Raw genomic sequence first — 57,058 nt, forward strand, 5'->3', positions numbered from 1 at the left:
ACGGCCCCCGACCGGTGGCCCTGAGCGATGGCCCTGGATCGACGGCCCCCGACCGGTGGCCCTGAGCGATGGCCCTGGATCGACGGCCCCCGACCGATGGCCTCGGAACGACGGTCCCGACCGACGGCCCCCGACCGCCGAACGACCTGCGGTTTCACCCCGGCTTCACCGCCCCGCCCCGTCCCCGGTTTCACCGCCCCGCCCCGGCCCCGGGCCGCTGAAACCGCGTTGAAGCCACGCTGAACCGCCCGGGCCGCACGCTCTGCGGCATGACGACAACGGACGCAGACGAACTCGCGATCGCGGCCACCGGGCTGCGCAAGTCCTACGGGGACAAGACGGTCCTCGACGGCATCGACATCCACGTGCCCGCCGGCACCGTCTTCTCCCTCCTCGGGCCCAACGGCGCGGGCAAGACCACGGCGGTCAGCATCCTGTCCACGCTGATCTCCGCCGACGGCGGGCAGGCGCGCATCGCCGGGCACGATCTCGCCGCCGAGGCGCAGGAGGTGCGGGCCGCCATCGGTGTCACCGGTCAGTTCTCCGCCGTGGACGGGCTGATCACCGGTGAGGAGAACATGCTCCTGATGGCGGACCTGCACCACCTCTCCCGGAGCGAGGGACGGCGCGTCACCGCCGAGCTGCTGGAACGGTTCGACCTCACCGAGGCCGCGAAGAAGCCCGCCTCCACCTACTCCGGCGGCATGAAGCGCCGCCTCGACATCGCCATGACCCTGGTCGGCAGCCCGCGGATCATCTTCCTGGACGAGCCGACCACCGGCCTCGACCCGCGCTCCCGCCACACCATGTGGCAGATCATCCGCGAGCTGGTCTCCGGCGGTACGACCGTCTTCCTCACCACCCAGTACCTGGAGGAGGCCGACCAGCTGGCCGACCGCATCGCGGTGCTCAACGGAGGGAAGATCGTCGCCGACGGCAGCGCCGAGCAGCTCAAACGGCTCGTCCCCGGCGGGCACGTGCGGCTGCGCTTCTCCGACCCGGTGGCGTACGAGCGGGCGGCCACCGCACTGCGCGAGGCCACCCGCGACGACGAGGCGCTCACCCTGCAGATCCCCAGCGACGGAAGCCAGCGCGAGCTGCGCGCCATCCTCGACTGGCTCGACGCCGCCGGCATCGAGGCCGACGAGCTGTCCGTCCACACCCCGGACCTGGACGACGTGTTCTTCGCCCTGACCGCGAGCCCCGTACCTTCCCAGTCCACCGACAAGGAGACCGCCCGATGAGCGCCGCCGGCCACGCCTTCCGCGACAACCTCACGATGCTGCGGCGCAACCTGCTGCACGCCCGCCGCTACCCCTCCCTCACCCTGAACCTCCTGCTCACCCCGGTCATCCTGCTGCTGCTCTTCGTCTACGTCTTCGGTGACGTGATGAGCGCCGGCATCAACGGCGGACACGCGGACCGCGCCGACTACGTCGCCTATCTGGTCCCCGGCATCCTGCTGCTGACCGTGAGCATGACCTCACTCGGCACCGCCGTGTCGGTGGCCACCGACATGACCGAGGGCATCATGGCCCGGTTCCGGACCATGGCCATCTCCCGCGCCTCCGTACTGATCGGCCACGTGCTCGGCAGCGTGATCCAGACGCTGATGGCCCTGGTGCTGCTGCTGGGCATCGGCCTGGCCATCGGCTTCCGGCCCGACGCGACACCGCTGGAGTGGATCGCGGCGGCCGGGCTGATGGCGCTGGTCAGCCTGGCGCTGACCTGGCTCGCGGTCGGCATCGGCCTGGTCAGCCCCAACGCGGAGGGGGCCAGCAACACCGGAACCCCCCTGGTGATGCTGCCGTTCCTGTCCAGCGCCTTCGTGCCGGTGGACGCCATGCCGGGCTGGTTCCGCTGGTTCGCCGAGTACCAGCCGTTCTCGCCGGCCATCGAGACCCTGCGCGGGCTGCTGCTCGGCAGCGGGATCGGCACGAAGAACGCGGTGCTCGCCGTCGCCTGGTGCCTGGGGCTGACCGTGCTGGGCTACCTGTGGTCCAAGGCGCAGTTCAACCGGGAGCCGCGGCGTTGAGCCCGGCGGGGCTCAGCCGGCGCGCAGCCTCTCGGGGATCACCCGGCGCTCAGCTCCCGCAGCGCCACCGCCCGCAGCTCCTCCCGCCCCAGGGCGGCGTACCTCGACCTCGCGTCGGCGTACGCCGCCCTGTCGGCGTTCTCGGCGGCCTGCCGGGACCGGGCCGAGGACAGGGTCGGGAAGTCCCGCACCACCGGCATCCGCTCCGCCAGCGCCACCAGCCGTACGGCCGCCGTATCCCCCCTGGCCAGCCCGGCGAGACCGAGCGCCAGCAACGCCGTGCCGTAGACCGGCAGTTCGACGGGGGAGCCGGAGGCGCTGGAGGCGCTGGGGGAGCTGGGGGAGCTGGAGCTGGACGAACCGGGGGAGCCGGACGAGCCGGAGCCGGAGGAGCCTTCTGTGCGGGATGAGGCCGCGGTGTCCGGCGAACCCGCGGTGCCGGACGAACCGGAGACGGACGAGCCCGCGGCGCGGGACGAGCCGGGGACGGACGAGCCCGCGGTGCCGGACGAACCGGAGACGGACGATCCCGCGGCGCCGGACGAGCCGGGGACGGACGATCCCGCGGCGCCGGACGAGTCGGAGGCGGACGGGCCCCCGGTGCCGGACGAACCCGCGCTGCCCGACGACCCGGACAGCATCCCGAGAAGCCGCTCCCTCAGCTGCCCGGCCAGCCCGGCCACCGGCTCCAGCCGGCCGTGCTGCGCGTGCGCCGCCAGCGCGGCCGACTGCACCTGGAGCGACCACGGATGCACGAACGGATCTCCCGCATACAGCAGGCTGTCCTCCCGCACCCGCTCCACCGCCCGGCGCCACAGGCCGAGTCCGACCTCCGTCAGCCCCCGGGCCAGCGCGATCTCCGCCCGGGCCAGGAGATCGGGGGTGTAGGTCCGCGGCGACTCCGGTGGCTGTTCCAGGGCCGCGAGCCCCAGCCAGTACTCCGCCTCGTCGACCTCCCCGCGCTGCAGACAGGCCAGCACCAGCCCCCAGCGCACGCCGACCGAGTCCGACCAGTCGCCGAACCGGTCGAGGGCGGCGAGCGCGGCGCGCAGATGGTCGTACGCCTCCGCGCCCCTCTCGGACTGGAGACACAGCTCGCTGATCCGCCCGTGACAGAGCAGCTGCATGGTGGGGTTGGCGAGCGGCTCCAGCGCGCCGAGCATCCGGCGGGCGTAGCGCAGCGCGCGCTCCGTGTCGTGCGCCGCGTCCCACACGTAGCTGGCGAAGCACGCCGCCACACCCGCCAGCAGGGGTTCCTCCGCGTCGCACAGCTCCTCCAGCAGCGCGTACTCCGGCGGGTGGATGTCCGGGACGGCGCACAGCACGACGGCCAGCGCCCGCAGCAGCGTGTCCGGCGGAGCGGGCGGCAGCCGGCGCAGCGTCGCCAACTGCCGTACGGCGTGCGGGCCGTGGGCCATGAAGAGGCTGGCCGTGCACACGGCCGCCGCGGTGCGGGCCGGCTCGACGTCCTCGGGGCCGGGACGGAAGCGGGACAGCGGCCCGCCGGTGTCGGCGATGAGGGCGGCGAGCCGGGTGAAGTGGGAGTCGGTGGCCCACAGGGAGGCCAGTACGGCGGTGAGGGCGGCGGTGGTGGGCCCGTCGGACCGGGCCAGCGCGTGCCGCAGCGCGAGGACGAGGTTGTCCTGCTCGGCCCGTATGCGGGTCCAGGAGAGCGCCGGGTCGCTGGTGAACAGCACATCGTGGTGCTCGCGGGCGAAGTCCCGGGCCCAGTCCAGGAACCGGTCGGTCACCACCTCCTCCTCGCCCGCCTCCACCCGCCGGGCGGCGCCGAACTCCCGCAGGGTCTCCAGCATGTGGAAACGCGTCCCGGACGAGCTGTCGTCCACCTTGATCAGGGACTGCCCGGCCAGCTGCTCCAGCAGGAACAGCGCGTCCCCCGTCCCACCGAGCAGGTGCTCCGCCGCGTCCTCCGCGAAGCCGCCCGGGAACACCGACAGCGCGCGCAGCGCCGCCCGGCCGTCGGGCTCCAGCAGGTTCCAGCTCCACTCGACCACGGCGTGCAGCGTGCGGTGCCGCTCGGGCGCGTCACGGGCGCCGCCGCGCAGCAGCGCGAAACGGTCCCGGAGGCGGCGCGCGATGTCGGCCACGGAGAGCACCCGTACCCGGGCCGCGGCCAGTTCCACGGCGAGCGGCAGCCCGTCCAGGTGGCGGCAGATCTCGGCGACCCGGTCGGCGGGCAGGTCCACGCCGGGCCGGGCCGCCCGCGCCCGCTGCTCGAAGAGCTCGACCGCGGTGGCGAGGGACAGCTCCGGCAGGGCGTACACGGACTCCGAGGTCAGCCCCAGCGGGGCCCGGCTGGTCGCCAGGACCCGCAGCTCCTTCGACCGCGACACCAGTGCCCGCACGAGATCGGCCACGCCGGCGATCACCTGCTCGCAGTTGTCCAGCACCAGCAGCGTGGGCCCCGTACCCAGCGCGCCGACGATGCCGCTCACCGCGTCGCCGCCCCCGGCGAACTGCCGGCCCTCGCCCGCGCCGACCGCCGAGGCCACCTCGGCGGCCACGTCGTCGTCGGCGGTGACACCGGCCAGGGGGACGAAGTGCACCACGGGCTGCTCGGCAGCCCGGCTCACCGCGTGGGACAGCCGGGTCTTGCCCAGCCCGCCGGGGCCCACGACGGTGACCACCCGGGCCGCGCGCAGCAGCCCCGCCACGGCGGATATGTCGGCGTCCCGCCCCAGCAGCGGATTCGGCTCGTGCGGTACTCCCTGCCGGACCCGGGGCGCGTCCGCGCTGAGCAACTCCTGGTAGAGGGACCTGAGCCCGGGACCCGGGTCGGCCCCCAACTCCTCGCGCAGCGCCCGCCGATAAGCGTCGTACCGGGTCAGCGCGGCGGCCCGGCCCACCGTGTCCGCCTCGCACCGCAGCAGCTCCGCCAGCACCTCCTCGTCCCGCGGCAGCTCCCGGGCCAGCTCGGCCAGCGGCTCCGCGGCCTCCTCCCGCCGCCCCAGCCGGGCGAGCGCGAGCGCACGGGAACGCACGAGCGAGCGGTGTGCCCGCAGCCGGTCGGTACGGAGCGCCACCACCGGATCGTGCAGGTCCTCGCCCGCCCCGGCCCCCACGCTCCCGTCCCACAGGGCCAAGCCCGCCTCGGCCTGTGCCAGGGCACCCGCGTGATCCCCCGCCCGCGCCCGCTCGGCGCTCGCCGCCTCGTGCAGCAGCAGCGCGGAGCTGTCGACCTGCGCCTCGTCCAGTGCCAGCCGGTATCCCGTGGGCGTACTGACGACCAGCCCACCACCCACCTGCGCCCGGAGCCGCGACACCAGCACCTGCACCGCCTTGCCGGGCCGCTCCGGCAGCCCGTCCGGCCACAGCCCCTCCACCAGCCGCCCCGTGCTGCACCCGGCCCGCAGATCCCCCGCGAGCAACGCCACCAGCCCACGCAGCCGGGGAGCGGTGATCTCCCGCCCACGACAGGCGACTTCGGACAGCAGAGCCAACTCGGTGGTCACGCCTGAAGACTAGCCACCCACCGCCGTGCCGGCGGAGCCGAAGGGTGGTGACCGCTGCGGACGGCCCAGTGACAACCTGGGACCGGCCGGCCCTCGCCCGGTCGCCCAGACGCGCGCCTCACCGGCAAGCCGGACGCCGACCCGCCGCAGCCCCGCACATCGCAGTGGCCGCGATGAAGATGACGGTGACGGCGTTGAGCGCCAGGTGCAGGGTCTCCATCGGGCTTCCCCACCGTCAGCCGCTCAGTTCGCCGAGCCGGCGCAGGGCGGTCAGGCTGGGCAGGAAGCAGTACTCGCCTCCTCGGGTGACGACGAACCGCGGCAGTGCGGCGAGGCGTCGGCGCAGTGGTCTGCGGGGAATGGTGAAGCCGGCTGAGCCGTCACGGGATCCGGTGACGGGGTCCTGGGCCTCGTTCGCGCCGAAGAAGACGCCGTCGTTCATCCACTGGGACTGGACGAACTCGAACTGCCGCCCCAGGTGCGCGCCGATGAACGCGGACATCAGGCCGCGGTCGGCTCCGTCGTCCTCCAGTACCCCCTCGGGCAGCGGCGAACCGTAGACGGCGCCGCGCCGGATCATGCGGTGCAGTCGTACCTCTCCGGCCACGGCGGCGTCGCGCGGGTTGGCCCGGCGGATGTGGCAGCCGCCGGGCGTCTTGAATCCCGTCGGGTCGTCGTCCTCGTAAAGGAAGGTGTTACGGCGGTACGGGTCGGCGCCGAGCGCGGGGTCGTCGTGGTCCGGGGCCAGCGCCAGGGGAGCCCCGCTGCGCCAGCGTCCCATGATCTTCGCGGTGATCAGTTCCTCGTCCTGCGGCCCGGTGGAGTTGTCCTTCAGACAGCGGCGGAACGCGGCGACGTCCTGGTGGAGCTTTCGGGAGACGGCGTAGCTGCCGTTGCGTCCCAGCACGCTCGGCTGCGGGGACTGGATCCCGCCGATCTCGTCCCGGTAGCCGAGGACGAACTCGCCGGCCTTCAGCGGCACTTCCGACTGGTTGGATCCCGGTATGCCGCTGCCTTCGACGGCGGGATGGCTGACCCCGTCGCGATAGCCGAAGTGCTCGGTCTCGGTGGGCAGCGCGTAGCAGTCCTGCCGCCAGATCGCGGTCACGCCGGAGAGCCGGTCGTACGCGGGGCGGGCCCGGTCGACGGCCGCCTCCAGTTGTGCGGCATCGGGCGCGACCGCTGTGAGGACCACGTGCACATCGAGGCTGCCCAGCGGCGCCTCCCAGCGTTCCGGGCTGCTGTCGCCCACATCGCCCAGCGCCCTGGCACGGGCCGCCATCCCCTGACGGAACTCCCAGGCGAACGTCTCCAGCGCGGCGCGCGGCACCCCGAGCGCCTCCAGGCCGCGGCAGGTGACGGCCGCGCTCACCCAGGCCTCGCCCAGGGGCTGACCGAGTCCGCCGCGGAGGTCACCGCCGTACTCGCCCGCCGCATCAACTCCCGGCCGTCGACCCGGTCGTCGATGCGGAAGGCGAGGTAGCTCGCCGCGTAGGGCGTCGGCCGGGGGCTGAGGACCCCGCGCTGGATGTCATCGAGTTCCAACGAGACGTCCGTGTGCGTGCTCACCGCTCACCTCCGCGCCGGTCCTACTTGGAGACGACGTTCCGCCAGAAGTTCCGCAGGCTGTCGTCACCACCGAAGAGGAAGCTGAAGATGGTCGAGTCCGCCAGCAGCAGATCGGCCGCGCGGTCACCGCTGGGCGGCATCCACAGGAATTGCCCTGCCCGGCTTGATGTCGGCGGTGATCGTGAATCCGTAACAGGCCGGGGTCCGGGGGAAGACAGGGCCGTACCTCCCCTGTTCCAGATGATCGGTCTCCTTGGGGATGGCGACCGCCTGCGGCTTGATCTCCATGTCCGCTCCTCTGTCCCCCACGGGCCGAAACCCACATCCAGCGTGACACCGGACTGCCGGGCGCGCCCGCTCAGCGGGAGGGGGAGGCGGCCGCGCGGGCCGGTCAAGTCCCTTTGGCCCACGCCCAGACCGTGAGGCGCCACACTGGGCCCACCCTGCGGAGTGCCACCGTGAAGACCGGGCCGCCTTGAACGACCCGCTTGCCCCGCAGGTCGAATGTCATGGTCGCGGGGACGACGACGTAGGCGTGCTCGCCGGTGACATCGACGTGCCGGGGCTCACCGAGTTCGATGCGGTAGCCCGAAGCCCCCGGGCGCGCACCCTCGGTCAGCACGTCCCTCCACCAGGCTTCGCCCGCTGTCGGTCCCTGCCACACGTGCGGTGCCATCCCGTCAGGGATCTGCATCGGGTCGGCGCACGTCGCGGTCATCGCCTCCGCGTCACCGCGGTTGAAGGCATCGACGTACTGGCCCACCGCCGCGATGGGATCGTTCGACATCATGGGTCTCCTCTCCTCGCGTGCCGGGAGCGTTCTTCCGGTGGAGCCCTCTCTCAGCCCCGCTGGAAGACGGACTCAGTGATGCAGGGTCGACTTGACGACCACGATGATCAGGCCGAGCACCAGGTTCACCAGACCGGAGACCACGACCAGTCGGCGAGAGGCCCCGGCTCGCGCGGCGGCGACGGTCGACCACGCGACCTGCTCGATCAGGGCGACCCCCAGTGCGAACCATGCCGTTCCGGCGAGCCCCAGCCTCAGCAGGGGGCTGATCGCCACTGCAATGGCCGGGGGGAACGTGGCCTGGACCATAGGCCACTCGTGCCGGGCCACATGGCGTACCTCGCTCCAGCTCAGGGGTTGTCCGTGCGCCCGCTCGCCGGCCAGACGGGCGTAGACATGGGCGGTCCAGAACACGATGCCGGTGACGAGGAGGAACAGTACGAGTCCGAGGCGGGGGAACGGGCCGAACGCTGCGGTCCCGGCTATGACGGACGCGGCCAGCAGGGCACCGTAGATCGCACCCGCGTAGTCGGTCCGCGACCGGTCCGGACGGTGCTCTGCGGTGCCGCCGTTCCGGAGGGGGACGCTGGGCACATCTCCAGGATCGCCGGGACCACCGCACAGTGCACGACGAAGGACACCCGCTTACAGCAGTCGGCCGACCACGGCTCCGCGGCCGACGTCCGCCGTTCCTTCCGCCAGGCGCTCAAGGGCATCGACGGAATCAACCCGGACGAGTGGACGCCGAGGGAACCGCGGCACAGCATCACGCGCAGGGTCGACATGGCACTCCCTTTACCCGTCTGCCCTATGGTCGGAAGCCGCAGCCGCGAACCGGGGGAGGCGACAGCCATGGGCGACGGCAAGGTGCCCGGCAAGGTCCTGGACATCAAGACCGCCGACATCAGGGCGGCGGCACCGGCCTTCCATCAGGGAGCCATCGATCTGAGCAAGGCGCTGACCACGCTGATCCAGACCCTGGACGGCCTGGGTGAGCCCTGGGGCCACGACGAGCAGGGCGACAAGTTCGGCAACGCCTACAAGCCGCAGCAGAAGAAGATCGAGAGCGCGGCGGGCATCCTGGTGCTCGGTCTGACGAGCATTCACGAGGCCATGGTGGACCTGTCGGACGGGCACGTGGACAACGACCAGCTGATCGCCGGCATGTTCACGCAAGTGAAGACCCCTCAGCAGAGCGACGGTGCCGGTGAGCGTTGAGGACAAGGCCCGCCACATCCTTCTGAAGCTGGGTCTGTGGTGGCCCGAGGCCGACTCCGGCAAACTGAGGGACGCAGCGAAAGCCTGGCGCATCTTCGCCGATTCGGTGGACGACGTCCGCTCCCCGGTGCACCGCAGCGCGTCGTCGATCATCCACAACAACACCGGTGAGTCGATCGAGGCGTTCGAGAAGTTCTGGGGCCGCTACGCCAAGGACCAGGACGGCGGCTGGTTGAGCGACCTGGCGAAGTCCTCGCGGGAGATGGCCAAGGCGCTGGAGAAGTTCGCCGACGCGATCGACGACGCGATCAACAAGCTGTGGACGCAGATCGGCATCGACGCCGCCGTGATCGCGGGCGGGGTGACGCTGGCCTTCTTCACCGCGGGCCTGGCCTCCGGGGCGGCCGTCGCGGCGGCGGACGCGGTCATCGAGTTCGGTGCCACGATGGGCATCGCGGTCACCACGACGGTGGCCGAGATCGCCGCAGGCACCCTGGTCGCCGCCGCCTTCGGCGGGGTCGAATCGGTCGCGGTCGACCTCGCCGTGGCCCAGCCGCTGAAGATGGCGACCGGTCTGCAGCACGGCTTCAGTCTGGACGAGGTCAATCAGGCCGCCAAGGACGGCATGATCTTCGGCGGTGCGCTGGGAGCGGGCGGCGGCCTGCTGAAGGCGAGCATGGAAGGCGGCCTCGCCGACACGACCCCGCTGCTGCTGCGTCCGCCGTCGCTCCGCCCCGACCTGGTGGAGCTGGGCCCGGCCGCCCGCAACGCCGAGCGCACCCCGTGTGTGGGAGAGCCGATCGACGTGGCGACCGGCGCCATGCTGATGACCCAGACGGACCTGACCCTGCCCGGCAGCCTGCCTCTGGAGTTCACGCGCACCCACCTCTCCTCGTACCGGGGCGGTGTCTGCTTCGGCCCGACCTGGATCTCCACCCTGGACGAGTGTCTCCAGATCGACGGCGAGGGCGTCGTCTTCGCCGCGGCCGACGGCATGCGCCTGGTCTACCCGGTGCCGCAGCCCGGCGTTCCCACGATGCCGGCCAAGGGCCCGCGCTGGCCCCTGGAGTGGGACGGCAAACCGGACGGCGCGATGACGGTCACCGACCCGGCGACCGGCGTGATGCGCACCTTCGCCGCTCCCGTCCCCTCCCCGTCCTTCGGCGTCTTCCACCTGGCGCTGGACTCCTGGAGCGACCGCAACGGCAACCGCATCGACGTCGAACGCGGCGACGAGGGCATCCCGTTCGGCATCCGCCACTCCGGCGGCTACTACGTCGCCGTCGACACCCAGGGCCCACGCATCACGGCCCTGCGCCTCCTGGACGAGCCGCCCTCCCGCTACCGCCCGTCCGCCGCGCCCGACGAGGGCACGCTCGTCATGCGCTACGGCTACGACACCGCCGGCAACCTCACGGAGATCATCAACTCCAGCGGCGAACCCCTCCGCTTCACCTACGACACCGAGAGCCGCGTCACCCGCTGGACCGACCGCAACGGCACCTGGTTCTCGTACGTCTACGACGAGCGGGGCCGTGTCGTCCGCACCGAGGGCGTCGACGGCATCCTCTCCGGCACGCTGACGTACGACGACAGCGCCCGCACCACGACGTACACCGACTCCCGAGGCCACACCTCGGTCCACCGGTACAACGCCGAGGGCCTGGTGGTGGAGGAGACGGACCCGCTCGGGCACGTCACCCGCACGGAGTGGGACGAGTATGGCGACAAGCCGCTGACGGTAACCGACCCGCTGGGTCACACCACGCGGTATGCCTATGACGACGCGGGCAACGTCACCGAACTTAGCCTGCCCGACGGCTCGGTCGCCCGGGCTGCGTACAACGCGCTTGGCCTCCCCACGGAGGTGGTCGAGCCCGGCGGGGTGGTCTGGCGGCACGTGTACGACGAGCGGGGCAACCTGCTCAGCACCGTGGACCCGGTCGGCGCCGAGACGCGGTACACGAACGACGCGGCGGGCCGCCCCACGGCGATCACCAACGCCCTCGGCCACACCCGCACGGTCGCCTACGACGACGCCGGCCTGCCCGTCACCCTGACGGACGAGATGGGCCACACGACGACCATCCGCCGGGACGCCTTCGGTCGGGTGGTTGAGATGACGGACCCGCTGGGCCACACCACACGCCTCGGTTGGACGACGGAGGGCAAGCCCTCCTGGCGCGAGCAGCCCGACGGCACCCGGGAGTCGTGGTCCTGGGACGCGGAGGGAAACCTTCTCTCCCACATCGATCCAGCAGGTCATACGACCCGGCACACCGCGGCCCATTTCGACGTACCGGCCACGAGAATCGACCCGGACGGCGCCCACTACGCGTTCTCCTACGACACGGAACTGCGTCTGACAGAGGTCACCAACGCGCAGGGCCGCACTTGGTCGTACACCTACGACGAGTCAGGTCGTCTCGTGACCGAGACGGACTTCGACGGCCGCACGCTGACGTACACGCACGACGCGGTAGGTCGGGTGACTGCGCGGACCAACGGAGCCGGGGAGACTTTGCGCTTCGCGCGGGACGCGTTGGGGCGGCTCGTGGAGCAACGGTCGGACGCGGACGACGTCACGACATTCGCTTATGCGGCGGACGGCCGCCTCGCGCAGGCGGTGAACGCGGACGCGGACGTCGCGTTCACCCGGGATGCGATGGGCCGCATAGTGAGCGAGACCGTCAACGGCCGCACCACCACGTACGCCTATGACACACTGGGCCGCCGGGTCCGACGCGAGACCCCATCGGGGCCGGCCTCGCACTGGACATACGATCCGGCGGGCAGGCCGACACAGCTGTGTTCCGAAGCGGGCGCGCTGACCTTCACGCATGACGCGGCAGGGCGCGAGACACAACGTCACTTGGGCAGCGGCGTGGCCCTCACGCAGACCTGGGACGCGGTCGACCGCCTCTCAGCCCAATCTCTCACAGCGGGTGCGCACAACCTGTTGCAGCACCGCGCGTACGCCTACCGGGCCGACGGCCACCTGACCGAGATCCGAGAGCTCACAACGGGCACGCGCCGCTTCGACATCGACACGATGGGCCGAGTGACGGGTGTACGCGCCCATGGCTGGAGCGAGACCTACGCGTACGACAGCGCCGGCAACCTCACTGACGCGTCCGCGGCCGCCCATGTCGCCGCAGGTGGTCGTGACATCGACGGCATGCTGGTGCGGCGGGCAGGCGACACCACGTACTCCTATGATTCCCAGGGCCGCCGGACCCAGAAAACGCGCAAGCTGCTGAGCGGGCAGGCGAAGACGTGGGCGTACGCCTGGAACGCGGAGGACCGGCTCGTCGAGGTCGTCACGCCCGAGGGTGACCGATGGCGGTATGCCTACGACCCTCTGGGACGGCGTGTCGCCAAGTTCCGCTGTCTGGCGGATGGTTCGGAGGCCGACCGAACGGACTTCACATGGGAGGAGACTCTTCTCGCCGAGCAACTCCTCACGGGCGGCGGCGTCACGACGTGGGACTACGCCCCCGGCACACATCGCCCCGTCGCCCAGACCACCAGCAGCCACGTGGTCGGTCCTGCGGGTGCGTCCTTCCTCTCCCGGCTCGCCGAGGAGACCACGGCCGACCACACCACTCACTTCCACGCCGTCATCACGGACGCCATCGGTACCCCGACCGAACTCGTCTCTCCCGACGGTGACGTTGCCTGGCAGCGGCGTACTACCCTCTGGGGCACACAGTTACCGGCACCCGCAGACGACGCCGAGTCCGTGGATTGCCCCTTGCGTTTCCCCGGCCAGTACGCCGATGCGGAATCCGGCCTCAACCAGAACTTCCACCGCTACTACGATCCCGAGACTGCGGCGTACCTCTCCCCGGATCCGCTCGGTCTGGAAGCCGGTCCGAACCCGTACTGGTACGGCCCTCATCCGCTCACCTGGACGGACCCCTACGGTCTCGCGCTCTGCCGCACCACTCCAAGGCTGGAGAACGGGAACCCCAAGGAGGGGTGGCAGCACATCGACGAACGTCACATCTCGGGGACCGCCCAAGGCGGCCACGGCGATCTGATGCCCCCGTCGACCACCCGTGGGCAGGTGGAGAAGGCTGTGAGGACAATGATCGAGCGAGGTCAGCGGGTATCGGATCCCGGGCGCCGGATCCAGACCTTCGAGAAGAGGATGACCGTGAACGGCATGTCGGCCCGATATCGGCTCATCGTCGACTCCGAGGACGGAAACCGCGTCATCACCTTCTTCCCGGTAGGAAAGAGCTACACCCCGTGATCAATGTGCAGTTCACCGTACGGCCCGGTCAGGGCGACGCCAGCGGGTTCGATCTGGGCGACATGGCCGTCACTGGGGATCTCGGCACGGCCGACTCGGCCGGCCATATCCCCGATCAGGGCATGATGATCTACCTTTCGGTCGTCCAGTTGCTGGACAGCCTGGGTTCCTTTCTCCGGGGCAACGCCCGCATGCTGAGCTTCACCGGTGCCGACACCTCCTTCGGCCTTGTCGTGCGACGGACCAAAGACGGCCTGTCGGTCGCTGGTAAGGACGGAGTCGTCGCACGGACGACGGCGCCGGAACTCGCCTCCGCCGTGCTCGGCGCGGCAGAGGACCTGGGTCCCGCCCTCCCTCGGGAAGACCCGGTCGCATCCGACTGGGAAGCTGCCCTCGCCGCATTCCGTCCTCTCGTACCGGGCAGGAAGGGGTGAGTGCCGACAGCCTGGATGACGAAGGCGGAGGAAACGTCGAGCACCCTGCCCCGGACGTACACGCGCCTTGAGACCCGCTCGCCGTTGCCTGGTGCGGTCGCCCAGCTCATGGAGAGCCACCCCGGCTCACGGGTACAGCCGGAATTTCAATTCAGACAGACGGCGGCGGCTCACGCGGAGGCTGAGGTGCCTGAGGTGCCGTTGAACACGCGCACGATGGCGGGGGGCATGGCGTCGTCGGCCTCTTGACCGAGGTGGTCACGGCGAGCGGCGACCGATGGAGACACCTCCGACCGCCGGGCTGACGCCTCTCCAAGCACCTGCGGCCGGCAAGACCGCCCGGAAGGCGACTGGCTGCACTCGCCCTGCTGGCCTGCACCGGATGCGCCGTTGCAGGCCAAGCAGATCTGCATCACGTTCCCTCGGGGGAACAACTCGGAGTCGCCCTGTCCGAAAATGGGGTGGGTAAGCGCTTTCCCGTAGCAGCACCCGAGCTAGAGGACCCGGTCGTCGGCCGTGCCATAGGGCCCAACGAGGCACACGCCCGCCTGCGGTCGGAGCATCCGGGTGGCTCGTCAAGCAGCAGGCACCGCCCGGCTTCGCCCATGCGCGGTCCGTTGGCTGGCACGGCCCGGCGACGCGGGATCCGCTCGCCCGGCCAGCTGACATGGAGCCGACGGATTCGTTCCGGACGTGGGACCTGAAGCCCGGGCCCGGGGACGGTGGCAGATCAGGAACGGAGAGGCTCACACAATGGCCGTCCGTACAAGCAACCGCCTACGCTGTGCCGCACCTAACCCGCGCGTATGCCCCACAGGTTCCCCGTGATGCGCCCAGGCGTCGCCACCGGGCTAGGGGAATGGGAGCCGCCCGCGAGCCGGATTCCGAAGTGGGCTCCCAAATGGCTCCCAAGACGGCCCCCGGAACCACTCAGGGGCCCGACCCGCTAAGCGGATCAGGCCCCTGACCTGGTACTACGGCGTCGGGGTGGCGGGATTTGAACCCACGACCTCTTCGTCCCGAACGAAGCGCGCTGCCAAGCTGCGCTACACCCCGGTGTCACTGCTTCTCGCGGCGACGACGTTTACTTTAGCCCACCGGTGGCTGTAGACGAAATCCGGTTTCAGGCGGGGTGGCGGACCGGGGTCGGGCGGGTGTGGTCGAGGGCTACCAGGAGGACGGCCAAGGCGTAGATCGCGAGGCCGATGAGGAGGGCGTTGGCCAGGGTGCTGCGGTAGCCGTGGGTCGCCACGTCCAGGAAGGGGTAGAGGTACCGGGACGGGCTGGTCGGCGGCAGGAACGCGGGTCTCGTGAGGGAGAAGACCAGGTAGGCCAGGGGGTAGAGGAGCCAGGCGGCGGTCTGGCGGAGGTGCAGGCGGGCCGCGGGGGTCAGGAGGAGCCAGTCCAGCAGGGCCGCCACCGGGGTCAGGAGGTGGAGGACCTGGAGAGCTGCCCACTGGGCGTGCCAGCGCTCCGGGGGTGCTGTCGCTCCGGTCATGGAGAACGGGGGCGTCGTGTGGGCCAGGAGCAGGTGGTAGACCAGGGCCGAGGTCAGGACGTAGAGGAGTGTGGCGCCTGTCACGGCCGACGGGAGCGGGCGGCGGGCCCTCCATGCCCTCGACGCGGACAGGAGCATCACCACGGTCAGCAGGATGCCGGCCTGGACGCTGAAGTAGCTCAGCATGTCGGCCGGGGGGCCCAGCAGGAGTTCCAGCGCGACGCCGGCCGCCGCCGTCACGGCGGTCACGAGGCGGAACATTGCGGCCCGGGGGCGGCGGACCGGGGCCACCACCGCCGTGGCCGGGACCGGGGCGGGCAGCAGCAGGGGTGGAGCCGGGACCGCGGGCAGGTCCGGGATCTCCCTGGGTATCGGGGCGGTCATGCCCTCACGCTAGGAGCGGGGGGAGGGGGCGGCCATGTGGACTCGTCCGTGTGGGGGACGGCTGGGCGGTGGGGGGAATGTGGGGGCTCCCCGCATTCCCCCCACCCGCTCCCCTTTGCACCTCGCCCCTGGCTACCTCCCCCCAGCCCCTTACTCCCTCACTCCCTCCCCACCAGCGTCAGCAGCGTCGCCTCCGGTGGGCAGGCGAAGCGGACCGGGGTGTAGCGGCTGGTGCCGCAGCCCGCCGAGACGTGGAGGTAGGAGGTGTTGCCCTCCGCCGTGTGCGTGGAGAGGCCCTTCACGCGGTCCGTGTCCAGGTCGCAGTTGGTGACCAGGGCGCCGTAGAAGGGGATGCACAGCTGGCCGCCGTGGGTGTGGCCGGCCAGGATCAGGGGATAGGCGTCCGCTGTGAACGCGTCCAGGACACGCAGGTACGGCGCGTGGACCACGCCGAGCGAGAAGTCGTACGACCCGGACGGGCCGCCGGCCACCTGGGCGTAACGATCGCGCTTGATGTGCGGGTCGTCCAGGCCCGTCAGCTCGATCGAGACGCCCTCGACCTTCAGGACGCCCCGCGTGTTCGTCAGGTTCAGCCAGCCCGCCTCGTCGAAGCCGTCCCGCAGGTCCTGCCACGGGTTGTGGATCGCGCCGACCACCGGCGGGTTGCCGTTCAGGCCGTGCTTGCCGCTCGTCTTCTCCAGCAGGTAGCGGGCGGGGTTGCGGAGCCTGGGGCCGTAGTAGTCGTTGGAGCCGAAGACGTACGCGCCCGGGAACTCCATCAGTGGGCCCAGGGCGTCCAGGACCTCGGGGACGCCCTCGGGGTCCGACAGGTTGTCGCCCGTGTTGATCACGAAGTCGGGGCGCAGCCCGGCCAGCGACTGCAGCCAGCGCTGCTTCTTGCGCTGCCCGCTCACCATGTGGATGTCGGAGACCTGTAGCACGCGCAGCGGGCGCATGCCCGGGGGGAGGACGGGGACGGTGACCCGTCGGAGGCGGAAGGATCGGGCCTCGAAGCCCGCCGCATAGACCAGGCCGGCGGCGCCGGCCGCCACGATTCCCAGGGGGATTCCGTATCGCGCGCGCATGTGCCCATCGTGTCAGACGCGTTGGCCGTGGTGAGACCGGCCGCCCGGTAAATCGGCGGGCGTGCCGGGCGGTGCACCTGCGACAATCGGGCCATGACCACCACGCTCAAGTCGAAGCTGCACGACGACCTCAACGCCGCGATCAAGGCGCGCGACGAGCTCCGCTCCTCGACCCTCCGGCTGACGCTCGCCGCGATCACCAAGGAGGAGGTCGCGGGGAAGGAGAAGCGTGAGCTCTCCGACGACGAGGTGCTGAAGGTGATCACCCGCGAGGCCAAGAAGCGCCGTGAGGCCGCCGACGCCTTCGCGCAGGGCGGCCGCGCCGAGCAGGCCGAGCGGGAGAAGGCCGAGGGTGAGGTGCTCGCCGGGTACCTGCCCAAGCAGCTGTCCGACGAGGAGCTGAACGCGATCGTTACCCAGGCCGTGGAGGAGGCGAAGGCGGCCGGTGCCGAGGGGCCGCGGGCGATGGGCGCCGTCATGAAGATCGTGAACCCCAAGGTGGCCGGCCAGGCCGAGGGCGGCCGGGTCGCCGCCGCGGTGAAGAAGCTGCTCCAGGGCTGAGACACGGGGCCGAAGAGCGAAGGGGAGCCCCTCTTCAGAGGCTCCCCTCTCTACGGCCTCCCGTTCACGACAGCGGGGCCGCACCCCAACCAGAGGTGCGGCCCCGCAGTCGTACCCGGCGAAGGGCTACGCGCTACCTTCGCCCGCCCCCGTTCCCGTGACCGTTGTTCCCGCCGTTCACCTGGCCCTGGATGAAGTTCCCGGGGATGGAGATGGTCGGCGTCGGGAACGTGCCGCCGAGGGTGCCGCCGGTCGCGTCACCCGTGGTGCCGTCCGTCGCTCCCCCGTCCGTCGGGCCGCCGATCAGTCCGCCGATCAGCCGTCCCGTCGTGTCCCCGTTGTTGCCGTCCTCCGTCCCCCCGTCGCCTTTTCCCGGATCATCACCCTCGTGGGTGTTGTCGGGGATGTCGACCAGATGGAAGTCCTCGACGGGCTTGTCCTCCAGCGCGCCGCTCATCATGTCGCGCCAGATCGGGCCCGGGACCTCACCGCCGTAGACCTTGTCGTGCGGGACGCCGCCGATGGTGATGTTGGTCATCTTTCGCTTGTGCTGCGGGTCGCCGACCCAGACCGCGCCCGCCATGTTCGGGGTGTAGCCGACGAACCAGGCCGCGAAGCGCTCGTCCGTCGTACCCGTCTTGCCCGCGCTCGGGCGGCTGCCGAGACCGGCCTCCTGACCCGTGCCGTCCTCGACCACGCCCTTGAGGAGCGTGCTGACCGTGTCGGCGGTGTTCTCCGACATCGCCCGCGAGCAGGTCGACTTCGGCACCGGCAGGGACTTCCGCTCGCTGCCGACCTTCTTGGTGACCGACTCGATGGCGATCGGGGTGCAGTACATCCCGCGTGACGCGAAGGTGGCGTACGCGTTCGCCATCGTCAGCGGGGACATCTCCTGGGTGCCGAGCGCGATGGAGGGGGCCTGCTGGATCGTGCGGCCGTCCGCGCGCTGCACGCCCATCTTCTTGGCCATGTCGATGACCGGGCAGATGCCGATGTCGCTGATCAGCTGTACGTAGTAGGTGTTGACCGACTTGGCGGTCGCCTCCTTCATGGCGTACGGGCCGCGCTCGGACTCGTTCTCGTTGGTCAGCTTGGTGGGCTTGTTCGGGTCGTCGCGCCAGGTCTTGCCGTCGCACGCCGAGACCGGGCTCGGGTACGTCATCTCGTACGGCGACGAGTACTCCTGCGTCGGGGGCTTGCCCCCCTCGATGGCCGCCGCGGCGACGATCGGCTTGAACGTGGAGCCGGGCTGGTAGCCGGCGCCGCCGCCCATGTCCCCGTTGACGGACAGGTTGATCGTCGTCTCGTCGTTCTTGACGTTGACGCCGTACGGGCGGGACTGGCCCATGGCGAGGATCTTGCCGGTGCCGGGCTCGACGATGGTCGCGGCGGTCGCCACGGCGTCGCTCTTGTAGACGTGGTCCTTGATGGATGCCTGCGCGGACCGCTGGGCCTGCGGGTCGAGTGTCGTACGGATCGTCAGGCCGCCCCGGTTCCAGAGCTTGGCCCGGGCCTCCTTGGTCTCGCCGAAGACCGGGTCGGTGAGGACGACCTGGCGGACGTAGTCACAGAAGAAGCCGGCGCCCTTCACCGCGGTGATGCAGCCGTTCTTGGGGCGGCTGGTGTGCAGGCCGAGGGGCTTCTCCTTGGCCTGGTCGGCCTCCTTCTGGGAGATGTCGCCGACCTCCGCCATGCGCTGCAGGACGGTGTTGCGCCGCTTGGTGGCCTCCGCCTCGTCGTTCACCGGGTCGTAGCGGCTCGGGGACTGCACGATGCCGGCCAGCAGGGCCGACTCCTGGAGGTTCAGGTCCTTGGCGTGCTTGGAGAAGTAGCGCTGGGAGGCGGCCTCGACGCCGTAGGCCTGCTCACCGAAGAAGGTGATGTTCAGGTAGTTCTCAAGGATCTTCTTCTTGCCGAGCTTGTCCTCGATCTGGATCGCGTACTTCAGCTCGCGGATCTTGCGGCCCAGGGTCTGCTGGGTGGCCTCGGCGACCTTCGTCGGGTCGTCACCGGCCTCCTCGATGAAGTAGTTCTTCACCAGCTGCTGGGTGAGCGTGGAGGCGCCCTGGGCGACCCCTCCCTCCTGCGCGTTCTTGTTCAGGGCACGCAGGACGCCCTTGAGGTCGACGGCGCCGTGCTTGTAGAAGCGCGAGTCCTCGATCGCGACGATCGCCTTCTGCATGTACGGCGAGATGTCCTTGAGGTCGACCACCGTACGGTCGCGGGAGTAGACGGTCGCGATCTGTTTGCCCTGGTTGTCCAGGATCGTCGTGCGCTGGCTCAGCTGGGGGCTCTTCAGGTTGGCCGGGATCTCGTCGAAGCCCTGGACCGAGCCCTTGGCGGCGAGACCGAGCGCGCCGGCAGCGGGCAGCGCGATGCCCGCCATCACGGCTCCGGCTAGCACACTGACACCGAGGAACTTGGCGGCCTGCTGCATGGGCGACAGACCGCCGCCCGGGCGCTTCTTTGGCATGGGGGCAGCCTAATCCGTACTGTTGAGCGTTCCGAAGGAGCGACCGCATCACGGCACGGCAAAGCGGGGGGTCTACGTTCCCGTTCGCCGGACACGCGCGCAGGCCTTGGCCTAAGCTGCTCTCAACTGTCACAGCTGAGCGGTCACCTAGCTATACGTCCGGCGACCCCGAATCGTTCCGGTCGTAGCCCGAAACTCCCAGGGGTGGGCCCGTTCCCTGAGAAGGGCGAGCCCGATTCCGCCTCGTGTGTCATCTGACGCCCGATGTGACGTACCACGACTGTCCCGGTTTGCCGGGATGGTCACGCATGTCGCCAGCTCACTCCCGCGGGTGATCTGCCGCTTACCCATAGTCCGTTCGGGCCATTCAAGATTGGGCCCGCAGGGGGTGTTGCGCTGTCCCCACCTTCCGTAACGTCCTCAACTGGCGGCGGTGAATATGCCGCTGCCGCCGTGGGGGAGCCTCGATTCGGGAGAGGACGGCGCCGGTATGGGCTGGGTAACCGACTGGAGTGCGCAGGCTGCCTGCCGCACTACCGATCCGGATGAACTGTTCGTTCAGGGAGCAGCGCAGAACAGGGCCAAGGCGGTGTGCACCGGATGCCCGGTACGCACGGAGTGCCTGGCGGACGCGCTGGACAACCGCGTCGAGTTCGGCGTGTGGGGAGGCATGACGGAGCGTGAGCGCCGCGCACTGCTGCGCCGGCGGCCCACCGTGACCTCCTGGCGGAGACTGCTGGAAACCGCCCGCTCGGAGTACGAGCGGGGCGCGGGAATCGTGCCCCTCGACAACGACGAGGTGTACGAGAACTACGCGGCGGTGAGCTGAGAGCGCCCCCTGAGGGCACCCTGAAGGCCCCCTCTGAGGGCTCCCCTTCCGGGGGTGTCACCCTCAGGCGCGCTCTGGAGCACATCGCAGGCACATGGTCCGGTGCCGGGCGCATGTCCCTTGGGCATATGCCCGACGGACGCATGGTCCGCAGGACCGCTTCAGCAGCCGCCCGCGTGCATCATTCGCGCGCGTGTGTGCGGAGACCGGCGCGGGTGAGGGCGCGCGACCGCCGCTCCCGTGCTGTGCCGCGTCCTGTGGTCCGTTGGTATGCCGCGTCCTGCGGTCCGCCGCGTACCCGTGGTGCCGCCCGTCTGCCTCCTCGTCTATGTGCGTTCGCTCTGCGTGTGTTCCGGTCGCCCGGCCGCCAGGCGGTCACCGATGTCGCGCAGACCCGTGAGGTCGTGGACGTCGCCGGGCAGTGCGGGCACCTCGACCACCGCCACTTCGGGGTGGCGGGCGGTGAAACGGTCACGCGTGCGCTGCTCGCGCGAGAGCAGCTGCATGCGGTCGGCGTGAAGCCTCAGCAGTCCCGCGGTGAGCCGGTCGACGGAGCGCTCCGTGTCGGCGGGGGAGCCTTCCTCGGAAGCGGTGGCTGCGGCCTCGGCCGCGGTCTCGGCTGCGGGTTGTGCTGTGGCCTCGGCTGCCGGTCGTGCTGTGGCCTCGGCTGGCGGTTGTGCTGCGGTCTCGGCCGCGGGACGAGCCGCTGCCTCGGCTGCGGGAGTTCGTGAACTGCCGTACGTGTCGGGAGAGTTACGATGTCCAGCTTTCCCGTCCCCCTGATCGACAATGCGGGGGTCCTCAAGATTTTCCGCGGCGGCGAGCGCCCGCTCGGCCGACAGCCGGCCGGCCCCGCTGCCATGGACCCGGTTGAGCACCAGGCCCATCAGCGGCATGTCCTCCGCGGCCAGCCGCTCCACGAAGTACGCGGCTTCGCGCAGGGCGTCCCGCTCCGGTGCCGCCACCACCAGGAATGCCGTGCCGGGCGCCTGGAGCAGCTTGTAGGTGGCGTCCGCGCGCGTGCGGAAGCCACCGAAGGTGGTGTCCATCGCGGCGACGAACGTCTGCACGTCCTTCAGCAGCTGACCGCCCAGCAGCTTGCCCAGCGTGCCGGTCATCATCGACATGCCGACGTTGAGGAAGGCCATCCCCGCGCGGCCGCCCAGCTTGGCGGGGGCGGTCAGCAGCCGGATGAGCCGGCCGTCCAGGAAGGAGCCGAGCCGCTTGGGCGCGTCCAGGAAGTCCAGTGCCGAGCGGGAGGGCGGGGTGTCGACCACGATCAGGTCCCACTCGTCCTTGGCCCGCAGCTGGCCCAGCTTCTCCATCGCCATGTACTCCTGCGTGCCCGCGAAGCCCGCCGAGAGCGACTGGTAGAAGGGGTTCGCCAGGATCGCGGCGGCCCGCTCCCGGTCCGCGTGCGCCTCCACGACCTCGTCGAAGGTGCGCTTCATGTCGAGCATCATGGCGTGCAGCTCGCCGTCGCCCTCCGTGCCCTTCACCCTGCGCGGCACGTTGTCCAGGGAGTCGATGCCCATGGACTGGGCCAGCCGCTTGGCCGGGTCGATGGTCAGCACGACCACCTTGCGGCCCCGTTCGGCCGCCCGGAGCCCGAGGGCGGCCGCGGTCGTCGTCTTGCCGACCCCGCCCGCGCCGCAGCACACCACGATCCGTGTCTTCGGGTCGTCGAGCAGCGGGTCGATGTCCAGCACGCGCGCGGGGGAGAGCCGCGAGCGTGCCGCGTCCTCGTGGGGGGCGGCGTCCTGCGCCTCGGCCGGGTCCGGACTCATGACAACCCCTGCTTCCGCAGCTCGGTGGCGAGTTCGTACAGGCCCGCGAGGTCCATGCCCTCGGCGAGCAACGGCAGTTCGTGCAGCGGCAGGTCCAGCTCGCCGAGGACCGCGCGCTGCTCCTGCTCCAGCGCGTACCGCTCGGCGTACTCCGCGGCCTGCGCCAGCAGCGGGTCCACCAGCCTCTCGGCGTTCCCGCCGCGCCGGGCCCCGCCCAGACCGGCCGCCGAGAGTGCCTGTGCGACCGATGAACGCTCCACGGTCCGTACGAGTTCCAGATCGGCCGCGTCCAACACCTCCGGCCGGACCATGTTCACGATGACCCGGCCCACCGGCAGCCGCGCCCCGCGGAGCTCGGCGATGCCGTCGGCGGTCTCCTGGACCGGCATCTCCTCCAGCAGGGTCACCAGGTGCACGGCCGTCTCCGGCGACTTCAGCACCCGCATCACGGCCTGTGCCTGATTGTGTATCGGGCCGATCTTCGCGAGGCCCGCCACCTCGTCGTTGACGTTCAGGAAGCGGGTGATGCGGCCGGTCGGCGGGGCGTCCATGACGACGTAGTCGTAGACGAACCTCCCCGACCTGTCCTTGCGGCGCACCGCCTCGCACGCCTTGCCGGTCAGCAGGACGTCTCTGAGGCCGGGCGCGATGGTGGTGGCGAAGTCGATCGCGCCCAGCTTCTTCAGCGCCCGGCCCGCGCCGCCGAGCTTGTAGAACATCTGGAGGTAGTCCAGAAGGGCCAGTTCCGGATCGATGGCGAGGGCGTACACCTCGCCGCCGCCCGGAGCGACCGCGATCTTCCGCTCCTCGTACGGAAGTGCCTCCGTCTCGAAGAGCTGCGCGATGCCCTGCCGGCCCTCGACCTCCACGAGAAGCGTCCGCTTCCCCTCGGTCGCGAGGGCCAGCGCGAGTGCGGCGGCGACCGTCGTCTTTCCGGTCCCGCCCTTGCCGCTGACGACCTGGAGCCTGCTCACATCTTCGAGACTAACCAGTCCGGGCGACACTCACGCGGGAGGCTGTGGATGACGGGGGCCGTGGTGGGCCGCCGGACCCTCCGCTCCCAGCGGCTACAGTCGCCCCCATGACCAAGAAGTGGGAATACCAGACCGTGCCGCTGCTGATCCACGCCACCAAGCAGATCCTGGACAGCTGGGGCGACCAGGGCTACGAACTCGTCCAGGTCGTGCCCGGGCCCAACCCGGAGTCGCTCGTGGCGTACCTGAAGCGGGAGAAGCCGGAGAAGGACGCGTGAGCGCGGTCGAGGCCAAGCTGGCCGAACTGGGTCTGACCCTGCCGGACGTCGTACCGCCGCTGGCCGCCTACCAGCCGGCCGTGCGGTCGGGGGTGTACGTCTACACCGCCGGCCAGCTGCCGATGGTGGAGGGCAAGCTGCCGGTCACCGGCAAGGTGGGCGCCGAGGTCACGGCGGAGGAGGCCAAGGAGCTGGCCCGCACCTGCGCGCTGAACGCGCTCGCCGCCGTGAAGTCCGTCGTCGGCGACCTGGACCGCATCGCGCGCGTGGTGAAGGTCGTCGGCTTCGTCGCCTCGGCGGCCGACTTCACCGGGCAGCCCGGTGTCGTCAACGGCGCCAGCGAACTGCTCGGTGAGGTGCTCGGCGACAAGGGCGTGCACGCCCGCAGCGCGGTCGGCGTCGCGGTGCTGCCGCTGGACGCGCCCGTCGAGGTGGAGATCCAGGTCGAGCTGGACCGGTAGGCCGCCCCGGCAGGCCCGCTGACCTCGGGCACCTCTCGAACATTCGCCCTGCGCGGGATAGCCTCCGGCCATGGCGAACGGTCAGTGGTACCCCCCGGAGTGGCCCGACCGCATCCGCGCCCTCGCGGACGGCACCCTCACCCCGGTGACCCCGAGGCGCGCGGCCACGGTGCTGCTCCTGAAGGACACCCCGGACGGGCCGGTCGTCCACATGCTGCGCAGACGCGCCTCCATGGCCTTCGCCGGAGGCGCGTACGCGTATCCCGGGGGCGGTGTCGACCCCCGGGACGACGACCGCCAGATCCGCTGGGCGGGCCCCACGCGCGCGTGGTGGGCCGAACGGCTCGGCGTCGACGCGGCGGGCGCCCAGGCGATCGTCTGCGCGGCCGTGCGGGAGACCTACGAAGAGGCCGGCGTGCTGCTGGCCGGACCCGACCCGGACTCGGTCGTCGGCGACACCACCGGCGACGACTGGGAGGCCGACCGCGCCGCCCTGGTCGCGCGCGAGCTGTCCTTCGCCGAGTTCCTCGACCGGCGCGGCCTGGTGCTGCGCTCGGACCTGCTGGGCGCGTGGACCCGGTGGATCACCCCGGAGTTCGAGGCCCGCCGCTACGACACCTGGTTCTTCGTGGCCGCCCTCCCCGAGGGGCAGCGCACCCGGAACGCCTCCACGGAGGCCGACCGCACGGTGTGGATCCGCCCCGAGGAGGCCGCCGCCGGGTACGACAAGGGCGAGCTGCTGATGATGCCGCCCACCGTGGCCACGCTGCGCCAGCTCCTGCCGTACCGCACCGCCGCCGAGGCGCTGGCCGCCGCTCCCGCGCGCGACATGACCCCGGTGCTCGCCCGGGCCCGCCTCCAGGACGGCGAGATCGTCCTCTCCTGGCCCGGGCACGACGAGTTCACCAAGCACGTCCCGACCGCTCCGACGCCCGCTGAGACGACCGCTGACACGACCGGTGGAGGCCCCGCATGACCGACGCAGCAGCCCTGCCGGGCCAGCCCCGGGGCGGAGTGCTCTCGGGCCCGGCCACCGAACGGGCCGTCAACGTGTTGGCGCCCAACGCCTCCGCGATGACCCTGGACGGCACCAACACCTGGATCGTCGCCGAGCCCGACTCCGACCTGGCCGTGGTGATCGACCCCGGGCCGCTGGACGACGGTCACCTGCGCAACGTCGTGGACACGGCCGAGAAGGCCGGCAAGCGCATAGCCCTGACCCTGCTCACCCACGGCCATCCCGACCACGCCGAGGGCGCCGTCCGCTTCGCCGAACTGACCGCCACGCGCGTGCGTGCCCTCGATCCTGGCCTGCGGCTGGGCGACGAGGGTCTGGCCGCCGGAGACGTCATCACCGTCGGCGGCCTGGAGCTGAGGGTCGTACCGACCCCCGGGCACACCGCGGACTCGCTGTCCTTCCACCTCCCCGCCGACCGGGCGGTGCTCACCGGTGACACCGTCCTCGGGCGCGGTACGACGGTCGTGGCGCACCCCGACGGCCGGCTCGGCGACTATCTGGACTCCCTGCGCCGCCTGCGGTCCCTGACGGTGGACGACGGCGTGCACACCGTCCTGCCGGGCCACGGACCGGTCCTCGACGACGCCCAGGGCGCCGTCGAGTTCTACCTCGCCCACCGCGCCCACCGCCTCGCCCAGGTGGAGACCGCGGTCGAGAACGGCTACGAGACCCCGGCCCAGGTCGTCGCCCATGTGTACGCCGACGTCGACCGCTCGCTGTGGCCGGCGGCGGAGCTCTCGGTCCGGGCCCAGATGGACTACCTCAGCGAGCACGGGCTGATCTAGTCCGCGCGACACCGGGAACGGACGGTGCCTAGTCCGGCCGCGGGGCCTTCACGCCGTGCACGCGCGTGTACTCCGCCGCGAGCCAGGGGCCCAGGTCGTCGACGTGCGACCGCAGGACGTCCGGGTCGCCGACCGGTTCGTAGCCGTACTCGGCCGCCGTGCGCACCTGACCGGCCCGCGGCGGGTAGTACGCGCCGAACACCTCGGCCATCTCCCTCAGATCGCTGGTCCAGCCCTGCCAGCGGGGCATGACGAGCGTGAAGGCGGTGCGGACGAGATGCCGGGACATGAAGCGCACGAGCGGCCGGCGGGCCTCCTCGGTGTCCTCCGCCGCCGCGATCCGCTCCCGCCAGCGCGGCAGCCACCGGGCGAGGTCGCCGTTGGTCTCGCGGGCCAGCAGCGAGTCGGGGCGGTAGCGGGGCAGGTGCGCGGCGAGGTCGTCGCCGAGCAGCGGGGTGCACAGGCAGGCGACGAACCAGCCCATGTCGTGGCGCTCCAGGTCGCTCAGCAGCCGCTCCCGGCCGTAGAGCAGCGTGCCGACGCCGTCGATCTGCGGGAACTCCCGGTCGACCGCCTCCCCGAGGACGCGTACGGCGTCCCGGTCGGCGTCGGTCGGCTCCTCGTGCAGGGCGACCAGGAGGTCCAGGTCGCTGCGCCCCACGCGCGCGGTGCCGCGCGGGATCGACCCGTAGAGGTAGGCGCTGTGCAGGCGTGCGCCGAAGACGGCCGGCAGCCGGTCGTGGACGGCGGCCACGACCGGGCGGAAGTTCGGCCGCACGCGCGCGAGGGAACCCTCGCGGACGAGGCGGCCCTGGGCGTCGACGCCACCGGGGGCGGGGGGCACGGTCATGGACCCACTGTGCCGTCCGCTCACGCCACGGGCAGCCGGGTTTCGGCGGCGGGGCCTCGCGTCAGCGCGACCGCTTCGCCAGCCTCTCGACGTCCAGCAGGATCACGGCCCGCGCCTCCAGGCGGAGCCAGCCGCGCTGGGCGAAGTCCGCCAGCGCCTTGTTCACGGTCTCGCGGGAGGCGCCGACCAGCTGGGCCAGCTCTTCCTGGGTGAGGTCGTGGACGACGTGGATGCCCTCCTCGGACTGCACGCCGAAGCGGCGGGAGAGGTCCAGCAGGGCGCGCGCCACGCGGCCGGGGACGTCCGAGAAGACCAGGTCGGACATGGCGTCGTTGGTCTTGCGCAGGCGGCGGGCGACGGCCCGCAGCAGGGCGCCGGCGACCTCGGGCCGGGCGTTCAGCCAGGGCTGGAGGTCGCCGTGGCCGAGGCCGAGCAGCTTGACCTCGGTCAGCGCGGTCGCGGTGGCCGTGCGGGGGCCCGGGTCGAACAGCGACAGCTCGCCGATCAGCTCGCCGGGGCCGACGACGGCGAGCATGTTCTCGCGGCCGTCGGGGGAGGTCCGGTGCAGCTTGACCTTGCCCTCGGTGACGACGTACAGCCTGTCCCCGGGGTCACCCTCGTGGAACAGGGAGTCGCCGCGTGCGAGAGTCACCTCACTCATGGAGGCGCGAAGCTCCGCGGCCTGCTCGTCGTCGAGAGCCGCGAAGAGCGGGTTGCGCCGCAGAACGTCGTCCACTGAGTTCTCTCCTTGTCGACCTGCTCAGGGGATCTTGCTCCCCCGAGTGCCAGGGGACCGTGTTCCCCATTTTGCCGGACGGTCCAAACAGTGTGATCTGTCACAAGGATGCCGCACAGGTGTCCCGGGGTAAGCGTCAGGGGGCCGATCGGGGGCCGCTCAGCGGGCTCCGGGGCGGATGTCGGTGCCGGGCTTTAGGCTGGCCGGGTGTCCAAATCGCCGGTGAGAGCACAGGGCAAGGGGGCTGGGCGGGTGGTTGCGCGTGATGATTCCGCTGTGGGCGAACAGGATCCCGGTGGAAGTAATAAAACAGGTAAATCGGTCAAAAGGGCTTCCGGTGCTGTGAAGGCGACATCGGCTGCGGAGAAGGCGCCGGCCGCGCAGAAGACCACCGCCGCGAAGAAGGCCCCCGCAGCGAAGAGGGCGCCCGCAGCCAAGAAGGCGGCTGCCACCGAGAAGACCGAGGCCGCGAAGAAGACCCCGGCCGTCAAGAAGACCCCGGCCATGAAGAAGACCGCCGTCGTGAAGAGGGCCGCCTCCGTCGAGAAGCCCGCCAGGAAGGCCGCCCCGGTCAAGAAGATCGCCGTCACGCCCCCGTCCGGCGAGTCCCCCACCGCCCTGGTCCGCCGTGCCCGCCGGATCAACCGCGAGCTGGCCGAGGTGTACCCGTACGCCCACCCGGAACTGGACTTCGAGAATCCCTTCCAGCTGCTGGTCGCCACCGTGCTGTCGGCCCAGACCACCGACCTGCGCGTCAACCAGACCACCCCGGCGCTCTTCGCCAAGCACCCCACCCCCGAGGACCTCGCCGCCGCCGACCCGGAGGAGGTCGAGGAGATCCTGCGCCCCTGCGGCTTCTTCCGCGCCAAGACCAAGTCGGTCATAGGGCTCTCCAAGGCGCTCGTCGAGAACTTCGGCGGCGAGGTGCCCGGCACGCTGGAGGAGCTGGTCACGCTGCCCGGCGTCGGCCGCAAGACCGCGTTCGTCGTCCTCGGCAACGCCTTCGGCCGGCCCGGGATCACCGTGGACACCCATTTCCAGCGGCTGGTCCGGCGCTGGCGGTGGACCGACGAGACCGACCCCGACAAGATCGAGGCCGCCGTCGGCGCGCTCTTCCCGAAGAGCGACTGGACCGACCTGTCCCACCACGTGATCTGGCACGGCCGCCGTATCTGCCACGCCCGCAAGCCCGCGTGCGGCGCCTGTCCCATCGCCCCGCTCTGCCCGGCCTACGGCGAGGGCGAGACCGACCCGGAGAAGGCGAAGAAGCTGCTGAAGTACGAGAAGGGCGGCTTCCCGGGGCAGCGGCTCAAGCCCCCGCAGGCCTACCTCGACGCGGGCGGCAGACCGGCGCCGCCGCTGGGGTCCGCGTGACGGAACGATCTCGGGCCCCTCGGGCGTTGGAGAGGACAGGACGACGGGGGTGGCGATGACGAGGGCAAGTGACACACAGGGCGGTCCGGTGACGCTCAGCAAGGAAGGGCTGCCGGACTGGCTGGAGCCCGTCGTGCGCGCCGCCGAGACGATCCAGCCGCTCCAGCTGAGCCGGTTTCTGCCGCCGGAGAACGGCTCGGGGCGGCAGTCGGCCGTGCTGATCCTGTTCGGCGAGGGGGAGCGCGGCCCGGAGCTGCTGCTCATGGAGCGCGCGGGCTCGCTGCGCTCCCACGCCGGACAGCCGTCGTTCCCGGGCGGCGCGCTGGATCCGGAGGACGGCGATCCGCAGGATGAGGGCCCCCTGCGGGCCGCGCTGCGCGAGGCCGAGGAGGAGACCGGGCTGGACCCGTCCGGTGTGCAGCTCTTCGGGGTGCTGCCGAGGCTGTACATCCCGGTCAGCGGCTTCGTCGTCACCCCCGTGCTGGGCTGGTGGCGCAAGCCCAGTCCGGTCGGCGTCGTCGACCCGAACGAGACCGCGCGGGTCTTCACCGTCCCCGTGGCGGATCTCACGGACCCCGCCCACCGCGCCACCGCTGTCCACCCCCGTGGCCACAGCGGCCCGGCATTCCTGGTCGAATCGGCCCTGGTGTGGGGTTTCACGGCCGGGGTGATCGACCGCCTGCTGCACTTCGCGGGCTGGGAGCGCCCCTGGGACCGCAGTAAGCAGGTCCCGCTCGACTGGCACGCATGACAGGGTGATCCCCGTGAACGTGCTGGACATCCTGCTGCTGGTCGCGGCCGTGTGGTTCGCGGTGGTGGGCTACCGCCAGGGCTTCGTCGTCGGCATCCTGTCGGTGATCGGGTTCCTGGGCGGCGGCCTGGTCGCCGTGTACACGCTGCCCGTCATCTGGGACGCCGTGACCGGCAAGGCGGAGGTCGGCACCACCGCCGCCGTCGTCGCCGTGGTCGTCGTGATCGTCTGCGCCTCCGTGGGCCAGGCCCTGACCACCCACCTCGGCAACAAGCTGCGCCGGCACATCACCTGGTCCCCGGCGCGCGCCCTGGACGCCACCGGTGGCGCCCTCGTCAACGTCGTCGCGATGCTCCTGGTCGCCTGGCTGATCGGATCCGCCCTGGCGGGTACGACCCTGCCGACCCTCGGCAGGGAGGTGCGCGGCTCCAAGGTGCTCCTCGGGGTCTCCCGGGCGCTGCCCGCGCAGGCCGACACCTGGTTCGCGGACTTCTCCTCCGTGCTCGCGCAGAACGGCTTCCCGCAGGTCTTCAGCCCGTTCGCCAACGAGCCGATCAAGGACGTACAGCCGCCCGACCCGGCCCTGGAGAGCAGCCCGGTCGCCTTCCACGCCCAGCGCTCCATCGTCAAGGTCACCGGCACCGCCCAGAGCTGCGGCAAGGTCCTGGAGGGCAGCGGCTTCGTCTTCGCCGACCGCCGTGTCATGACCAACGCGCACGTCGTCGGCGGGGTCGACGCGCCGCGCGTGCAGATAGGCGGGGAGGGCCGCAGGTACGACGCCAAGGTCGTCCTGTACGACTGGAAGCGCGACATCGCCGTACTCGACGTACCGGACCTGAAGGCGGCCGCCCTGCGGTTCACCTCGCAGGACGCGGCCGGGGGCGACGGCGCGATCGTCGCGGGCTTCCCGGAGAACGGCTCGTACGACGTGCGCGCCGCGCGCGTGCGCGGGCGCATCACGGCCAACGGCCCCGACATCTACCACCGCGGCACGGTCCGCCGCGACGTCTACTCCCTGTACGCCACCGTCCGCCAGGGCAACTCCGGTGGCCCGCTGCTCACCCCGGACGGCAAGGTGTACGGCGTGGTGTTCGCCAAGTCCCTCGACGACGCGGACACCGGCTACGCCCTGACGGCGGACGAGATCCAGGCCGACATCGAGCGGGGGCGTACGGCGAACGAGCAGGTGGGTACGGACAGCTGCGCCCTGTAGGGCGACGCGGAGCGTTCAGCCCCGCGGGTGACGCAGGCGCACCGAGACCCAGCGGGCCCGGCGGCGCAGGATGCGCGGGATCCCCACCCGCAGGTCCGCTTCCGCGAGTTGCGGGGTGCCTCGCTGAGGCGTGCTCAGGCCCGTGGCCGAGCGGCGGTTGCGGGGTGCGTCACTGTAGTCGTGCGTCCAGCCCATACCCCGACGTGTGCCCCCGCCCCAAGGTCGATAACCGCTTGTGCGCCCCCCAATTGGCCTATGCGGCAGGCATGTGGCCGTTCGGGGGACAACTGTTCAGGAAATCGGATACTCCACGCATCGAACTTTCACCGCACGGTCACCGGACGGGCGCCTGACGCCTCATCGGTCCGGCTCGGGATCCTTGAGCCAGTTGATCAGTTCGGTGGAGAACGCCGCCGGGTCCTCCTCGTGCGGGAAGTGGCCGAGCCCGTCGAACAGCCGCCAGCGGTACGGCGCTTCGACGTACTCGCCCGAACCGGCCGCGCTGCGTGTCCGGGTGACCGGGTCCAGCGAGCCGTGCAGGTGCAGCGTCGGCACCCGTACGGGCCGCTTCATCCGGCGGTAGAACTGCACGCCGTCCGGCCGGGCCAGCGAACGCACCAGCCAGCGGTACGGCTCGATCGCGCAGTGCGCGGTGGACGGGATGCACATGGCCCGCTGGTACGTCTCCACGGCCGTGTCCTCCGGCAGCCGCGGCCCGGACCAGTCCCGGATCAGCCGGCCCGCCAGCGCGCCCCCGTCGGCGGTCAGTTGGCGCTCGGGGATCCAGGGCCGCTGGAACCCCCAGATGTAGGAGTTGGCGGCCGTCTGGCGGGCGTCCCGCAGCATCGCCGCGCGCCAGCGCCGCGGATGCGGCATGGACGCCACGGCCAGGCGCCGCACGAGCTTGGGCCGCATGGCCGCCGCCGTCCACGCCAGATAGCCGCCGAGGTCGTGGCCGACCAGTGCGGCGTCCGGCTCGCCGAGGGACCGGATCACCCCGGTGACGTCCAGCGCGAGGTTGGCCGGGTCGTACCCACGGGGCGTACGGTCGCTGCCGCCGACGCCCCGCAGGTCCATCGCCACCGCCCGGTAGCCCGCGTCCGCGAGCGCGGTCAGCTGGTGCCGCCACGTCCACCAGAACTGCGGGAAGCCGTGCAGGAGCAGGACCAGCGGGCCGTCGCCGAGCTCGGCGATGTGGAAGCGGGCACCGTTCGCGGCGACGTCCCTGTGACTCCAGGGACCTTCGATCCGTACGGCCGGGGGAGCGGCGGGGTCCGTCATGACGACGAGCGTGCCACAGCCTCGATGGCCGCGGGAGCCCGGTCGTCGGGCAGCTCCGGACGCGGGTGCGGCTTGGCGTTCTGCAGGACGCCCGCCGACTGCTTCATCGAGGCCGCCACCTTCTGCGGGCCCTTGCCCTTCTTGGCCTTCTTCGCGAACACCGTGCCGATGAGCGCGAGGAGGCCGGCGACCAGCACGTTGGCCGCGAAGGACAGCACGAAGCAGATCGCCAGGTTCCAGTGGCTCCAGGTGCGAATGCCGTAGGCCAGGGCGAAGTTGAGCATCGGCAGGGAGAACACCAGTACCGCGCCCGCCATCGAGAAGGCGCCGCCGCTGACCGCGCCGCGCTTCACGTCCTGCTTGAGCTGGGCCTTGGCCAGCGCGATCTCGTCGTGCACCAGCGCCGACAATTCGGTCGTCGCCGAGGCGAACAGCTGGCCGATGCTGCGTTCGGCGCCGACCGGGCTGCCGTCGGGTGCGCTCATCGCGTTCTCCCTCAGAGGTCTCTCGTGGGTCTTACGTACCGTCTTGCGTACCGTCTTGATTTGTACCGTCTCGTCAGATCATGCCGGACGGCCGTCCTCCTCGCCTGCCCCGCCCGGCACTTCCTGAAGCCGGTGGCGCGCCTCGGCGGCCAGCCGGCGGTGTTCGGCGGCCTTGCGCTCGTGGATCTCGGCCATCCGCAGGTGGTACGCCGGGTCGTCCTGCTCGTAGACGTCCGGGATGCCGTCGAGGTCCTCGTCGCGCTCCTCCTCCTCGCACAGCCGGCGGTACTTCGCGTTGCGCACCCTCAGCAGCACGGTCGCGCACGTCGCCGCGATCAGCGATCCGGTGAGGACGGCCGCCTTCACCTCGTCGGTCAGTACCGCGTCGCCCTCGAAGGCCAGCTCGCCGATGAGCAGCGAGACCGTGAACCCGATCCCGGCGAGCGTCGCCACCGCGAAGACGTCGGCCCACGCCAGGCCCTCGCCGAGCTGCGCACGGGTGAAGCGGACCGTCAGCCAGGTGCCGCCGAAGATGCCGATCGTCTTGCCCGCGACCAGGCCGAGCACCACGCCGAGCGTCTCGGGTCTCGTGAACACGTCCGCGAGCGCCCCGCCGGATATCGACACACCGGCGCTGAACAGCGCGAACAGCGGTACGGCCAGCCCGGCGGACAGGGGTCGCACCAGATGCTCGATGCGCTCGGCCGGCGAGTGCTCCTCACCCTCCCGGGTGGTGCAGCGCAGCATCAGGCCCATCGCCACACCGGCGATGGTGGCGTGCACGCCGCTGTTGTACATCAGCGCCCAGACGACGACGCCGAGCGGCACGTACACGTACCAGCCGCGTACGCCCTTGCGCAGCAGCAGCCAGAAGACCGCGAGGCCGGCGGCGGCCCCGCCGAGGGCGGCGAAGTTCAGCCGGTCGGTGAAGAAGACCGCGATGATCAGGATGGCGAAGAGGTCGTCGACGACCGCGAGGGTGAGCAGGAAGGCGCGCAGAGCGCTGGGCAGTGAGGTGCCGATGACCGCGAGGACGGCGAGCGCGAAGGCGATGTCCGTGGCGGTGGGCACCGCCCAGCCCTGCGTGGAGCCGTGCCCGGCGACGGTGGTCAGGGTGTACACGAGTGCCGGTACGGCCATTCCGCACAGCGCCGCCGCCACGGGCAGCACCGCCGCCCTGCGGTCGCGCAGGTCGCCGGCGACCAGCTCGCGCTTGAGCTCGATGCCGGCGACGAAGAAGAACACGGCGAGCAGGCCGTCGGCGGCCCAGTGGGCGACGGAGAGGTGCAGGCCGAGGGCCTCGGGGCCGAGGTGGAAGTCGCTGACCGTCTCGTACGCGTGGTGGATGCCGGGGACGTTCGCCCAGACCAGCGCGGCCACGGCGGCGAGGAGCAGCAGCACCCCGCCGACGGTCTCGGTGCGCAGCGCGTCAGCGACGAAGGAACGCTCGGGCAGCGACAGGCGGCCGAGAACCTTGTGGGGGGCGGTGCGGGGGCGGGGCGCGGTCACAGGAGACCTCCGGGGCAGGCGGAACTCACATGCCGACCAGACTTCCCGGCGCACCTGACGTGCCGCTTCGTACGGCACTTTGTTTACTTTACCTAAAGTGTCGCGCCCGGGCCCGGTGATCTTCACCGTGGACGCCCGAGGGGCACCCGGCACGTTCTCCGGCCGGGTGCCCCTCGGGGTGCCGCTCAGTCCTCCCGTTCCGCCTCAGTCCTCGCTGGGCGACGCGGGCAGCTTGGCCTGGATGAGGTCCATGACCGTGGAGTCCGTCAGCGTGGTCACGTCACCGAGCTGGCGGTTCTCGGCGACGTCCCGCAGCAGGCGGCGCATGATCTTGCCGGAGCGGGTCTTCGGCAGCTCCGCCACCGGCAGGATCCGCTTGGGCTTGGCGATCGGGCCGAGCGTGGCGCCGACGTGGTCGCGCAGCTCTCCGAGGAGCGCCTCGTTCTCCGAGGCCGAGCCGCGCAGGATGACGAACGCGACGATGGCCTGGCCGGTGGTCTCGTCGGCGGCGCCGACGACGGCGGCCTCGGCGACCGACGGGTGCGAGACGAGCGCCGACTCCACCTCGGTGGTGGAGATGTTGTGCCCGGAGACGAGCATCACGTCGTCCACCCGGCCCAGCAGCCAGATGTCCCCGTCGTCGTCCTTCTTCGCACCGTCACCGGCGAAGTACCTGCCCTCGAAGCGGGACCAGTAGGTGTCGATGAACCGCTGGTCGTCGCCCCAGATGGTGCGCAGCATCGACGGCCACGGCTCGGTCAGCACCAGATAACCGCCGCCGCCGTTCGGCACCTCGTTCGCCTCGTCGTCGACGACCGTGGCGCTGATGCCGGGCAGCGGACGCTGCGCCGAACCCGGCTTGGCCTCGGTGACGCCGGGCAGCGGCGAGATCATCATGGCGCCGGTCTCGGTCTGCCACCAGGTGTCCACGACCGGCGTCCTGTCGGCGCCGATGTGCTTGCGGTACCAGACCCACGCCTCGGGGTTGATGGGCTCGCCCACCGAGCCGAGGACGCGCAGGGAGGACAGGTCGAACTTGGCGGGGATGTCGTCGCCCCACTTCATGAACGTCCGGATCGCGGTCGGCGCCGTGTAGAGGATCGTGACCTTGTACTTCTGCACGATCTCCCAGAAGCGGCCCTGGTGCGGGGTGTCCGGCGTGCCCTCGTACATCACCTGCGTCGCGCCGTTGGCCAGCGGGCCGTACACGATGTACGAGTGCCCGGTCACCCAGCCGACGTCGGCCGTGCACCAGTACACGTCCGTCTCCGGCTTGAGGTCGAAGACCGCCCAGTGGGTGTAGGCCGTCTGGGTGAGGTAGCCGCCGGAGGTGTGCAGGATGCCCTTGGGCTTCCCGGTGGTGCCGGAGGTGTAGAGGATGAACAGCGGGTGCTCGGCCTCGAACGCCTCCGGGGTGTGCTCGGCCGACTGGCGGGCGACGATGTCGTCCCACCACAGGTCCCGGTCCTCGGTCCAGGCCACCTCCTGGCCGGTGCGGCGGACCACGAGCACATGCTCGACGTTGTCCACCTTGCCGATCGCCTCGTCCACCGCCGGCTTGAGCGCGGAGGGCTTGCCGCGCCGGTAGCCGCCGTCGGCGGTGATGATCACCTTGGCGTCCGCGTCCTGGATCCGGGTCGCGAGCGCGTCCGCCGAGAAGCCGCCGAAGACGACCGAGTGCGCGGCGCCGATCCGGGCCGAGGCCAGCATCGCGATCGCGGTCTCCGGGATCATGGGCATGTAGATGGCGACGCGGTCGCCCTTGCGCACGCCCAGCTCCAGCAGGGCGTTGGCGGCCTTGGAGACCTCGTCCTTCAGCTCCGCGTAGGTGATCGCGCGGCTGTCGCCGGGCTCACCCTCGAAGTGGATGGCGACGCGGTCCCCGTGCCCGGCCTCCACATGCCGGTCCACGCAGTTGTAGGCGACGTTCAGCTCGCCGTCCTTGAACCACTTCGCGAACGGCGGGTTCGACCAGTCCAGCGTCTCGGTCGGTTCCTTGGCCCAGGTCAGCCGACGGGCCTGCTCGGCCCAGAAGCCGAGCCTGTCAGCCTTGGCCTGTTCATACGCCTCCGCGGTGACGTTGGCGTGCGCTGCCAGGTCGGCGGGCGGCGCGAACCTGCGTTCTTCCTTGAGCAGGTTGGCCAGGCTCTCGTTGCTCACGACATCTCCCTTTCGAAGGGTGTCCGTTGTGTCCCAGGCCACAGCTCATCAGACGCGGGGGTCCGATGACAAGGGTCGACGGGAAAATTGGTTTAGACCTGTCCGTGACTCGTGACCCGTACCCCTTCGTGTACCTCCTCACCTCCCCCGATGCCTCCCGCGACGTCCTCGAACACCGCTTGCTCCTCCGTCCCCGCGAGCAGGTACGCCTGGGCCTCGCCCACGTGGAAATACATGCCGTGCAGTTCCACTGTCCCCTCGGCCAGCGCCCGGGCCACCGGTCCGTGCGCCCTCAGGTGCGCCAGTTGCTGGACCACGTTGGTCAGGCACAGCAGCTCCACCGTGTCCGCCGGCTCCCGCCCGGCCAGCCGGGGCCGCTCGGGGTGATCGCCGGCCGTCCGCGCCAGGCTCGGCAGCCCGTGCCGCAGCCACCGCTGGAGCGGGGTGTCCCCCTGACCGCCCCCCGTGGTCAGCAGCGCCTGCATCGCCCCGCACCCGGAGTGCCCGCACACCGTGATGGAGCGCACCCCGAGCACGTCCACCGCGTACTCGATGGCGGCGGCCACCGAGTCGTCGCCGTGCTCCTCGCCCGGCGGCGGCACCAGGTTGCCGACGTTGCGGACGACGAACAGGTCGCCGGGACCACTGGCGGTGATCATGGACGTGACGAGCCGGGAGTCGGCGCAGGTCAGGAAAAGCTGGGAGGGCCGCTGTCCCTCCCGGGCGAGCCGCGCCAGCTCCTCCCGCACCAGCGGCGCGGTGTTCCGCTGGAACGAGCTGATGCCACGGGCCAGTTCCCGGCCGGCCCCCTGCCCTGCCCGGGCGGCGGGGGCCGCGGCGAAGCAGGCCTGGTGGTTGCGCCAGGGGGTCCAGGGGCGGCACCGGCACTCGGTGGCCGGGGCCTGCTCGCCGGTCCGGATTCCGTCGCGCCGGCCCGCGAGCTCGGCCGTGCCTCCCCGGGCGGTGTGGGAGCTGCGCCAGTCCTGCAGTGACTCGTACGCCGCGTGGTCCATGAACGAACCGTCCAGCTCCACGACGGCGTGGGAGCCCTGGGGTACGAGATGCAGGGTTCTGCTGAGCCGGGGCACCGCGAGGAAGGTCAGCTGACCTCGGACGCGTACGTGATGGACTCCTTCCTTCTCGTGGTGGGTGATGCGGGTGCGGGCGAGGCGGTGCAGGGCGACGGCGACCGCCACGGCGACCCCGAGGAACACGCCCTGGAGGACGCCGAGGGCCACCACGCCGAGCGTGGTCGCGGCATAGACCGGCACTTCGCGGTGGCGCGTCACCGTGCGGATGTGGTGCAGGGACACCATCTGGATGCCGACGGCCATCACCAGGGCGGCGAGGGAGGCGAGCGGGATCTCCTCAAGGACCGGGACCATCAGCAGCGCGGCGACTACTACGAGAACGCCGTGCACCATCGTGGAGTTCCGGCTGACGGCACCTGAATTCACATTCGCGGTACTGCGCACCGCCACGCCCGCGATCGGCAGCCCGCCGAGGGCCCCGGAGACGATGTTGGCGGCGCCCTGGCCGAGGAGCTCCCGGTCCAGATCCGAGCGGCCGATGCGGGACTGCGGACCGGTGCGGGCGGCGACCAGCTTGTCCACGGCCACCGCGCCGAGCAGCGACTGCACGCTGCACACCAGGGTGGTGGTGAGCACCGCGGCCACCAGGCCGAGCGCCGGGCCCTCGGGCAGTCCGGCCAGGGCGTGGCTGTGCCAGGACGGCAGCTCGACCCGGGGGAGGCTCAGGCCGGTGAGGGCGGCGGTCGCGGCGGCTCCGGTGACGGCGACGAGGGCGGCCGGCACCCTGCGCAGCAGTCGGCCGGCGCGGCCGGGCAGGCGGGGCCAGGCCAGCAGCAGGGCCAGGGTCAGCGCGCTCATCGACACGGCGGCCGGGTGCAGGTCGGCCAACTGGGCGGGCAGGGCCCGCAGGTTGGCGAGGACGGAGCTGTCCGGGTTGCCCCCGAGGACGATGTGCATCTGGGCGACGGCGATGGTGATCCCGATGCCGGCGAGCATGCCGTGCACCACGGCCGGGCTGACCGCGAGCGCGCCGCGCGCCACCCGTAGGCAGCCGAGGCCGAGTTGGGCGAGGCCGGCGAGGACGGTGATGCCGCAGGTGGCCCGCCAGCCGTAACGGTGGATCAGGTCGGCGGTCACCACGGTGAGGCCGGCGGCCGGCCCGCTGACCTGGAGGGGGCAGCCGCCCAGCCGCCCGACGACGATTCCGCCGACCGCGGCGGCGACGAGTCCCGCCTGGAGCGGGGCGCCGGTGGCCAGGGCGATGCCGAGGGAGAGCGGCAGGGCGATCAGGAAGACCGCCACGGCGGCGGACAGATCGGCGCCCGCGACGGGGAAGCGGCGGCGGGTCGGTGCGGGCTTGTGCGGCGGGTGGGGGTGCTGGGCGTGAGGGGGTGCGCAGGCGGACATGTTCCCGTCTCCTCCGGGGCGGCGCGGTCGCGGACTGGGTGGGAGCCGCGGCGATGGGCGGGCTCGGTCGCGGCCGTGGGTCACGGCGTGCAGCGGCGGGATGGATCAACGCTCGGTAAAAGAACCGTAATGTCAAGTAAAGCCAGAGCATAGTTTTTTGGGGCAAAAGGGGTGGAAGATCGCCCACTTGAGTGAAGTGAGCATTTGATCGGCTTGTCGTACTAATTCCTTCTCGGTCCCATGCGACCTTGGCGGCGCTGCCGGTGCGAACCCGGCACATCACCTGAAAACGGCCCTCGTCAGCGTGTGCCTGAGAGAAGGAAGAAGGTGGGCGGAACATGGCCGCCACCCAGAGGATCGCCGTCGGCGCCATGGTCGCCGCGGCCTGTGCGGCGTCGTTCGCCGGTTGCGCGACCGACTCCAGCGGCACCAAGGAAGGGGCGCCCGGACCGGGGCAGGGGGCGCCGGCGCCGGGCAGCGTGCTCCGGCTGATCGGCGACGGTTCCACCGCCTACACCGGATCCCAGCCGCATCTGCCCCGGCCCGAGCGGCTGAGCCCCGGTCAGAAGCCCCCGCAGTTCGTCGTGTTCTCCTGGGACGGCGCGGGCGAGGACAGTCAGAAGCTGTTCTCGCACTTCCGCAAGGTCGCCAAGGAGAACAACGCGACCATGACGTACTTCCTCAGCGGCGTGTACCTCCTGCCGGAGGAGAAGCGCGACCTGTACAAGCCCCCGCAGCACTCGCCGGGCCGCTCCGACATCGGCTTCAACGACGAGCAGGGCATCACCGACACCCTCAAGCAGGTACGGCTGGCCTGGCTGGAGGGCAACGAGATCGGCACCCACTTCAACGGCCACTTCTGCGGGCCCGACGGCGGGGTCGGCACCTGGTCGGTGGAGGAGTGGAAGAGCGAGATCGCCCAGGCCAAGGCCTTCGTGAAGTCCTGGCGGACCAACACCGGCATGAAGCGGGCGGCTCCGCTGCCCTTCGACTACGACAAGGAGCTGATCGGCGCCCGCACCCCCTGCCTGGAAGGCCGGAAGAACTTCATCAAGGCCGCCCGCCAGCTGGGCTTCCGCTACGACTCCAGCGGAGTCGACAACCAGGTCTGGCCCAAGAAGAAGGAGGGCCTGTGGGACCTGTCGATGCAGCTGGTGCCCTTCCCCGGCCACACCTATGAGCAGCTGACCATGGACTACAACTTCATGGTCAACCAGTCCGGCACCAAGACCCAGGGCGACCCCGACAAGTTCGACTACTGGGGCGCCCAGATGCGCGACGGACTCGTCAAGGGCTTCTACCGCGCCTACGACGGCAACCGCGCGCCCCTGATCATCGGCAACCACTTCGAGTCCTGGAACGGCGGCACCTACATGCGCGCCGTCGAGGACGTGGTCAAGGCGGTGTGCACCAAGCCCGAGGTGCGCTGTGTCTCCTTCCATCAGCTGGCCGACTGGCTCGACGCCCAGGACCCGGGGACCCTGGCGAAGCTGCGCACTCTGAAGGTGGGCGAGGCCCCCCGGCAGGGCTGGGCGTCCTTCCTGTCCGGCCACCCGGCCCCGGCGCCCAAGGGCGTGCCCGGGGCGCCGGCGGACGGGGCGTAGACGTCAGACAGGCGCCGCCACGTTCTCGCCGAGCACGAAGTGGGGGTCGACCTGCGCCGCCAGGTCGGCCCCGGTGCGCTCGTTGCCCCAGGACTCGGCGTTCTTCAGGTGGAAGTGCACCATCTGGCGGGTGTAGCGCTCCCAGTCGCGCTGCTCGTAGGTGGCGTCGACGGTGGCCTTGAGCAGGTCCAGGGCGCGGGCGTTGGCCTCCTCCAGGAGGGCGAACCGGGGCGGGCGGCCCTTCTCCATGGCGCGCACCCAGTCCGAGCGCCCGACCGTCACGAGCAGGTCGTCCCCGACCTCTTCGCGCAGGAAGTCGAGGTCGTCCGGGCCCTGGATCTTGTTGCCGACGACCTTGAGGGCGACGCCGAAGTCGCGGGCGTACTCCTTGTACTGGCGGTAGACGGAGACCCCCTTCCGGGTCGGCTCGGCGACGAGGAACGTCATGTCGAAGCGGGTGAACATGCCGGAGGCGAAGGAGTCCGAACCGGCCGTCATGTCGACCACGACGTACTCGTCGGGGCCGTCGACGAGGTGGTTCAGGAACAGCTCCACCGCTCCCGTCTTGGAGTGGTAGCAGGCGACCCCCAGGTCGGCGTCCGTGAAGGGGCCCGTGACCATCAAACGGGCGGCGCCGCCGTCGAGTTCCACCGGGCGCGCGCAGGCGTCGTAGACCGGGTTGGGCTCGCGCACCCCGACCAGCCGTGAGCCCTCGCCGGGCGGGGTCGTCTTGATCATGGTGGCGGCCGAGGCGATGCGCGGATTGGCGCCGCGCAGGTAGTCCTTGATCAGCGAAAGCTGTTCGCCCATGGCGGGCAGCGCCGCCGCCTCCTCCTCGCCGAGGCCGAGCGCGGGGCCGAGGTGCTGGTTGATGTCCGCGTCGATGGCGACCACCGGGGCGCCGGAGGCGACGAGATGGCGGATGAAGAGGGAGGAGAGCGTGGTCTTGCCGCTGCCGCCCTTCCCGACGAAAGCAATTTTCATGTTCACCAAGGGTAGTCGCGCCATAGCTGTACGTGTCACGTGGTGGTGAAGAAGACCACTCCTTCGTGGGGTGGCTCGGTGGGGTGCGTAGTGTCGTACTCATGAGTACGACAGGCGCGACCGCCGATCCGCTCGCGGCCCTGGGCTCGCTGCCCGGTGTGGCCGAGTCCGTTGAGTCCGTGCGCAAGGCCGTGGACCGGGTCTACGGGCACCGGATCATGCGACGTCGCAGCAACGAGATCACCTCCGAGGCGGCGCTGCGCGGCGCCCGCGGCTCGGCGGCGCTGTCCGGTGCGGACTGGGCCCTGGAGGAGGTGCGCCGCCGTACCGACTTCGGTGTCGACGCCGAGGCCCGCGTCATGGGTGCGGCCCTGCGGCTCACCGCGGAGGCGGGGCAGCTGCTGTCCATCTGGCGCCAGTCGCCCCTCCGGGTGCTGGCCCGGCTCCACCTGGTGGCCGCGGCGAGCGCCGAGGATCAGGTCGGCAGGCCGCGTCTGGCCGGCGAGCCGGTCGACGAGCCGCTGGTCGAGCTGCCGCTGCCGGACGCCGAGGAGGTCTCGGGCCGACTGGAGGGGCTGGCCGACCTGATCATCGCCGGCAGCTCCGCGCCCGCGCTGGTCACGGCCGCCGTGGTGCACGGCGAACTGCTGGCACTGCGCCCCTTCACCTCCCACAACGGCCTGGTCGCGCGCGCGGCCGAGCGGATCGTGCTGATCGGCAGCGGACTGGACCCGAAGGCGGTCTGCCCCGCCGAGGTGGGCCACGGTGAACTGGGCCGCGCCTCCTACCTGGCCGCCCTGGACGGGTACGTCTCCGGCACCCCCGAGGGCATGGCCGCCTGGATCGCCCACTGCGGCCGGGCGGTCGAACTGGGTGCACGCGAGTCGACGGCGGTGTGCGAGGCGCTCCAGCGCGGCGCGGCCTGAGGGAGGCCGGACGGCGAAGTCCGGGTGTGCGGGCGAGGGAAGTCCTGGTGTGCGGGCTCCGGGCGGCCGGAGCGCCAGAGGGCGGGAGCCCCGGACGGCGGGGCGTCCCGACAAGGGTCGCGGCGGTACGAGTCGCTCGTACCGCCGCTGGCATGATCACCGGGTTACCAGGCGTCCTCGATGTGTCGCCCATCAGGTCGGGATCTTTGCCCGTCACCTGGTGCGGCTGGCCCGTAATCGACGGGTCGACGTCGCGTGGGTGCCCGGTGTTCATGCTGGGTCCGTGGGGCCAGTGCGTAGTGGTAGGGGATCCTCTCGGATGTCCTTTGGTCTCGCGGGCCTACGTTCTTTGTACCGCGGGCCGGGAGGAACCGGAACCCCTACCTGCACTTCTTTACTTTCGGGTTCAAACAGGGTGAAACCGACGCGGGTTCAGGCGGTGCAACGGCGTAGGTTCAGGCTGTGCCACGGCGCCGGTTCGTGTACCACACGAGGCCGGCGGTGGCCGCCGCCGCACCTATGGCCGCCGCGGCGACCAGCGCCGGGCGGGTCGGTACGGAGAACGCGGGCAGCCGTTTCTTGAGGCGGACCGGGTGGCGGAACTCCAGGATCGGCCACCCGCGCGCGAATGCCTCGCGGCGCAGCGCGCGGTCCGGGTTCACGGTGTGCGGGTGTCCGACGGCCTGGAGCATCGGCAGGTCGGTCGCCGAGTCGCTGTAGGCGTAGCAGCGGTCGAGGTCGTAGCCCTCGGACGCGGCCAGTTCCCTGATGGCCTCGGCCTTCGTGGGGCCGTAGGCGTAGTACTCCACCTCTCCGGTGAAACAGCCGTCCTCACCGACCACCATGCGGGTGGCGACCACTCGGTCGGCGCCCAGCAGTTCCCCGATCGGCTCGACCACCTCGGCGCCCGAGGTGGACACGATCACCACGTCCCGGCCGGCCGCGTGGTGTTCCTCGATGAGGGAGGCGGCCTCGTCGTAGATGATCGGGTCGATCAGCTCGTGCAGGGTCTCGGCGACGAGCTCCCGCACCTGCTGGACGTTCCAGCCGCGGCACAGTGCGGAGAGGTACTCGCGCATACGCTCCATCTGGTCGTGGTCCAGACCGCCGGCCAGGAAGACGAACTGGGCATATGCGGTACGCAACGCGGCCCTGCGGTTGATCAGCCCGCCTTGGTAGAAGGACTTGCTGAAGGCGAGGGTGCTGGACTTCGCAATGACCGTCTTGTCCAGGTCAAAGAAGGCCGCTGCGCGGGGCAAGGAGTGGTTTTCCACGTCCCTGAGCATAGGCGCCCACCATTCGGCGTAAGGTGGGGCGCGTGGGTTTGCCTGAGAGGGCTCTCGGGTACACCATGGAAGTCACGGATCGTTCGCGACCGTGCTAACCCGGTCCGACTCCTCCCCCCCCGAGTCGGCCGTGGGGACGACCCCCGCTCTCCCCCCCGGCGGGGGTCGTCGCATGTCCGGATGGGTTTTCTCCCTCCTCCCCTCTCCTCACGCGGCCGTACGGCCGGCATCGCGCCGCCGTGACCGCGCTCTCGGCATGCCCATGATCGGTGACCCACGGTAATCATCAGACTGCTCTGTGGATATCGCACACGCGCCGGCACGGGGGTCACCGGTATGGGTGACCGAGATATTCACAGGGTCTGGGTTGTCCACAGTTATCGACCAAGATCCACATTATTTCGCGGATCACTGCACCGTGATTCCAGCGCACTCCGGCCGAGGCGAGTTCATGGCCGGTCCGATTGCCGGAGCGCGTATGGCCGGTTCCTATCGGCCGTTCATATGGAGGCCGCTTGCCGGTTCTTCACACCTTTGGGAATCGCGTGGCCGCAGGGGCTGCGCGGCCCGCCCAGCGAAGGGGGAACACCCGTGACCGGAACCGTCACCCATGACCCGCCGCCCGGCCCCGCAGACCGGCCCGGACGGCCGCTCATCGTCACCGAGGACGCCGTTCTCCTGGACGACCTCCTGCGCCTGTGCGCGGCGGCGGGCGCCACACCCGAGGTCCACCACGGCGTACCGGAATCCGGCGACGGCTGGGCGGCCGCCCCGCTCGTACTCGTCGGTGACGACGCCGCCCACCGGATGTGCGGCGCCGCGCGCCGGCCCGGAGTGGTGCTGGTGGGCCGCGACCAGGACGACCCGGGGGTGTGGAAACGAGCCGTCCAGATCGGTGCCGACCACGTCCTGATGCTCCCCGACGGCGAACCGTGGCTGGTCGACCGCATCGCCGACGTCGCCGAGGGCATCGGCCGCCCGGCCCTCACCGTCGGGGTGATCGGCGGCCGGGGTGGGGCCGGCGCGTCCACGCTCGCGTGCGCGCTCGCCGTCACCTCCGCACGCGAGGGACTGCGCACCCTCCTGGTGGACGCCGATCCGCTGGGCGGCGGACTCGACGTACTCCTCGGCGGCGAGAGCGCCGAGGGGCTGCGCTGGCCCGCCTTCGCCGCCTCCCGGGGCCGGGTCGGCGGCGGCGCCCTGGAGGAGTCACTGCCCGAGCTGCACTCCCTCCGAGTGCTCAGCTGGGACCGCGGCGACTGCGTCGCCATTCCGCCTCCCGCGGTCCGCGCGGTGCTGGCAGCCGCCCGGCGGCGCGGCGGCACGGTCGTCGTCGACCTGCCCCGACGCCTCGACGACGGGGTCGCCGAGGCCCTCGCCCAGCTCGACATGGCCTTGCTCGTCGTACCGGCCGAGCTGCGGGCCGTCGCAGCCGCCGGCCGCGTAGCCTCGGCCGTCGGCATGGTCGTGCGGGACCTGCGGGTCGCGGTCCGCGGGCCGTACGCACCCGGTCTGGACGACCACGAGGTGGCCCGGCTGCTCGGTCTGCCGCTGGCCGGCGAGGTGCCCGTCGAACCGGCGCTGCTGCGTCCGCGGGGCGGCGCGAAACCGCCGGGTGCGACCGGGCGCGGACCGCTCGCCCGCTTCTGCACGCACTTCTGGGAGCGCGCGCTGGTGGAGACGGGAGGCATCCGATGACGCTGCCCGGACTCGACCGGGCCGACGGCGCGGCCCTGCTCGACGGCGTCCGCCGCCGACTCGCCGAGAGCGGTGCCGAACCCACCCCCGCGCGCGTGGCCCAGGCACTGCGCGAACAGGGCCGGGTGCTCGGCGACGCGGAAGTCCTCGGCGCGGCCGCGCACCTGCGGTCCGAACTCGTCGGCACCGGCCCCCTGGAACCCCTGCTCGCGGACCCGGACGTCACCGACGTCCTGGTCTCCGCCCCGGACCGGGTCTGGGTGGACCGCGGCGGCGGCCTGGAGCTGACCCCAGTGACCTTCCCCGACGCGGCTGCCGTACGACGTCTCGCGCAGCGGCTGGCCGCCGTGGCCGGACGCAGGCTGGACGACGCCCGGCCCTGGGCGGACGCCCGGCTGCCCGACGGCACCCGGCTGCACGCGGTGCTGCCCCCGGTCGCCGTCGGCTGCACCTGCCTCGCCCTGCGGGTGGTACGTCCCCGGGCCTTCACCCTGGAAGAACTCGTCGCGGCCGGCACGGTGCCACCCGGCGGCGACCGGATCCTGAGGGCACTGCTCGATGCCCGGCTGTCCTTCCTCGTCAGCGGCGGCACCGGATGCGGCAAGACGACCCTGCTCAGCGCCCTGCTCGGGCTCGTCGGACCCGGGGAGCGGATCGTGCTCGCCGAGGACTCGGCCGAGCTGAGGCCGGACCATCCGCACGTCGTCCGGCTGGAGACCCGGCCCGCCAACCAGGAGGGCGCCGGCCTGGTCACCCTGGAGGACCTGGTACGGCAGGCGCTGCGGATGCGGCCGGACCGGCTGGTCGTCGGCGAGGTGCGCGGCCCCGAGGTGGTGCATCTCCTCGCGGCCCTCAACACCGGTCACGAAGGCGGCTGTTGCACGGTCCACGCCAACGCGGCGGCGGATGTGCCGGCCCGGCTGGAGGCCCTGGCCACGGCCGCCGGGCTGGACCGGGCCGCACTCCACAGCCAGCTGGCGGCGGCCCTCTCCGTGGTGGTGCATCTCGTACGGGACCGGACCGGGCGGCGCCGGATCGCCGAGGTGCACGTGCTGGAACGGGACACCACCGGGCTGGTGCGGACGGTACCGGCCCTGCGCTGGGGCGAGCGGGCGTTCGTGCGGGAGCGGGGGTGGGGGCGGTTGCGGCAACTGGTGGGGGATGCGGGCGAGATCGGGGACGACTGAGGGGCGGAGCGGCGGACGGGTGGTGTGAGGGGGCCGTTCGGCCCGGCGCCGGGGATCGGTGGGCGAGTGCGCTCGGGCCGGAGCGGTGCTTCGGCGGCGTTCGGCAGACCGGTTCGCTCGGCAGATCGGTGGTAGGTCGGCGAGGTTCGGCGGGTCAGTGGAATCCGGCCGATCGGTGCGTTCGGGGGCGTTCTGCAGATCGGTTCGCGCGGCGGAGGAGCGGCGGGTCGGCGAGGTTCGGCGGGTCAGTGGAATCCGGCCGATCGGTGCGTTCGGGGTTCGGTGGCGGGTCGATGGGCTTCGGCTGGTCGATCGAGGCCGGCAGTGATGAGAACTGCGACGGCAGTGATGGCAGCAGTGACGGAAGTGATGAGAGGAGTGACGGAAGTGATCGGTGAGACGTCCATGGGGGCCGCGCTGGTCTGTCTCGGTGCGCTGGTGTGGCTGCTGGGCGGACGGCACTACGGGATGCGGCGGGCACGGCTGGTGCTGGCCGGCGGCGGGGTGGTGACGATGGGGCCGCCTGTCCGGGAGCGGTTCCGCGCGGAACTGCGGCGGAGGCGCGGGCGATGGGGAGCCGAGTGGTGGGCGCTCGTCGCCGGTCTGGGGATCGCCCTGCTGGGTGCCTCGGTGATTCCGGTGGTCGCGGGGGCCGCCGGGGTGCCGGTGTTGCGCCGGATGCGGCTGGCTCGGCAGGCCCGGCACACCCGGGAGCGGCGGGCCGATGCGGTGATCGCCCTGTGCGGTGGGCTCGCCGGGGAGGTGCGGGCGGGACGGCAGCCGGGAGAGGCGCTGTTGCGGGCCGCGCGGGACTCCGGCGGGCTCGGCGACGCCCAGGCCGGCGTGGTGGCCGCGGCGCGGTTCGGCGGAGACGTGCCCGGCGCGCTCGCCGTGGCTGCTCGTCAGCCGGGGGCCGAGGGTCTGCTCGGACTCGCCGCGTGCTGGCGGGTGGCCGTGGACCAGGGCGCCGGACTCGCCACCGGTCTGGACCGGCTGGACGGGGCCTTGCGTGCCGAACGGGATCAACGGTCCGACGTCCGCGCCCAGTTGTCGGGAGCCCGGGCCACCGCGGTGCTGCTCGCCGCACTGCCCGCGCTCGGGCTGCTCCTCGGCTCGGCCATGGGCGCTGACCCCCTGCGTGTGCTGCTGCACAGCGGCGCAGGCCTCGGCTGCCTGGCGGCCGGCGCTCTGTTCGAGACGGCCGGGATGTGGTGGGCGATGCGGATCGTGCGGGGGGCGGAGGCCGTGTGAGGTGCGCCGTGTGTATGGGGCGAACAGCCCGAATGACCGAACCGGACGACCGAGTGATCGATGAGCGGATGCCGGGGAAGGGGTGTGCGGCATGAGTGGGGAAGTCATCCACAGGCTGGGGACGGCAGTGGTCGTGGTGCTGGTCCTCGGCTGGGGCGTCGGATGGGTGGAGCTGACGCGACGGCGGCGTCGGGCGCGGCGCCGGGTGGCCGAGCTGCTGGGCTTTGAAGTGCCTGATCGGACCGCCCGGTTGATGATTCCGGACATCGTCCGGCGGCGAGGAGTGTGGACGGCCGGCGCGGCGTGTGGTGTCTGGGTGCTGGTCGGCGGGGTCGTCGGTGCGGTGCTGGGGCTGGGCGTGGGTGCTGTGCTGTGGCGGTGGCAGGGCCGTCAGGCGGTGGCCGGACAGCAAGAGGTGGTCGATACGGCCGGGGCCGCGCGCCAACTTCCGCTCGCCGCCGATCTGCTGGCCGCCTGTATCGCGGCCGGTGCCGGTCCGGTGATCGCCGCCCAGGCGGTGGGGGAGGCCCTTGGCGGGCCGGTCGGGCAGGCACTGGCGCGGGGCGCGGCGGAGGTCCGGCTCGGCGGTGAACCGGCGGATGTCTGGCGGAACTTGGCCGCGCTGCCCGGTGCCGGTGCGCTGGCACGGCTGCTGGAGCGGGCCGACGAGTCCGGGTTGCCCGCGGCCGGGCCGGTCGCCCGGCTCGCGTCGGACGCGCGTGCGGAGTGGGCCCGTACGGCGACGGTCCGGGCGCGCCGGGCGGGCGTACTGATCTCGGCGCCGGTCGGCCTGTGCTTCCTGCCCGCGTTCATCGCGGTCGGCGTGCTGCCGGTCGTGATCGGGCTGGCGGGCGGGGTGATGGGAGGGAGGTGAGGGCGATGAGAGCGGGGCGGCAGGCGGACGTCAGGTGAGCGCTGAACGACGGCGAAGGGCAATGAACAACAACGAACCGACACGAACCATGATGAACGACAACTAGCGACAACGATCCACAACAGACCAGAAGCCTCACGGGGGTTGAAATGTTCGAGAAGATCAGGAAAGCGGCGGTCCGGATGCGCGGAGCCTGCCGTCGGGACGGCGGAATGGTGACGTCCGAGTACGCCATGGGGATCATCGCGGCCGTCGGGTTCGCGTTGCTGCTCTACAAGGTCGTCACCAGCGGTCAGGTCCAGGCTGAGCTGCAGGACATCGTGAAGAAGGCCCTCAGTGCGCGCATGTGAGCGAGGTGGGGACCGCGGGTTCGTGACCGCGGAGGCGGCCGTGGTGCTGTCCGTGCTGGTGGCGTTCACGATGGCGCTGGTCTGGGGGCTGCTTGTGGTGGCGGCGCAGATCGAGTGTGTGGACGCGGCCCGTGCGGGCGCCCGGGCCGCCGCCCGGCAGGACCCGGCCGAGGCGGTGGTGACGGTGACCCGGGAAGCGGCGCCGAAGGGTGCTCGGGTGACCGTCGCGCGCGAGGGCGATCAGGTCCGGGTGACGGTGGCGGCCAAGCCGCCGGTGCTGAGCGGGTTGCCGTTCGAGGTCCGGGAGGAGGCCGTGGCCCTCGCCGAGGACACGGTGGGCCGGAGGGAGGCGGGGCCGTGAGGCGCCGGGGCGGGTCGACCGACGAACGGGTGCGTGCAGACGGTCGACGGGGGACCGGAGGCGAGGGGCGTGAGGGGGCGCGGTGCGGTGGGCACGCGCAGCCGGACCGGCCGTCGGACTCCGACCGGGGATCCGCCACCGTCTGGAGCATGGGAGCGATCGCCGTGCTGTGTGTGGTGTTCGGCGCCGTGCTCGCTCTCGGGCAGGCCGTCGTCGTACGGCACCGGGCGGCCGGCGGCGCCGACCTGGCCGCGCTCGCGGCGGCGGACCACTGGGCCGAGGGCGGCCCGCCGGCCTGTGCGCGTGCCGAGCGGCTGGCGGCGGCCCAGGGAGTACGGCTGGTGCGGTGCGCGATCGTGGGCGACACGTCCGAGGTGACGGCGGCGGCAGGAACGGGGCCGTTCACGGCGGAGGTCAGAGCGAAGGCGGGGCCGGCAGGTCCGGTACCGCCCGCCGTCTCGGACGGGCCCTCGGTTCCCGGCGTCTCGGACGGGCTCTCGGTTCCTGGCGTCTCGGACGGGCTCTCGGTTCCTGGCGTCTCGGACGGGCTCTCGGTTCCTGGCGTCTCGGACGGGCTCTCGGTTCCCGGCGTCTCGGACGGGCCCTCGGTTCCTGGCGTCCCGGACGGCTCCCCGGTTGGGCGTCCGGCGTCCTGGACGGCTTCCAGACAGGGCCCCCAGGGGCCCAGGGCGACTCCGATGCCATGCCACCCGCCGTGCTGGACAAGCCCTAGGCCTTGACGCCTGGCGTTCCGGCGTCCTGGCGGCCCAGCCGTCCCCGCGCCCTTTGCCGCTCGCCCTTCGCCTAGCCTTCCCCCGAGCTCCCCGAGCTCCCCGAGCTCCCCGAGCTCCCCGAGCTCCCCGAGCTCCCCGAGCTCCCCGCATCCGCCCCCTCCGGTGCCCCCCGAAGCAGCACTGTGAGCAGTCGTACCGCGCCCCTCTTGTGCAGTGGGTCGTTGCCGTTGCCGCACTTGGGGGACTGGATGCAGGACGGGCAGCCGGCCTCGCACTCGCAGGAGGCGATGGCCTCGCGGGTGGCGGTGAGCCAGGCGCGGGCGGTGTGGAAGGCGCGTTCGGCGAATCCGGCGCCGCCGGGGTGGCCGTCGTAGACGAAGACCGTGGGGAGGAGGGTGTCGGGGTGCAGGGGCACGGACACTCCGCCGATGTCCCAGCGGTCGCAGGTCGCGAAGAGGGGCAGCATGCCGATGGAGGCGTGTTCGGCGGCGTGCAGGGAGCCGCCGAGGATCTCCGGGGTGATCCGGGCTTCGTCCAGCTGGTCCTCGGTGACCGTCCACCACACCGCGCGTGTGCGCAGCGTACGAGGAGGGAGGTCGAGTTTCGTCTCGCCCAGCACTTCGCCGGTGATGAGGCGCCGGCGGAGGTAGGAGACCACCTGGTTGGTGACCTCCACCGAGCCGTAGCACAGGCGGCCGGCGCCCCACGGGATCTCGGTGTCCGTCTCCAGGATGGAGATGGACGTGGTGTCACGGGCGACCGTCGAGTACGGCGGGTCCGCCTGCTCGACCAGGGCGACGGAGTCCTCCAGGTCCAGGGAGCGCACCAGGTAGGTGCGGCCCTGGTGCAGGTGGACGGCGCCTTCGTGGACGGTGGAGTGCGCGGCGCCCGCGTCCACCGTGCCGAGCAGACGGCCCGTGCCGGCCTCGACGACCTGCACCGGACGGCCGCCGGCGCCGCGGATGTCGGTGAGGTCGGCGGCCCGCTCCCGGCGGGTCCAGTGCCAGGCCTTGGTGCGGCGGCGGAGCAGCTTCGCGGCCTCCAGCTGCGGCAGCACGTCCGCGCAGGCGGGGCCGAAGAGGGCCAGGTCCTCCTCGGTCAGCGGCAGCTCCGCGGCGGCGGCGCACAGGTGCGGGGCGAGGACGTAGGGGTTGTCGGGGTCGAGGACCGTGGATTCCACCGGCTGGTCGAAGAGGGCTTCGGGGTGATGCACGAGGAAGGTGTCCAGCGGGTCGTCGCGGGCGACGAGGACCGCGAGGGCGCCCTGGCCCGAGCGGCCCGCGCGGCCGGCCTGCTGCCACAGGGAGGCGCGGGTGCCCGGGTAACCGGAGATCACCACCGCGTCCAGACCGGAGACGTCCACGCCCAGCTCCAGGGCGGTCGTGGCGGCGAGACCGAGGAGTTCGCCGGAGTGCAGGGCCCGTTCCAGGGCGCGGCGCTCCTCGGGGAGGTAGCCGCCGCGGTAGGCCGCGACACGCCGGGCCAGGGAGCGGTCGACCTCGGCGAGTCTCTCCTGGGCGATGACCGCGATCAGCTCGGCGCCGCGCCGGGAGCGTACGAAGGCGACCGAGCGCACACCCTGCACGGTGAGGTCGGTCAGCAGGTCGGCGGTCTCGGCGGTGGCGGTACGCCGTACGGGTGCGCCCTTCTCGCCCTGCAGTTCGGTGAGCGGGGGCTCCCAGAGGGCGAACACTAGCTCTCCGCGCGGGGAGGCGTCGTCGGCGACCTCGACGACCGGCAGGCCGGTCAGCCGGCGGGCGGCGACCGAGGGCTCGGCGGCGGTCGCCGAGGCCAGCAGGAACACCGGGAAGGAGCCGTAGCGGGCACACAGGCGGCGCAGCCGGCGCAGCACCTGGGCGACGTGCGAGCCGAAGACGCCCCGGTAGGTGTGGCACTCGTCGATGACGACGTACTTGAGTGATCTCAGGAAGGAGGACCAGCGCGGGTGGGAGGGGAGTATCCCGCGGTGCAGCATGTCCGGGTTGGTGAGGACGTAGTTGGCGTACTGGCGGATCCACTCCCGTTCCTCGAACGGGGTGTCACCGTCGTAGACGGCCGGCCGTACCGACGTGCCGAGCGGTTGTGAAAGTTCCTTCACCGACCGGCACTGGTCCGCCGCGAGCGCCTTGGTGGGGGACAGGTAGAGAGCGGTGGCACCACGGCCGTTCGGGGCCTCCGCGCCGTCCAGGAGGGTGGACAGGACGGGCACGAGGTAGGCGAGGGACTTGCCGGAGGCGGTGCCGGTGGCGACCACCACCGAGTCGCCGTCGAGGGCGTGTTCGGCGGCCAGCGCCTGGTGCGCCCAGGGGTGCTCGATGCCGCACGCCTGGACGGCCGCGATCACTTCGGGCCGAATCCGGTCAGGCCAGACGGCATGGCGGCCCGCGCGCGGGGGCAAGTGCTCCGTATGAGTGATGCGCGCAGCCCGGCTCGGCCCGGAGGCGAGCCGGTCCAGGACCGTGCCCGGAGACGTGCGGGAGGCCGGGCGGGCCTGGGGTCGATCGGATCGGTGATTCTTGGCCATCGGCACCGAGTGTGTCACTGGCGTGACGGACAATGGAGCCAAGGCGTCGTGCACGCCTGCCGGTAAGTGATTGAATGCCATCGCGGCTGGCGAAACGTCCCGGGGGCCGCAAGCGAGGTGCCCGAGGGACGACCGCTCGATAGCAAGGTGCTGGAGGATCCGTGGACCTGTCCCTGTCGACCCGTACCGTCGGCGATCGTACGGTCGTCGAGGTCGGTGGCGAAATCGACGTATATACCGCGCCCAAGCTGCGCGAGCAGCTGGTCGAGCTGGTGAACGACGGGAATTTCCACCTCGTCGTCGACATGGAAGGTGTGGACTTCCTCGACTCCACCGGGCTCGGCGTGCTGGTGGGCGGCCTGAAGAGGGTTCGTGCCCACGAGGGCTCGCTGCGTCTGGTCTGCAACCAGGAGCGCATTCTCAAGATCTTCCGCATCACCGGCCTCACCAAGGTGTTCCCGATCCACACCACGGTCGAGGAAGCGGTGGCGGCCACCGACTGATCGGCCACTGACCGATCCCGGACCGGTCGCCGGGGCCGGGCTCCTGCCGGGGCCCGGTCGCCGGCCGGTCCTCGCCTGGGCCGATGCCGATGTGGCGGCCCGGAAGAGAGATGTACACCAGGGGGTGTGGGCGCTCGACGGCCCCGCCCCCGACCGCACGCCCGTAGTCGCGAGGGGGATGAATGGCCACCGTCGAACTCCGCTTCAGCGCGCTGCCCGAGCACGTCAGGACCGCCCGGCTGGTGGCGGCAGCGGTGGCGCGCAGGGCCGGAGTGGACGAGGCCGTCCTGGACGAGGTGCGGCTCGCCGTGGGCGAGGCGTGCTCCCGCGCTGTCGGACTCCACCAGAACAGTGGCGTCACGGCACCGGTGAAGGTGGCGTTGATCGAAGAGGAGAAACAGTTCTCCATCGAGGTCGGCGACGAGGCTCCGCACGCCGCCCCGGGCGGCGACACGCCGGGCGGGCCGGAAGCCGAGGCGGAGGTCGAGGAGGACGAGATGGGCCTCGCGGTCATCAGCGGTCTCGTCGACGACGTGGAGGTCACCACCGGGCAGAACGGTGGCCTGATCCGCATGACGTGGCCGACCGCGCCGCCGGCCGCCGCGCTCGCCTGATCTTGCCCGTTTGATCCCGCCCGCCTGCTCCGGCCGACCGGTCTCACTCGACTGGCCGTAGCGGCCACAACCACCCGACAAGCGCACAGGGGCCCTGCCGAGCAGGGCCCCTGTGGTGTTTCGGCGACCGTCACGGGAATTCGTGAAAGAATTCACGATCAAAACCGTGATAATTTGATCAAGCGCCAAGTGGCCGACAATGGCTTTGGGGCATTACGTCGTTCGGGTTTGCTGTATGTACATGCAGGCCAATTCCGTTTACCGTCCCCTGTTTAGACTCACTCGGCGGTACCTACAATCCGTCCACATCTTGAGCTCAGCCCAAGCGTCAAGGAGGACGAATGGCGGGGCTTTCTACTCCTCAGTCGGGTCATCCCACGTCCCTCGCAGCCGCGGTCCTGACCGACGACAACCGGATCATCGTGGCCGTCATCGCGGCGGTCGCCCTGGCCGCGCTGGTGGTCGCGGGGATCCTGGTCCGCCAGGTGCTGGCGGCAGGCGAGGGCACCGACAGCATGAAGAAGATCGCCGAGGCGGTGCAGGAAGGTGCCAAGGCGTATCTCGCCCGGCAGTTGCGCACGCTCGGTGTATTCGCCGTCGTCGTCTTCTTCCTGCTCATGCTGCTGCCCGCGGACGACTGGAATCAGCGGGCCGGCCGCTCGGTGTTCTTCCTGATCGGCGCGGCGTTCTCGGCGGCCACCGGCTATATCGGCATGTGGCTCGCCGTACGCAGCAATGTGCGGGTCGCCGCGGCGGCCCGGGAGGCAACGCCGGCGGAAGGCGAGCCGGAAAAGGATCTCACCACCGTCTCGCACAAGGCGATGAAGATCGCATTTCGCACGGGCGGTGTCGTCGGCATGTTCACGGTGGGGCTCGGTCTGCTGGGCGCCTCCTGTGTGGTGCTGGTGTACGCGGCCGACGCGCCGAAGGTGCTGGAGGGCTTCGGCCTCGGCGCCGCCCTGATCGCGATGTTCATGCGGGTGGGCGGCGGCATCTTCACCAAGGCCGCCGACGTCGGCGCCGACCTGGTCGGCAAGGTCGAACAGGGCATTCCGGAGGACGACCCGCGCAATGCCGCGACCATCGCCGACAACGTGGGCGACAACGTCGGGGACTGTGCGGGCATGGCGGCCGACCTGTTCGAGTCGTACGCCGTGACCCTGGTGGCCGCGCTGATCCTCGGCAAGGCCGCCTTCGGCGACTCCGGGCTGGCGTTCCCGCTGCTGGTGCCCGCCATCGGTGTGATCACGGCGATGATCGGGATCTTCGCGGTCGCCCCGCGCCGGGCCGACCGCAGCGGCATGTCGGCGATCAACCGCGGCTTCTTCATCTCCGCGGTGATCTCGCTGGCGCTGGTCGCGATCGCGGTCTTCGTCTATCTGCCGTCGAAGTACTCCGCCCTCGACGGCGTCACCGACGCGGCGATCAAGGGCAAGGACGGCGATCCGCGCATCCTCGCGCTGGTCGCGGTGGCCATCGGCATCCTGCTCGCCGCCGTCATCCAGCAGCTGACCGGCTACTTCACCGAGACCAACCGCCGTCCGGTGCGGGACATCGGCAAGACCTCCCTCACCGGCCCGGCCACCGTCGTCCTCTCCGGCATCTCGGTGGGCCTGGAGTCCGCCGTCTACACCGCGCTGCTCATCGGGCTCGGGGTGTACGGCGCGTTCCTGCTCGGCGGTACGTCGATCATGCTGGCACTGTTCGCGGTCGCGTTGGCCGGCACCGGGCTGCTCACCACGGTCGGCGTGATCGTCGCCATGGACACCTTCGGGCCGGTCTCCGACAACGCGCAGGGCATCGCCGAGATGTCCGGCGACGTCGAGGGCGCGGGCGCGCAGGTGCTCACCAACCTGGACGCGGTCGGCAACACCACCAAGGCCATCACCAAGGGCATCGCCATCGCCACCGCCGTCCTCGCCGCGTCGGCGCTGTTCGGGTCGTACCGCGACGCGATCACCACCAACGTGCAGGACGTCGGCGCGAAGCTCACCGGGCCGGGGTCGCCGCTCAGCCTGTCCCTGGACATCTCGCAGCCCAACAACCTCGTCGGCCTCATCGCGGGCGCCGCGGTCGTCTTCCTCTTCTCCGGACTGGCCATCAACGCGGTGTCGCGGTCGGCGGGTTCGGTGGTGTTCGAGGTGCGGCGGCAGTTCCGTGAGAAGCCCGGGATCATGGACTTCACCGAGAAGCCCGAGTACGGCAAGGTCGTCGACATCTGCACCAAGGACGCCCTGCGGGAGCTGGCCACGCCCGGTCTGCTCGCCGTCATGGCGCCGATCTTCATCGGGTTCACGCTCGGTGTCGGCGCGCTCGGCTCCTACCTCGCCGGCGCGATCGGCGCGGGCACGCTGATGGCGGTGTTCCTCGCCAACTCCGGCGGTGCCTGGGACAACGCCAAGAAGCTGGTGGAGGACGGCAACCACGGCGGCAAGGGCAGCGAGGCCCACGCGGCCACGGTGATCGGGGACACGGTCGGCGACCCGTTCAAGGACACCGCCGGGCCCGCGATCAACCCCCTGCTGAAGGTCATGAACCTGGTCTCGCTGCTCATCGCACCGGCAGTGATCAAGTTTTCCTACGGCGACGACAAGAACCTCGGGGTGCGGATCGGGATCGCCATCCTCGCACTGCTGGTGATCGTCGTGGCCGTGTACATCTCCAAGCGGCGCGGGATCGCCGTCGGCGACGACGACAGTGCCGGGCGGGTCGCCAATCCGCCGGACGCCGCGGTGGTCTCGTAGATCGCGGCGAGAAATCCCTGCTCAACGGGTGGGCGGGTGGCGTTGCTGACGTCGCCCGCCCACTTGTCGTCTGTGGGCTCGCCCACGTCGTGAGCCTTCTCTCCCATGGCACGAAAGATCACAAAAGCTGACTTATGCCTCCCCCGGCAAGGGGAGGGAGTGCGTCCGCCGTGTAGATTCCGGGGGCCGAGAGCCATGGAAGGGACCAATCCGGTGAACAAGAAGCTCGCGGCCGCACTGTCCGGCGGTGCGGTACTGGTGGTGGCGGTGTCCGGGTGCAGCGGCGGCGGTGACAAGGGGCCCGACCCCAAGCTGGTGTCCTGGGCCAAGACGGTGTGCGACGCCGTGCCCGCGCAGGACGCGAAGATCAGGTCGGCCAACGCTTCGATCGCGGCCATCGCCACGGACACCAACCTCCCGCCGAAGGACGCCCAGAAGACGTACGCGGCCGCCTTCCAGGACATGGCCGAGGGCTACAAGGCGCTCGCCGACGCCCTCGACAGCGCGGGAGCGCCCCCCGGGATCGACGGCGGTGCCAAGCTCCAGCAGGACGCGGCCAAGAACCTCGCCGGCCTCTCCACGTCGTACGCCGACCTGAAGAAGAAGGTCGACGGGCTCAACACCAAGGACCAGGGCAAGTTCGCCAAGGGCCTGAAGGAGGTCGCCCTGCAGACCAAGGAGGTCGGCAAGCAGAGCGACAGCGGCACGGAG

Annotated in this window: 48 protein-coding genes, 1 tRNA gene and 1 pseudogene (1 of these 50 only partly in view); 27 read left to right on the plus strand and 23 right to left on the minus strand. The window is 71.4% G+C overall.

The window, feature by feature from the left end:
• Positions 1–269 precede the first annotated feature (269 nt).
• Positions 270–1,244, plus strand: coding sequence for an ATP-binding cassette domain-containing protein (locus tag ACH4LD_RS29790; protein WP_398054674.1), 975 nt, complete (start codon positions 270–272; stop codon positions 1,242–1,244).
• Positions 1,241–2,035: an ABC transporter permease gene (locus ACH4LD_RS29795; RefSeq protein ID WP_132784642.1), complete on the plus strand. Its 795-nt coding sequence runs from the start codon at positions 1,241–1,243 to the stop codon at positions 2,033–2,035. Before ACH4LD_RS29790 ends, ACH4LD_RS29795 begins: the two co-directional genes overlap by 4 nt.
• Positions 2,036–2,073: 38 nt before the next feature.
• Here ACH4LD_RS29795 and ACH4LD_RS29800 read toward each other — a convergent pair whose 3' ends face one another.
• From ACH4LD_RS29800 to ACH4LD_RS29825, 6 genes are all read right to left on the minus strand, one after another.
• Entirely contained in the window at positions 2,074–5,508 is a 3,435-nt protein-coding gene (locus ACH4LD_RS29800) for an ATP-binding protein (protein ID WP_398054673.1), read from the minus strand.
• Between the two features lie 235 nt (positions 5,509–5,743).
• Positions 5,744–6,880, minus strand: a complete 1,137-nt coding sequence (locus ACH4LD_RS29805) for a Dyp-type peroxidase (protein ID WP_398054672.1) — start codon at positions 6,878–6,880, stop codon at positions 5,744–5,746.
• On the minus strand, positions 6,877–7,077 hold the full coding sequence (locus ACH4LD_RS29810; RefSeq protein ID WP_398054671.1) for a hypothetical protein: 201 nt from the start codon (positions 7,075–7,077) through the stop codon (positions 6,877–6,879). The genes ACH4LD_RS29805 and ACH4LD_RS29810 overlap by 4 nt, the downstream gene beginning before the upstream one ends.
• 123 nt (positions 7,078–7,200) lie before the next feature.
• Positions 7,201–7,365 (minus strand): hypothetical protein, encoded by a 165-nt coding sequence (locus tag ACH4LD_RS29815; protein WP_398054670.1) that lies wholly within the window; start codon positions 7,363–7,365, stop codon positions 7,201–7,203.
• 103 nt (positions 7,366–7,468) lie between these two features.
• Positions 7,469–7,867 (minus strand): nuclear transport factor 2 family protein, encoded by a 399-nt coding sequence (locus tag ACH4LD_RS29820; RefSeq protein ID WP_398054669.1) that lies wholly within the window; start codon positions 7,865–7,867, stop codon positions 7,469–7,471.
• 72 nt (positions 7,868–7,939) lie between these two features.
• The gene (locus ACH4LD_RS29825; RefSeq protein ID WP_398054668.1) at positions 7,940–8,461 is read right to left on the minus strand and encodes a hypothetical protein; all 522 of its coding nucleotides are present in this window, start codon (positions 8,459–8,461) and stop codon (positions 7,940–7,942) included.
• A 258-nt stretch (positions 8,462–8,719) separates the two neighbouring features.
• Between ACH4LD_RS29825 and ACH4LD_RS29830 the strand changes: the two genes are divergently transcribed.
• From ACH4LD_RS29830 to ACH4LD_RS29840, 3 genes are read left to right on the plus strand one after another with little or no spacing between them, the layout of a single operon-like run.
• Positions 8,720–9,085: a hypothetical protein gene (locus tag ACH4LD_RS29830; protein ID WP_398054667.1), complete on the plus strand. Its 366-nt coding sequence runs from the start codon at positions 8,720–8,722 to the stop codon at positions 9,083–9,085.
• On the plus strand, positions 9,075–13,343 hold the full coding sequence (locus tag ACH4LD_RS29835; protein WP_398054666.1) for a DUF6531 domain-containing protein: 4,269 nt from the start codon (positions 9,075–9,077) through the stop codon (positions 13,341–13,343). Before ACH4LD_RS29830 ends, ACH4LD_RS29835 begins: the two co-directional genes overlap by 11 nt.
• The gene (locus ACH4LD_RS29840) at positions 13,340–13,777 is read left to right on the plus strand and encodes a hypothetical protein (protein ID WP_398054665.1); all 438 of its coding nucleotides are present in this window, start codon (positions 13,340–13,342) and stop codon (positions 13,775–13,777) included. The genes ACH4LD_RS29835 and ACH4LD_RS29840 overlap by 4 nt, the downstream gene beginning before the upstream one ends.
• Positions 13,778–14,759: 982 nt before the next feature.
• On the opposite strand, the gene ACH4LD_RS29845 is transcribed toward ACH4LD_RS29840, so the two are convergent.
• From ACH4LD_RS29845 to ACH4LD_RS29855, 3 genes are all read right to left on the minus strand, one after another.
• A tRNA-Pro gene (locus tag ACH4LD_RS29845) sits at positions 14,760–14,833 on the minus strand.
• A gap of 67 nt (positions 14,834–14,900) precedes the next feature.
• Complete coding sequence (locus tag ACH4LD_RS29850) at positions 14,901–15,659, minus strand: Pr6Pr family membrane protein (RefSeq protein WP_398054664.1); 759 nt, start codon at positions 15,657–15,659, stop codon at positions 14,901–14,903.
• A gap of 158 nt (positions 15,660–15,817) precedes the next feature.
• On the minus strand, positions 15,818–16,744 hold the full coding sequence (locus ACH4LD_RS29855; protein ID WP_132790065.1) for a metallophosphoesterase: 927 nt from the start codon (positions 16,742–16,744) through the stop codon (positions 15,818–15,820).
• A 93-nt stretch (positions 16,745–16,837) separates the two neighbouring features.
• Here ACH4LD_RS29855 and ACH4LD_RS29860 point away from each other — a divergent pair, with 93 nt between their 5' ends.
• On the plus strand, positions 16,838–17,305 hold the full coding sequence (locus ACH4LD_RS29860) for a GatB/YqeY domain-containing protein (RefSeq protein WP_398054663.1): 468 nt from the start codon (positions 16,838–16,840) through the stop codon (positions 17,303–17,305).
• A 133-nt stretch (positions 17,306–17,438) separates the two neighbouring features.
• On the opposite strand, the gene ACH4LD_RS29865 is transcribed toward ACH4LD_RS29860, so the two are convergent.
• Positions 17,439–19,778: a transglycosylase domain-containing protein gene (locus ACH4LD_RS29865; RefSeq protein ID WP_398054662.1), complete on the minus strand. Its 2,340-nt coding sequence runs from the start codon at positions 19,776–19,778 to the stop codon at positions 17,439–17,441.
• A 490-nt stretch (positions 19,779–20,268) separates the two neighbouring features.
• Here ACH4LD_RS29865 and wblA point away from each other — a divergent pair, with 490 nt between their 5' ends.
• A complete protein-coding gene (gene wblA / locus ACH4LD_RS29870; protein WP_018547931.1) occupies positions 20,269–20,607 on the plus strand; it encodes a transcriptional regulator WblA in 339 nt (112 codons plus the stop codon).
• A gap of 326 nt (positions 20,608–20,933) precedes the next feature.
• Here the strand turns inward: wblA and ACH4LD_RS29875 are convergent, their stop codons facing one another.
• Both ACH4LD_RS29875 and ACH4LD_RS29880 read right to left on the minus strand, forming a co-directional pair.
• Positions 20,934–22,394: an ArsA family ATPase gene (locus ACH4LD_RS29875; RefSeq protein WP_398054661.1), complete on the minus strand. Its 1,461-nt coding sequence runs from the start codon at positions 22,392–22,394 to the stop codon at positions 20,934–20,936.
• On the minus strand, positions 22,391–23,368 hold the full coding sequence (locus ACH4LD_RS29880) for an ArsA family ATPase (protein WP_398054660.1): 978 nt from the start codon (positions 23,366–23,368) through the stop codon (positions 22,391–22,393). Before ACH4LD_RS29880 ends, ACH4LD_RS29875 begins: the two co-directional genes overlap by 4 nt.
• Before the next feature lie 107 nt (positions 23,369–23,475).
• Between ACH4LD_RS29880 and ACH4LD_RS29885 the strand changes: the two genes are divergently transcribed.
• The 4 genes from ACH4LD_RS29885 to ACH4LD_RS29900 all read left to right on the plus strand — a co-directional run bounded on the left by ACH4LD_RS29885 (position 23,476) and on the right by ACH4LD_RS29900 (position 25,910).
• Positions 23,476–23,646, plus strand: coding sequence for a hypothetical protein (locus ACH4LD_RS29885; RefSeq protein ID WP_165951826.1), 171 nt, complete (start codon positions 23,476–23,478; stop codon positions 23,644–23,646).
• Positions 23,643–24,107: a RidA family protein gene (locus tag ACH4LD_RS29890; protein ID WP_132790059.1), complete on the plus strand. Its 465-nt coding sequence runs from the start codon at positions 23,643–23,645 to the stop codon at positions 24,105–24,107. The genes ACH4LD_RS29885 and ACH4LD_RS29890 overlap by 4 nt, the downstream gene beginning before the upstream one ends.
• A gap of 70 nt (positions 24,108–24,177) precedes the next feature.
• Positions 24,178–25,083 (plus strand): NUDIX hydrolase, encoded by a 906-nt coding sequence (locus ACH4LD_RS29895; protein ID WP_398054659.1) that lies wholly within the window; start codon positions 24,178–24,180, stop codon positions 25,081–25,083.
• Complete coding sequence (locus ACH4LD_RS29900) at positions 25,080–25,910, plus strand: MBL fold metallo-hydrolase (protein ID WP_103814658.1); 831 nt, start codon at positions 25,080–25,082, stop codon at positions 25,908–25,910. The genes ACH4LD_RS29895 and ACH4LD_RS29900 overlap by 4 nt, the downstream gene beginning before the upstream one ends.
• Positions 25,911–25,938: 28 nt before the next feature.
• Here the strand turns inward: ACH4LD_RS29900 and ACH4LD_RS29905 are convergent, their stop codons facing one another.
• Together ACH4LD_RS29905 and ACH4LD_RS29910 are read right to left on the minus strand one after the other, a co-directional pair.
• Entirely contained in the window at positions 25,939–26,760 is an 822-nt protein-coding gene (locus ACH4LD_RS29905; protein ID WP_398054658.1) for a nucleotidyltransferase, read from the minus strand.
• A 61-nt stretch (positions 26,761–26,821) separates the two neighbouring features.
• The gene (locus ACH4LD_RS29910; protein WP_014674022.1) at positions 26,822–27,496 is read right to left on the minus strand and encodes a Crp/Fnr family transcriptional regulator; all 675 of its coding nucleotides are present in this window, start codon (positions 27,494–27,496) and stop codon (positions 26,822–26,824) included.
• A 342-nt stretch (positions 27,497–27,838) separates the two neighbouring features.
• On the opposite strand from ACH4LD_RS29910, the gene nth reads away from it, so the two are divergent.
• Genes nth through ACH4LD_RS29925 form a run of 3 tightly spaced genes read left to right on the plus strand, consistent with a single transcriptional unit; the run spans position 27,839 to position 30,834 of the window.
• The gene (gene nth, locus ACH4LD_RS29915) at positions 27,839–28,870 is read left to right on the plus strand and encodes an endonuclease III (protein WP_398054657.1); all 1,032 of its coding nucleotides are present in this window, start codon (positions 27,839–27,841) and stop codon (positions 28,868–28,870) included.
• Positions 28,871–28,925: 55 nt separating this feature from the next.
• A complete protein-coding gene (locus ACH4LD_RS29920; RefSeq protein ID WP_132790052.1) occupies positions 28,926–29,621 on the plus strand; it encodes a CoA pyrophosphatase in 696 nt (231 codons plus the stop codon).
• A 13-nt stretch (positions 29,622–29,634) separates the two neighbouring features.
• The gene (locus tag ACH4LD_RS29925) at positions 29,635–30,834 is read left to right on the plus strand and encodes a MarP family serine protease (RefSeq protein WP_132790050.1); all 1,200 of its coding nucleotides are present in this window, start codon (positions 29,635–29,637) and stop codon (positions 30,832–30,834) included.
• 15 nt (positions 30,835–30,849) lie between these two features.
• Here the strand turns inward: ACH4LD_RS29925 and ACH4LD_RS29930 are convergent, their stop codons facing one another.
• The 6 genes from ACH4LD_RS29930 to ACH4LD_RS29955 form a co-directional block, all read right to left on the minus strand.
• Complete coding sequence (locus tag ACH4LD_RS29930) at positions 30,850–31,029, minus strand: hypothetical protein (RefSeq protein WP_078629584.1); 180 nt, start codon at positions 31,027–31,029, stop codon at positions 30,850–30,852.
• 162 nt (positions 31,030–31,191) lie between these two features.
• Positions 31,192–32,115 (minus strand): alpha/beta fold hydrolase, encoded by a 924-nt coding sequence (locus ACH4LD_RS29935; RefSeq protein ID WP_398054656.1) that lies wholly within the window; start codon positions 32,113–32,115, stop codon positions 31,192–31,194.
• Complete coding sequence (locus ACH4LD_RS29940) at positions 32,112–32,600, minus strand: phage holin family protein (protein ID WP_398054655.1); 489 nt, start codon at positions 32,598–32,600, stop codon at positions 32,112–32,114. Before ACH4LD_RS29940 ends, ACH4LD_RS29935 begins: the two co-directional genes overlap by 4 nt.
• 78 nt (positions 32,601–32,678) lie before the next feature.
• A complete protein-coding gene (gene nhaA, locus ACH4LD_RS29945; RefSeq protein WP_398054654.1) occupies positions 32,679–34,109 on the minus strand; it encodes a Na+/H+ antiporter NhaA in 1,431 nt (476 codons plus the stop codon).
• Between the two features lie 204 nt (positions 34,110–34,313).
• Positions 34,314–36,269, minus strand: coding sequence for an acetate--CoA ligase (acs, locus tag ACH4LD_RS29950; protein ID WP_398054653.1), 1,956 nt, complete (start codon positions 36,267–36,269; stop codon positions 34,314–34,316).
• A 92-nt stretch (positions 36,270–36,361) separates the two neighbouring features.
• On the minus strand, positions 36,362–38,707 hold the full coding sequence (locus ACH4LD_RS29955) for a SulP family inorganic anion transporter (RefSeq protein WP_398054652.1): 2,346 nt from the start codon (positions 38,705–38,707) through the stop codon (positions 36,362–36,364).
• A 338-nt stretch (positions 38,708–39,045) separates the two neighbouring features.
• On the opposite strand from ACH4LD_RS29955, the gene ACH4LD_RS29960 reads away from it, so the two are divergent.
• Positions 39,046–40,311: a hypothetical protein gene (locus tag ACH4LD_RS29960; RefSeq protein ID WP_398054651.1), complete on the plus strand. Its 1,266-nt coding sequence runs from the start codon at positions 39,046–39,048 to the stop codon at positions 40,309–40,311.
• Between the two features lie 3 nt (positions 40,312–40,314).
• Here the strand turns inward: ACH4LD_RS29960 and ACH4LD_RS29965 are convergent, their stop codons facing one another.
• Positions 40,315–41,295 (minus strand): ATP-binding protein, encoded by a 981-nt coding sequence (locus tag ACH4LD_RS29965; RefSeq protein WP_398054650.1) that lies wholly within the window; start codon positions 41,293–41,295, stop codon positions 40,315–40,317.
• A gap of 101 nt (positions 41,296–41,396) precedes the next feature.
• On the opposite strand from ACH4LD_RS29965, the gene ACH4LD_RS29970 reads away from it, so the two are divergent.
• On the plus strand, positions 41,397–42,221 hold the full coding sequence (locus tag ACH4LD_RS29970; protein WP_398054649.1) for an oxidoreductase: 825 nt from the start codon (positions 41,397–41,399) through the stop codon (positions 42,219–42,221).
• 455 nt (positions 42,222–42,676) lie between these two features.
• On the opposite strand, the gene ACH4LD_RS29975 is transcribed toward ACH4LD_RS29970, so the two are convergent.
• Positions 42,677–43,507, minus strand: a complete 831-nt coding sequence (locus ACH4LD_RS29975) for an HAD family hydrolase (protein WP_398054648.1) — start codon at positions 43,505–43,507, stop codon at positions 42,677–42,679.
• Positions 43,508–44,098: 591 nt separating this feature from the next.
• On the opposite strand from ACH4LD_RS29975, the gene ssd reads away from it, so the two are divergent.
• The 7 genes and pseudogenes from ssd to ACH4LD_RS30010 form a co-directional block, all read left to right on the plus strand.
• A complete protein-coding gene (ssd, locus tag ACH4LD_RS29980; RefSeq protein WP_398054647.1) occupies positions 44,099–45,205 on the plus strand; it encodes a septum site-determining protein Ssd in 1,107 nt (368 codons plus the stop codon).
• Positions 45,202–46,392 carry a TadA family conjugal transfer-associated ATPase gene (locus ACH4LD_RS29985; protein WP_398054646.1) on the plus strand — a complete coding sequence of 397 codons (1,191 nt, stop codon included), beginning with the start codon at positions 45,202–45,204 and terminating at the stop codon, positions 46,390–46,392. The genes ssd and ACH4LD_RS29985 overlap by 4 nt, the downstream gene beginning before the upstream one ends.
• Positions 46,393–46,761: 369 nt before the next feature.
• The gene (locus ACH4LD_RS29990; protein WP_398054645.1) at positions 46,762–47,643 is read left to right on the plus strand and encodes a type II secretion system F family protein; all 882 of its coding nucleotides are present in this window, start codon (positions 46,762–46,764) and stop codon (positions 47,641–47,643) included.
• 91 nt (positions 47,644–47,734) lie between these two features.
• A complete protein-coding gene (locus tag ACH4LD_RS29995; protein WP_398054644.1) occupies positions 47,735–48,517 on the plus strand; it encodes a type II secretion system F family protein in 783 nt (260 codons plus the stop codon).
• A gap of 149 nt (positions 48,518–48,666) precedes the next feature.
• Positions 48,667–48,867 carry a DUF4244 domain-containing protein gene (locus tag ACH4LD_RS30000; protein ID WP_132790033.1) on the plus strand — a complete coding sequence of 67 codons (201 nt, stop codon included), beginning with the start codon at positions 48,667–48,669 and terminating at the stop codon, positions 48,865–48,867.
• A gap of 22 nt (positions 48,868–48,889) precedes the next feature.
• Positions 48,890–49,228, plus strand: coding sequence for a TadE family type IV pilus minor pilin (locus ACH4LD_RS30005; protein ID WP_398054643.1), 339 nt, complete (start codon positions 48,890–48,892; stop codon positions 49,226–49,228).
• 29 nt (positions 49,229–49,257) lie between these two features.
• A pseudogene (locus ACH4LD_RS30010) lies at positions 49,258–49,677 on the plus strand (Rv3654c family TadE-like protein); the annotation flags it as partial.
• A 355-nt stretch (positions 49,678–50,032) separates the two neighbouring features.
• On the opposite strand, the gene ACH4LD_RS30015 reads toward ACH4LD_RS30010, so the two are convergent.
• Complete coding sequence (locus tag ACH4LD_RS30015; RefSeq protein WP_398054642.1) at positions 50,033–52,567, minus strand: DEAD/DEAH box helicase; 2,535 nt, start codon at positions 52,565–52,567, stop codon at positions 50,033–50,035.
• 80 nt (positions 52,568–52,647) lie between these two features.
• On the opposite strand from ACH4LD_RS30015, the gene bldG reads away from it, so the two are divergent.
• From bldG to ACH4LD_RS30035, 4 genes are all read left to right on the plus strand, one after another.
• Positions 52,648–52,989 carry an anti-sigma factor antagonist BldG gene (gene bldG / locus ACH4LD_RS30020; RefSeq protein WP_014674042.1) on the plus strand — a complete coding sequence of 114 codons (342 nt, stop codon included), beginning with the start codon at positions 52,648–52,650 and terminating at the stop codon, positions 52,987–52,989.
• 182 nt (positions 52,990–53,171) lie between these two features.
• Positions 53,172–53,603: an ATP-binding protein gene (locus ACH4LD_RS30025; protein ID WP_398054641.1), complete on the plus strand. Its 432-nt coding sequence runs from the start codon at positions 53,172–53,174 to the stop codon at positions 53,601–53,603.
• Between the two features lie 341 nt (positions 53,604–53,944).
• Positions 53,945–56,347 (plus strand): sodium-translocating pyrophosphatase, encoded by a 2,403-nt coding sequence (locus tag ACH4LD_RS30030; protein WP_398054640.1) that lies wholly within the window; start codon positions 53,945–53,947, stop codon positions 56,345–56,347.
• A 195-nt stretch (positions 56,348–56,542) separates the two neighbouring features.
• Positions 56,543–57,058: the 5' portion of a small secreted protein gene (locus ACH4LD_RS30035; RefSeq protein ID WP_398054639.1), read on the plus strand. The gene runs 114 nt beyond the window's last position; only the first 516 of its 630 coding nucleotides appear in the window; its start codon is at positions 56,543–56,545; the stop codon falls past the right edge of the window.

The organism is Streptomyces sp. NPDC017676 (genome assembly GCF_044329325.1).
Taxonomy (GTDB): domain Bacteria; phylum Actinomycetota; class Actinomycetes; order Streptomycetales; family Streptomycetaceae; genus Streptomyces.

Bases quoted from the DNA above. Each gene is read 5' to 3' on its own strand.
- ACH4LD_RS29860 (WP_398054663.1), top strand. From the start codon at position 16,838: ATGACCACCACGCTCAAGTCGAAGCTGCACGACGACCTCAACGCCGCG.
- ACH4LD_RS30025 (WP_398054641.1), top strand. From the start codon at position 53,172: ATGGCCACCGTCGAACTCCGCTTCAGCGCGCTGCCCGAGCACGTCAGG.
- ACH4LD_RS29895 (WP_398054659.1), top strand. From the start codon at position 24,178: ATGGCGAACGGTCAGTGGTACCCCCCGGAGTGGCCCGACCGCATCCGC.
- ACH4LD_RS29960 (WP_398054651.1), top strand. From the start codon at position 39,046: ATGGCCGCCACCCAGAGGATCGCCGTCGGCGCCATGGTCGCCGCGGCC.
- ACH4LD_RS30000 (WP_132790033.1), top strand. From the start codon at position 48,667: ATGTTCGAGAAGATCAGGAAAGCGGCGGTCCGGATGCGCGGAGCCTGC.
- ACH4LD_RS29985 (WP_398054646.1), top strand. From the start codon at position 45,202: ATGACGCTGCCCGGACTCGACCGGGCCGACGGCGCGGCCCTGCTCGAC.
- ACH4LD_RS29975 (WP_398054648.1), bottom strand. From the start codon at position 43,507: ATGCTCAGGGACGTGGAAAACCACTCCTTGCCCCGCGCAGCGGCCTTC.
- ACH4LD_RS29885 (WP_165951826.1), top strand. From the start codon at position 23,476: ATGACCAAGAAGTGGGAATACCAGACCGTGCCGCTGCTGATCCACGCC.
- ACH4LD_RS29875 (WP_398054661.1), bottom strand. From the start codon at position 22,394: ATGAGTCCGGACCCGGCCGAGGCGCAGGACGCCGCCCCCCACGAGGAC.
- ACH4LD_RS29865 (WP_398054662.1), bottom strand. From the start codon at position 19,778: ATGCCAAAGAAGCGCCCGGGCGGCGGTCTGTCGCCCATGCAGCAGGCC.
- ACH4LD_RS29795 (WP_132784642.1), top strand. From the start codon at position 1,241: ATGAGCGCCGCCGGCCACGCCTTCCGCGACAACCTCACGATGCTGCGG.
- ACH4LD_RS29935 (WP_398054656.1), bottom strand. From the start codon at position 32,115: ATGACGGACCCCGCCGCTCCCCCGGCCGTACGGATCGAAGGTCCCTGG.
- ACH4LD_RS29790 (WP_398054674.1), top strand. From the start codon at position 270: ATGACGACAACGGACGCAGACGAACTCGCGATCGCGGCCACCGGGCTG.
- ACH4LD_RS30030 (WP_398054640.1), top strand. From the start codon at position 53,945: ATGGCGGGGCTTTCTACTCCTCAGTCGGGTCATCCCACGTCCCTCGCA.
- ACH4LD_RS29900 (WP_103814658.1), top strand. From the start codon at position 25,080: ATGACCGACGCAGCAGCCCTGCCGGGCCAGCCCCGGGGCGGAGTGCTC.
- ACH4LD_RS29970 (WP_398054649.1), top strand. From the start codon at position 41,397: ATGAGTACGACAGGCGCGACCGCCGATCCGCTCGCGGCCCTGGGCTCG.
- ACH4LD_RS29830 (WP_398054667.1), top strand. From the start codon at position 8,720: ATGGGCGACGGCAAGGTGCCCGGCAAGGTCCTGGACATCAAGACCGCC.
- ACH4LD_RS29990 (WP_398054645.1), top strand. From the start codon at position 46,762: ATGAGAGGAGTGACGGAAGTGATCGGTGAGACGTCCATGGGGGCCGCG.
- ACH4LD_RS29850 (WP_398054664.1), bottom strand. From the start codon at position 15,659: ATGACCGCCCCGATACCCAGGGAGATCCCGGACCTGCCCGCGGTCCCG.
- ACH4LD_RS30015 (WP_398054642.1), bottom strand. From the start codon at position 52,567: ATGGCATTCAATCACTTACCGGCAGGCGTGCACGACGCCTTGGCTCCA.
- ACH4LD_RS29815 (WP_398054670.1), bottom strand. From the start codon at position 7,365: ATGGAGATCAAGCCGCAGGCGGTCGCCATCCCCAAGGAGACCGATCAT.
- ACH4LD_RS29930 (WP_078629584.1), bottom strand. From the start codon at position 31,029: ATGGGCTGGACGCACGACTACAGTGACGCACCCCGCAACCGCCGCTCG.
- ACH4LD_RS29855 (WP_132790065.1), bottom strand. From the start codon at position 16,744: ATGCGCGCGCGATACGGAATCCCCCTGGGAATCGTGGCGGCCGGCGCC.
- wblA (WP_018547931.1), top strand. From the start codon at position 20,269: ATGGGCTGGGTAACCGACTGGAGTGCGCAGGCTGCCTGCCGCACTACC.
- ACH4LD_RS29940 (WP_398054655.1), bottom strand. From the start codon at position 32,600: ATGAGCGCACCCGACGGCAGCCCGGTCGGCGCCGAACGCAGCATCGGC.
- ACH4LD_RS29955 (WP_398054652.1), bottom strand. From the start codon at position 38,707: ATGTCCGCCTGCGCACCCCCTCACGCCCAGCACCCCCACCCGCCGCAC.
- ACH4LD_RS29905 (WP_398054658.1), bottom strand. From the start codon at position 26,760: ATGACCGTGCCCCCCGCCCCCGGTGGCGTCGACGCCCAGGGCCGCCTC.
- ACH4LD_RS29965 (WP_398054650.1), bottom strand. From the start codon at position 41,295: ATGAAAATTGCTTTCGTCGGGAAGGGCGGCAGCGGCAAGACCACGCTC.
- ACH4LD_RS29920 (WP_132790052.1), top strand. From the start codon at position 28,926: ATGACGAGGGCAAGTGACACACAGGGCGGTCCGGTGACGCTCAGCAAG.
- ACH4LD_RS29995 (WP_398054644.1), top strand. From the start codon at position 47,735: ATGAGTGGGGAAGTCATCCACAGGCTGGGGACGGCAGTGGTCGTGGTG.
- ACH4LD_RS29820 (WP_398054669.1), bottom strand. From the start codon at position 7,867: ATGATGTCGAACGATCCCATCGCGGCGGTGGGCCAGTACGTCGATGCC.